45 protein-coding genes, 1 tRNA gene and 1 riboswitch (1 of these 47 running past the window's edge) are annotated in these 57,671 nt (G+C 46.2%); of the genes, 18 read left to right on the top strand and 28 right to left on the bottom strand.

From position 1 onward, the window contains the following. The 12 genes from ACFFJH_RS16435 to ACFFJH_RS16380 all read right to left on the bottom strand — a co-directional run. A protein-coding gene (locus tag ACFFJH_RS16435; RefSeq protein WP_390214028.1) for an HlyD family secretion protein crosses the window boundary here: on the bottom strand, positions 1-445 show its start. It extends 635 nt beyond the left edge of the window; 445 of the gene's 1,080 nt are visible here — the first part of the coding sequence; it begins with the start codon at positions 443-445; its stop codon lies beyond the left edge, outside the window. A gap of 16 nt (positions 446-461) precedes the next feature. Next, the gene (locus ACFFJH_RS16430) at positions 462-1,118 is read right to left on the bottom strand and encodes a TetR/AcrR family transcriptional regulator (protein WP_390214027.1); all 657 of its coding nucleotides are present in this window, start codon (positions 1,116-1,118) and stop codon (positions 462-464) included. Between the two features lie 149 nt (positions 1,119-1,267). Continuing rightward, complete coding sequence (locus ACFFJH_RS16425) at positions 1,268-2,953, bottom strand: hypothetical protein (RefSeq protein ID WP_390214026.1); 1,686 nt, start codon at positions 2,951-2,953, stop codon at positions 1,268-1,270. 27 nt (positions 2,954-2,980) lie between these two features. Continuing rightward, positions 2,981-3,550: a PH domain-containing protein gene (locus ACFFJH_RS16420; protein WP_390214025.1), complete on the bottom strand. Its 570-nt coding sequence runs from the start codon at positions 3,548-3,550 to the stop codon at positions 2,981-2,983. A gap of 113 nt (positions 3,551-3,663) precedes the next feature. After that, complete coding sequence (locus tag ACFFJH_RS16415; protein ID WP_390214024.1) at positions 3,664-4,389, bottom strand: formylglycine-generating enzyme family protein; 726 nt, start codon at positions 4,387-4,389, stop codon at positions 3,664-3,666. A gap of 338 nt (positions 4,390-4,727) precedes the next feature. After that, positions 4,728-5,249: a YcnI family copper-binding membrane protein gene (locus tag ACFFJH_RS16410; RefSeq protein WP_390214023.1), complete on the bottom strand. Its 522-nt coding sequence runs from the start codon at positions 5,247-5,249 to the stop codon at positions 4,728-4,730. A 19-nt stretch (positions 5,250-5,268) separates the two neighbouring features. Further along, positions 5,269-5,469: a hypothetical protein gene (locus tag ACFFJH_RS16405; protein ID WP_390214022.1), complete on the bottom strand. Its 201-nt coding sequence runs from the start codon at positions 5,467-5,469 to the stop codon at positions 5,269-5,271. Positions 5,470-5,648: 179 nt separating this feature from the next. Further along, positions 5,649-6,101 (bottom strand): copper chaperone PCu(A)C, encoded by a 453-nt coding sequence (locus tag ACFFJH_RS16400; RefSeq protein ID WP_390214021.1) that lies wholly within the window; start codon positions 6,099-6,101, stop codon positions 5,649-5,651. A gap of 68 nt (positions 6,102-6,169) precedes the next feature. After that, positions 6,170-6,775, bottom strand: a complete 606-nt coding sequence (locus ACFFJH_RS16395) for an SCO family protein (RefSeq protein WP_390214020.1) — start codon at positions 6,773-6,775, stop codon at positions 6,170-6,172. A 10-nt stretch (positions 6,776-6,785) separates the two neighbouring features. After that, entirely contained in the window at positions 6,786-8,159 is a 1,374-nt protein-coding gene (locus ACFFJH_RS16390; protein ID WP_390214019.1) for a PepSY-associated TM helix domain-containing protein, read from the bottom strand. Positions 8,160-8,321: 162 nt separating this feature from the next. Further along, a complete protein-coding gene (locus tag ACFFJH_RS16385; RefSeq protein ID WP_390214018.1) occupies positions 8,322-10,640 on the bottom strand; it encodes a TonB-dependent receptor in 2,319 nt (772 codons plus the stop codon). Between the two features lie 195 nt (positions 10,641-10,835). Continuing rightward, a complete protein-coding gene (locus ACFFJH_RS16380; RefSeq protein WP_390214017.1) occupies positions 10,836-11,213 on the bottom strand; it encodes a hypothetical protein in 378 nt (125 codons plus the stop codon). A 239-nt stretch (positions 11,214-11,452) separates the two neighbouring features. Between ACFFJH_RS16380 and ACFFJH_RS16375 the strand changes: the two genes are divergently transcribed. Together ACFFJH_RS16375 and ACFFJH_RS16370 are read left to right on the top strand one after the other, a co-directional pair. After that, positions 11,453-11,923 (top strand): CreA family protein, encoded by a 471-nt coding sequence (locus ACFFJH_RS16375; protein WP_390214016.1) that lies wholly within the window; start codon positions 11,453-11,455, stop codon positions 11,921-11,923. Positions 11,924-12,124: 201 nt separating this feature from the next. Then, positions 12,125-12,988: an HDOD domain-containing protein gene (locus ACFFJH_RS16370; protein ID WP_390214015.1), complete on the top strand. Its 864-nt coding sequence runs from the start codon at positions 12,125-12,127 to the stop codon at positions 12,986-12,988. Between the two features lie 41 nt (positions 12,989-13,029). Here the strand turns inward: ACFFJH_RS16370 and ACFFJH_RS16365 are convergent, their stop codons facing one another. Continuing rightward, positions 13,030-13,227 (bottom strand): hypothetical protein, encoded by a 198-nt coding sequence (locus tag ACFFJH_RS16365; RefSeq protein ID WP_390214014.1) that lies wholly within the window; start codon positions 13,225-13,227, stop codon positions 13,030-13,032. 193 nt (positions 13,228-13,420) lie between these two features. Beyond that, the gene (gene dacB, locus ACFFJH_RS16360) at positions 13,421-14,875 is read right to left on the bottom strand and encodes a D-alanyl-D-alanine carboxypeptidase/D-alanyl-D-alanine endopeptidase (RefSeq protein ID WP_390214013.1); all 1,455 of its coding nucleotides are present in this window, start codon (positions 14,873-14,875) and stop codon (positions 13,421-13,423) included. 189 nt (positions 14,876-15,064) lie between these two features. Here dacB and ACFFJH_RS16355 point away from each other — a divergent pair, with 189 nt between their 5' ends. The 4 genes from ACFFJH_RS16355 to ACFFJH_RS16340 all read left to right on the top strand — a co-directional run bounded on the left by ACFFJH_RS16355 (position 15,065) and on the right by ACFFJH_RS16340 (position 24,184). Continuing rightward, positions 15,065-16,792, top strand: a complete 1,728-nt coding sequence (locus ACFFJH_RS16355) for a M1 family metallopeptidase (protein WP_390214012.1) — start codon at positions 15,065-15,067, stop codon at positions 16,790-16,792. 279 nt (positions 16,793-17,071) lie between these two features. Continuing rightward, a complete protein-coding gene (locus ACFFJH_RS16350) occupies positions 17,072-18,223 on the top strand; it encodes a CsgG/HfaB family protein (RefSeq protein WP_390214011.1) in 1,152 nt (383 codons plus the stop codon). 288 nt (positions 18,224-18,511) lie between these two features. Then, a complete protein-coding gene (locus ACFFJH_RS16345) occupies positions 18,512-22,090 on the top strand; it encodes a response regulator (protein WP_390214346.1) in 3,579 nt (1,192 codons plus the stop codon). A gap of 129 nt (positions 22,091-22,219) precedes the next feature. Next, positions 22,220-24,184, top strand: a complete 1,965-nt coding sequence (locus ACFFJH_RS16340; RefSeq protein WP_390214010.1) for a peptidase U32 family protein — start codon at positions 22,220-22,222, stop codon at positions 24,182-24,184. 128 nt (positions 24,185-24,312) lie between these two features. On the opposite strand, the gene ACFFJH_RS16335 is transcribed toward ACFFJH_RS16340, so the two are convergent. The 6 genes from ACFFJH_RS16335 to ACFFJH_RS16310 form a co-directional block, all read right to left on the bottom strand. Then, positions 24,313-25,188 carry a CPBP family intramembrane glutamic endopeptidase gene (locus tag ACFFJH_RS16335; RefSeq protein ID WP_390214009.1) on the bottom strand — a complete coding sequence of 292 codons (876 nt, stop codon included), beginning with the start codon at positions 25,186-25,188 and terminating at the stop codon, positions 24,313-24,315. 293 nt (positions 25,189-25,481) lie between these two features. Further along, positions 25,482-26,714, bottom strand: coding sequence for a toxin-antitoxin system YwqK family antitoxin (locus ACFFJH_RS16330; RefSeq protein WP_390214008.1), 1,233 nt, complete (start codon positions 26,712-26,714; stop codon positions 25,482-25,484). Between the two features lie 135 nt (positions 26,715-26,849). Beyond that, positions 26,850-29,045, bottom strand: coding sequence for a S9 family peptidase (locus tag ACFFJH_RS16325; RefSeq protein ID WP_390214007.1), 2,196 nt, complete (start codon positions 29,043-29,045; stop codon positions 26,850-26,852). A 148-nt stretch (positions 29,046-29,193) separates the two neighbouring features. Beyond that, complete coding sequence (locus tag ACFFJH_RS16320; protein WP_390214006.1) at positions 29,194-29,988, bottom strand: DUF2785 domain-containing protein; 795 nt, start codon at positions 29,986-29,988, stop codon at positions 29,194-29,196. Positions 29,989-30,185: 197 nt separating this feature from the next. Then, positions 30,186-31,460, bottom strand: a complete 1,275-nt coding sequence (waaA, locus tag ACFFJH_RS16315; RefSeq protein WP_390214005.1) for a lipid IV(A) 3-deoxy-D-manno-octulosonic acid transferase — start codon at positions 31,458-31,460, stop codon at positions 30,186-30,188. A 288-nt stretch (positions 31,461-31,748) separates the two neighbouring features. Beyond that, entirely contained in the window at positions 31,749-34,754 is a 3,006-nt protein-coding gene (locus ACFFJH_RS16310; protein WP_390214004.1) for a putative Ig domain-containing protein, read from the bottom strand. 80 nt (positions 34,755-34,834) lie between these two features. Continuing rightward, a riboswitch (cyclic di-GMP riboswitch) is annotated at positions 34,835-34,921 on the bottom strand. 391 nt (positions 34,922-35,312) lie between these two features. On the opposite strand from ACFFJH_RS16310, the gene ACFFJH_RS16305 reads away from it, so the two are divergent. From ACFFJH_RS16305 to ACFFJH_RS16270, 8 genes are all read left to right on the top strand, one after another. Beyond that, the gene (locus tag ACFFJH_RS16305) at positions 35,313-36,959 is read left to right on the top strand and encodes an AMP-binding protein (protein ID WP_390214003.1); all 1,647 of its coding nucleotides are present in this window, start codon (positions 35,313-35,315) and stop codon (positions 36,957-36,959) included. 2 nt (positions 36,960-36,961) lie between these two features. Further along, positions 36,962-39,355 (top strand): bifunctional salicylyl-CoA 5-hydroxylase/oxidoreductase, encoded by a 2,394-nt coding sequence (locus ACFFJH_RS16300; RefSeq protein WP_390214002.1) that lies wholly within the window; start codon positions 36,962-36,964, stop codon positions 39,353-39,355. 1 nt (position 39,356) lies between these two features. After that, complete coding sequence (locus tag ACFFJH_RS16295) at positions 39,357-40,142, top strand: SDR family NAD(P)-dependent oxidoreductase (protein ID WP_390214001.1); 786 nt, start codon at positions 39,357-39,359, stop codon at positions 40,140-40,142. After that, the gene (locus ACFFJH_RS16290) at positions 40,142-40,663 is read left to right on the top strand and encodes a MarR family winged helix-turn-helix transcriptional regulator (RefSeq protein WP_390214000.1); all 522 of its coding nucleotides are present in this window, start codon (positions 40,142-40,144) and stop codon (positions 40,661-40,663) included. The genes ACFFJH_RS16295 and ACFFJH_RS16290 overlap by 1 nt, the downstream gene beginning before the upstream one ends. Positions 40,664-40,678: 15 nt before the next feature. Further along, positions 40,679-41,533, top strand: coding sequence for an enoyl-CoA hydratase family protein (locus ACFFJH_RS16285; protein ID WP_390213999.1), 855 nt, complete (start codon positions 40,679-40,681; stop codon positions 41,531-41,533). Positions 41,534-41,969: 436 nt separating this feature from the next. Continuing rightward, positions 41,970-43,157, top strand: a complete 1,188-nt coding sequence (locus ACFFJH_RS16280; protein ID WP_390213998.1) for an acyl-CoA dehydrogenase family protein — start codon at positions 41,970-41,972, stop codon at positions 43,155-43,157. Further along, positions 43,154-43,573 carry an acyl-CoA thioesterase gene (locus ACFFJH_RS16275; RefSeq protein ID WP_390213997.1) on the top strand — a complete coding sequence of 140 codons (420 nt, stop codon included), beginning with the start codon at positions 43,154-43,156 and terminating at the stop codon, positions 43,571-43,573. Before ACFFJH_RS16280 ends, ACFFJH_RS16275 begins: the two co-directional genes overlap by 4 nt. Before the next feature lie 45 nt (positions 43,574-43,618). After that, positions 43,619-44,029 carry a RidA family protein gene (locus tag ACFFJH_RS16270; protein WP_390213996.1) on the top strand — a complete coding sequence of 137 codons (411 nt, stop codon included), beginning with the start codon at positions 43,619-43,621 and terminating at the stop codon, positions 44,027-44,029. A gap of 58 nt (positions 44,030-44,087) precedes the next feature. Here ACFFJH_RS16270 and ACFFJH_RS16265 read toward each other — a convergent pair whose 3' ends face one another. The 3 genes from ACFFJH_RS16265 to ACFFJH_RS16255 form a co-directional block, all read right to left on the bottom strand. After that, positions 44,088-45,542 (bottom strand): pyridoxal phosphate-dependent decarboxylase family protein, encoded by a 1,455-nt coding sequence (locus ACFFJH_RS16265; protein ID WP_390213995.1) that lies wholly within the window; start codon positions 45,540-45,542, stop codon positions 44,088-44,090. A gap of 9 nt (positions 45,543-45,551) precedes the next feature. Beyond that, the gene (locus ACFFJH_RS16260; RefSeq protein WP_390213994.1) at positions 45,552-46,496 is read right to left on the bottom strand and encodes a LysR family transcriptional regulator; all 945 of its coding nucleotides are present in this window, start codon (positions 46,494-46,496) and stop codon (positions 45,552-45,554) included. Between the two features lie 297 nt (positions 46,497-46,793). Continuing rightward, complete coding sequence (locus ACFFJH_RS16255) at positions 46,794-47,057, bottom strand: DUF2164 domain-containing protein (RefSeq protein WP_390213993.1); 264 nt, start codon at positions 47,055-47,057, stop codon at positions 46,794-46,796. Between the two features lie 194 nt (positions 47,058-47,251). Between ACFFJH_RS16255 and ACFFJH_RS16250 the strand changes: the two genes are divergently transcribed. The 3 genes from ACFFJH_RS16250 (at position 47,252) to ACFFJH_RS16240 (ending at position 52,859) form a co-directional block, all read left to right on the top strand. Beyond that, positions 47,252-50,182, top strand: coding sequence for a M16 family metallopeptidase (locus ACFFJH_RS16250; RefSeq protein ID WP_390213992.1), 2,931 nt, complete (start codon positions 47,252-47,254; stop codon positions 50,180-50,182). A gap of 248 nt (positions 50,183-50,430) precedes the next feature. Further along, positions 50,431-51,351, top strand: coding sequence for a peptidylprolyl isomerase (locus ACFFJH_RS16245; protein WP_390213991.1), 921 nt, complete (start codon positions 50,431-50,433; stop codon positions 51,349-51,351). 287 nt (positions 51,352-51,638) lie between these two features. Continuing rightward, complete coding sequence (locus ACFFJH_RS16240) at positions 51,639-52,859, top strand: alpha/beta hydrolase-fold protein (protein ID WP_390213990.1); 1,221 nt, start codon at positions 51,639-51,641, stop codon at positions 52,857-52,859. Positions 52,860-53,027: 168 nt separating this feature from the next. On the opposite strand, the gene ACFFJH_RS16235 is transcribed toward ACFFJH_RS16240, so the two are convergent. The 5 genes from ACFFJH_RS16235 to ACFFJH_RS16215 are packed head-to-tail and all read right to left on the bottom strand — an operon-like array spanning position 53,028 to position 57,315. Then, positions 53,028-54,071, bottom strand: a complete 1,044-nt coding sequence (locus tag ACFFJH_RS16235; RefSeq protein WP_390213989.1) for an aldo/keto reductase — start codon at positions 54,069-54,071, stop codon at positions 53,028-53,030. A 9-nt stretch (positions 54,072-54,080) separates the two neighbouring features. After that, complete coding sequence (locus tag ACFFJH_RS16230) at positions 54,081-55,124, bottom strand: quinone-dependent dihydroorotate dehydrogenase (RefSeq protein ID WP_390213988.1); 1,044 nt, start codon at positions 55,122-55,124, stop codon at positions 54,081-54,083. 28 nt (positions 55,125-55,152) lie between these two features. Then, positions 55,153-55,908 carry an arginyltransferase gene (locus ACFFJH_RS16225; RefSeq protein WP_390213987.1) on the bottom strand — a complete coding sequence of 252 codons (756 nt, stop codon included), beginning with the start codon at positions 55,906-55,908 and terminating at the stop codon, positions 55,153-55,155. Between the two features lie 48 nt (positions 55,909-55,956). Then, positions 55,957-56,724, bottom strand: coding sequence for a leucyl/phenylalanyl-tRNA--protein transferase (gene aat, locus ACFFJH_RS16220; protein ID WP_390213986.1), 768 nt, complete (start codon positions 56,722-56,724; stop codon positions 55,957-55,959). A 21-nt stretch (positions 56,725-56,745) separates the two neighbouring features. After that, on the bottom strand, positions 56,746-57,315 hold the full coding sequence (locus ACFFJH_RS16215) for an NUDIX hydrolase (RefSeq protein WP_390213985.1): 570 nt from the start codon (positions 57,313-57,315) through the stop codon (positions 56,746-56,748). A gap of 197 nt (positions 57,316-57,512) precedes the next feature. On the opposite strand from ACFFJH_RS16215, the gene ACFFJH_RS16210 reads away from it, so the two are divergent. Continuing rightward, positions 57,513-57,589: transfer RNA gene (locus ACFFJH_RS16210), tRNA-Met, on the top strand. The last annotated feature ends 82 nt before the right edge of the window (positions 57,590-57,671 follow it).

Raw genomic sequence — 57,671 nt, 5'->3', positions numbered from 1 at the left:
GTTGGCGTTGCAGTTCATTTTGTGCCAGTGTTGCCTGCGCTGTGGCATTCGCAAGTTGCGCTTGTATGACCGCCAATTCATCTTGACGTCGACCTTTTTCTGTATTGTCGGCTTGCGCTTGGGCGATCTTGAGTTTGGCCGCGATTTCCTCACGACTCGCTTCTTCAGGCTCTTTGTCGAGTTGGAATAAGAGCGTATTTGCTGCATCCTGCTGTCCAGCCGCGACATTGAGTTGCTCGATGCGGCCACCGAGAGGAGAGGATAAATACAGATATTCTCCTTCGACATAACCTGACCACGTTTGCGGTGGTGTGGGCTGACAGGCTGTGAAGCTTAGGCTGGTGACTGTCATGAGAGTGATGAAGCCTATGCGTTGGAGGATGCCAACTGGTGGCGCAACTGTTGGCGTAACTAGTGGCGTGTTGAGGTTGGACATGAGCATCATAGACTCTCGTTTCAGGTTAGCTTAGGGATGAGCGCTTGCTATCAGCTTGGAAAGCGCTTAGCGCGAATAAAGCACGATCAACCCGCTCTGCAATGCCGCTGTCACTAAGCACGGTGTCATGCATTTGCGTCTGATACATATTCGGCATAAAGCCGAGTTGCATCACGCGCGGTGCGATTAACATGGGTGCCGCTATCGACCCCATTAAAAACGTAAAAGCTTGCATTGGAGCGACTGGTTCTAGCGCTTTATCAAGTATTGCTTGCTGAATCAAGCTCAAGATTAGTTGTAGATGACGTGTGCCATTTTTCTGTAAAAATTGATTAGCAATGGCGTCACCACGATTGGCATCTGACCATACACGACCTAGCCACCCGCCATGTTCCCGCAGCAGCCGGGCAAGCAGCAGCAAGGTCTGTCGTAAACGTTGTATTGCGCTACCCGGATGCTGAGTTTCTGCCTGCAATTGCTGAAATAAATCCTCATACATGGATTGCAATAAGATGGACAAAAAATTGTCTTTACTACGAAAGTGGTAATGAAACATGCCCATATTCACTTGCGCGTGTTCAGTCAAAGCGCGCAGAGACAAGTCGCAGCACCCGCAGTGAGGGAAGAGCTCACGCCCACTTTGCAGTAAAGTTTGATCAATATTTTGTGAAGGTCTAGCCATGGTGATGAATTTATTTATTATTAGGCGAGTGACTAATAATGGCTAGTTTGCGACTAAATCGGCACTAGGTCAAGCATCAGTTTGCAAGCTTGATTACTATTAAATTGGTCCGCTCGAATCAAATGGCAGGCGGGCTTCAACCACCAGCATCATGGTTCTAATGTCGGCACATAATCGACATACGCGTCAAAAATCCATCCTTGCATGTCGATGTATTCTTCTCTAGACCGTAGCGGTATCGAATAGATCTTCACCTTGATCCAACGCCCTTCACGGGTCGCAATCGTTTCGCAGGAGCGATTGCTGTCGACAACTTCAAACATAGTGCCAAACGGCAGCGTGTCGATCTTATTGCTATTGGCATCGGCTTCGCTACGTAGTTGTACTTTGTCGGCGATTAGTACCGCATAGTGCTTGGTGTTGGCGTTACAACTTAATACTTTGTTTGGCGCTTTGCATTGACCGCTTTTGTAATAATCAAAGATATCGGCGAGGGCTTTTAGATCTTTTATCTGTGTTTCATTTCCCTTTGGTGGAAAGGCGATGCCCATGCAAGTTTTACCTGGTATGCATTCGGGAATACTGACCCCAGTTTGCGGGCTACCGATTGAGCCGCCTTCATACTCGCAGCGATTTTGAATATCATCTTTTACTGATTTAGGTAAAGGCGCTTCGATGAGCGCGCTGCACCAGGTGTAGCTGTAGGCTCTGCGGGCGATGCTGATGATTGAGCGCTCATAGATTTCCATCGTAGTTGTTTTTCGAAAATCTGCGCCCGAGTCGCACAGGTTTTTTACCACGCCAAGGTGCGCATTGGCGGTGGCGTAGGCGAGTGGTGTGGCGCCAGATCCATTTGGACTATCGAGTGGATAGCCTTCTTTGGCTAGGAAGTCGAAAGTGGTTTTATCTGCGCCACTTTCTGCGGCCACGTCAATGACGCTGCAATATCGATTTTGACGACAGCGCTCTAACCATTTAGCTGTTTTGTAGGCGTTCAACATCGATAGTTTTTGCGTCGCGTCTGTAATCGCGACGGCTTCGTTCATCAGATAGTTTTCGACGATGGCACGCCATTCCTTGCTGATATTGGCTGCAATGTAGGTATTTGCTTTGCTCAGATCGGTGTCGCCTGCGCGGCTTGCTGTAACGAGATTCAAGTAGTCATCAAACCACGTCGATTTTTTTGCACCTTTTTTACATAAACCGGCTTTCATAAAACTGGTAGTGATCACCTCCGCTGCACGCGCTCGTGCATGCAGCAAGGCGTAACCTTGGTCTTGGCTTGGCGAATTTAATCTTTCGCTTAGCCTCTCCACAACAGGTGCCACTGCCACCTTTTTTCCTTCGTGTTGATAGCTGACACTTACGAGCGGATTGACACCATTTTCACAATGCAGCTTGACCACAGCGAAGCTATCAGCAATCGTATTTTCTTGCGGTAAATTGACTACCGCGGCTGCTTCGAGCGATTCTGCGCCAGACTTAAATCCTTTGCTCAGCAGCCATTCCACCATCTGCGGTTTAGGATGGTTCATGCTAGCCCACTGCATCGGTTTGCAATCGCGCAGCTTGTTACAGGCTTTTACCCAGCCAAGACTATCAAGATACTGCGTCAACGCCACATTGCCGGAAGACGCAGCGAAATTCAAAGCCAAACTAAGCTGATCACCGCTGTATTTTTCTTTAGATAAAATACGTTTCACCGCAGCTAAATCACCATTGATAAAAAACTGCCCATCGGTTTCTTCCCATGTTGAGCTATGCGCCGATAGGCTAGTCGTTACCAGTGCGATATAAGTGAGGGATAGTATGAACGACTTGATGAATGGTTTCATGGTGCAAGCTCGTAAAGACGGTAACAACTAACTTTGTGACTTAAGTAGTTGCTCGATTTCGGTCTGCACTTTTTTGACATTATCAATCGCAAAAAAACCAAATTTTTCTGTACTCCGATCGCCATCATTATCCAGATAGGTTCTTGTTTGTAGAATTAAATCACCAGAACCATTTGCATGCTGAATGCGTTCTATGTTTTTGATCTGATCCAATGGTATGGATTTGACGGTGATCGTCTTGATGCCTGATATGGTTATCGCACGTTGATCTGTCACCGCATAGACCATTGAACGTGCATTCTTTTTTAACCAAAACGGCGAGCTAAGTCCCATGATACCGATCAGAAAAAACGGCAATCCAAAAAGTGGGAATAAACTCCAGCCTTCTTCAAAACTAGGAATTTCAAATCCTGATGCGCCAGCGATCCAAAATATAGAAAAAGCTGTCCAAGGTATAAAGAAAAACCACAATTTCATACCCGATTTCATGTAAATGCTTGGAATCGGTTGGCCTGCCCAGGTGATGATCTCGCCTGCCTTTAATTCAGAACGAAGTCTTTCGTGTAAATGCTCAGGGATATTGAATGTGTTGATCATGCTTTTGAGCTAATATTTAAATGATAAAGGCCTAGTATAGCGGTTTGTGGATGGCGAAATAAGTTGTAAATGTGAACTCATCTAGGGCGGGTGAGATTGTAACTGCTCAGGGATTATTTAGCTGTCCGCGCGAGTCGAAATCCTAGGTCATCTACGTGGAAAGTGGGATGGCTCTTTCGGCGGCACGACGCACGACAACCTCGCGGAGAGTCGAACCAACCGCCACCACGGAAGACTCGATAAGAACCATAGACCTTCGCGTCGTAAATATCCCAACACCACTCCCAAACATTACCAATCATGTCGTAGAGACCCCAGTTATTTGACTTCTTTGTTCCGACCTCATGCAGATATTGGCCTGAGTTATCGCGATACCAAGCAATCTCACTTAGTTCGCCGTATCTGACCTCGGTACTACCTGCTCTGCAGGCGTGTTCCCATTCTGCTTCTGAAGGTAGCCTGTAGCCATCTAGTTCCCAGTCGCACGACACTTCACCGGCAGTATCAAACGAATAGCATTTTGGTAATCCAGCCTGTTGGGAGAGTTGGTTGCAGAAGTGAATAGCATCGATCCAAGAAATATCGACGATAGGTTTATTCCGGTCGTTAATGTTAACGACTTGATCTCTGGCTATGAAGTGGAAGTACTGCTCTTGAGTGACGACAAACTTGCTTATGAGGTAGGGCCGCAGATGGACTGTCCAAAAGCGATCTGTTCCCTCATCTTTCAGTGTGATTGTGCCAGCATCTATCCTCACCATTTCAGCAGCAATATGCTCGGTAGCAGCGCCTTGTTGTTTATTCTGATTCATGTTTTGTGCATTCGGAATCGTTGTCATGATGCCCAACTAGATGTAGTCGTAACAATGTCGCCTAAAATTTCAGGTGACGATGCATAATACGCCTCATACAACCCATCTTAAATCCGCATAACTACTAGTTTTTCTCTATTTTCTCTAATTATCGGTAATTGCCATCGTACAAAAATAGCAATGAAAAGTGTAGGCGATAAAGAGAATGATCCTAGCAAATTATGAAGTGGCGTCAAACAAGCAAATTTCTTTGTTGCCGTGCGATTTCTTATTCAGACCTAAAAAAGACGTAATAGACAAATCGATGTGGGAAATCGCCTTTGAATTAAATTCCGCGCACTTTACACTGTACCTATCACCAACGCTTAGTGATGCGGCACGATTTCGTTTTTAGCTTCAACCTCGAGCACAGGGGCGGGTGATTTGAGTGCTTTACTGCTTTGTCCTTCAGTGGGGATTTCTATCCAATCGAGGCGACCTTTTTCGCATAATTGGGTGACTTTGAAATACTGTTTACCGACTTCGTCGCTGAGTTTGACTTGGATAGAAAATTCGTCGTAATAGGCGTCAGGCAATTGGCCGCCGCTCCACGTCACTTCGCGCACGCCTGTGGTGATGGTTTTGCCATGCGATTCGTAAGGCTTGCTCAGAGTTTGGCTCACAGTATCAATTTTCCAGCCGGGTTTTAGCATAGGTTTTGCGCCTGTTGCCGCTTCTGGCAAATTGATTTTGACCGTATGGGTGGTACTACCGTCGCAGCCGTGACCGATTTTAAAAGTGAGCTTGTGGTAGCTGCCAGCTTTGGCTTTTGTTTGTTCTAGCGTGACGTGGGCGTCTGCTAGGTTGGTGATGGTGAACAGGCAGAGAGGTAAAAGAAGTCTTTTCATGATGTTTTTAGCTGGCGCTTTAGATTAAAACTTGGCTAGTGTGATCGCTCGGTGAATTGCTCGGCGTCGTGAGTTTGATTTCAATGACCGGCGATGTTGGGGTTCTCTGTATCGCTTGATTTAAATAGAAAACATAACCGTGCCAGATCGCCAATGCCACAATCGCAGCCACATTGAAACAACGTAGCGTGTTGAAAAACATGGATAAATTCGACTTCATATCTCCTCCGGTTTTTGCCCAATTGCTTGGCGTGTTTAGACTTGTTTATCTTGTTTGGCTTGTACGATTCGAAGGCGAGAGTCCAGCGAGGCGAAGAGCCAAAGTCACTGGATCCCTGCCTTCGCAGGGATGACACTTCATTTCTTTCGATTTATCTGAATAGTGCTTGCTGTTTAATGTTACATCTTGTGTGCTGAGGCATTCATCGCTTTGCCAACCGCTTTGACTTCGATGGTTTGTGTCTTCTTATCTTTACCTTCGATGGTCAGTGTCAATGGCACGATATCGCCTTCTTTGACTTGTGCGTTTAAGCCCATCAGCATCACGTGATAGCTGCCTGGTTTTAGTTCGACTGCTTTACCCGCTGGCAGATCTAAGCTCATGATTTGACGCATTTTCATAACGTCTTTATCCATTTCCATGGTGTGAATTTCTACCGATTTTGCGGCGGGAGAGGTGGCGGAAATGATTTTGGCATCTTGGGTTGAAGTTAATTGCATAAATGCGCCAGTGGCTTTTTGTTGCGGTACAGTCGCGCGCACCCAAGGATCTTTTACCGCAACTTGTGAGAAGGCAGCAGCACTGATGGTTAAGCTGAGTGCGGCGAAGAGTGGAGTGATGATTTTTTTCATGGTCTTTCCTTTCGTTGGTATGGACTACATAGAATACAAAGTTAGTTACATTAGATGGCTGCAAAAATCTAAGCGGCATGCTGCATTAATTGACGAATATCAGATGCGAATTGATCGGCGCTATGTTCATGTCGCATCGCTAATCGTATTTTCCCTGTGGTGTCGAACAGATAGCTCAAAGTCGAGTGATCCATGGTGTAACTACTGCCAGTGGCGACCTTAGCATAGAAGACTTTAAACTCGTCGGCAACTTGTTTTGTCTGTTCGGCGGTGCCACGAAGGCCGATAAAACTAGGGTCAAAATTTTGTGTGTAAGCGCGCATTAGGTCGGCGGTGTCGCGTTCGGGATCGATGCTGATGAAAATCACCTGTAACTTATTACCGTCTTTACCTAGTAATTGTTTGACTGCGGCTGCGCGCGCTAGGGCAGTAGGGCAGATATCAGGGCACTGAGTAAAGCCAAAAAATACCAAGACATAACGTCCTTTAAAATCGGCCAGTTGGCGCTGCTTGCCGTCGCTGTCATTGAGTTTGAAATCGCGACAATAATCAGCACCTGTGATGTCGATACTATTAAATTTGAGTGTGGCTTTGTTACATGCCGTGAGCGCAAGTGCCAAGCTACTGATTAAGAAAGTTCGACGTGCTTGATGGATAGATATTGGGGTGTGCATATAAGTCTTCTTAAGCATGATTTGTTTTGCGTCGCAGGAACATCGTCACGGCTTCAATGATGAGTAGCAGCACAAGGCTGATGCCAAAAACTGGTAGCGCGTAGCCCAATAAAAGCAAGATAAGGTATATCCACCAAGGAATCGCAAGCGCGTGGCTGCTATCGATTGCGGGTGCGGAAAGACTGCCCGCTTTGCGTCTTTGTAGCCACATGACATAGCCAGATACCACAGAAAAAATCGTTGAGAGTGCAACGAGGATAAGTAAGGCTTGATTCCACCAACCAAATTCGCCTCGATGAAAAGGAATGCCGACCGCTGTTGCTTGTGCTAGCAAAGGCAAATTACCCCAGCCTGATTGATAAAGCGCGGCGCCCGTGTACGCATCAAGCACAAGTTGGAAGCGTTTTTGTGGTTGGGTGCGATCAAAACTTTCGATGCGCCATACACCTCGTTCGGATTTGGGTGGCGTCAATTGCATTTGAATCTCGGGTGCGAGTTGGCGCGCTTTACGGTAAATCGCCTCTGCACTTAATGCTGGTATTCCTGGTGTAAATGTTGACGCTAATTCCTTAGGCGCTCTGGGCGAAGATTGTTTGAGCGCCGTTTGCATCGCTCTGAAATTCTCACCCGCATACTTGGACCAGGTGATCCCAGTAAGCAGGATGGTCAAGGTCAGAGCACTAAATACAATGCTGCTGATGCTATGAAAATAACGCCAGTTAACACGTTGATTTTGACTGCGATTCCAGCGTAGCACACTACGCCAATTTGTTTTGCCGCGTGGCCACCATAAGTAGATGCCAGTGATCAGCATCATAATCATCCAACTAGCACCTAGCTCAATCAGCCAGCGCCAACCGTCGCCTTGTAATACGGTCGAATGTAATTTACTCGCCCATTCTTTGAAGCGACCGTCTTCAGCTATCGTACCTTGCAGTGCTAGCGTTCCAGGGTTGAGATAGGCGATGAATGGGCCGGTTGAGCGAGTGCTTGCGGTTGGCGCGTGATGTTGGTGTTCTAGATTGCTCACGTCGCTTGCTTTGTTATTTTCAACAGTTGTAGGTGCTGCACGCTTTTTCTTGTCTCCGAAAACGAATTGTGTGGTCTGCGTGTTGGTAAACGCAGGAATGATCGTGCGTAGCGCATCGTTTGGAAATTGCATTCTCACAGCAGCGATTTGTGCGTCTAGATTTTGATGTGGTGCCACCGCATTTACTGTGTCTAATTCAGCGTGACGCCAGGCTTCGATCTGCGGCGAGAACACATACAGCAAGCCAGTGAGTGCAGCGAAGAGAATAATTGGCGCAGTAAGTAGGCCAGCCCAAAAATGTAGCCGCCAAAAAACACGTTGTAGTAGGGCGCTGCGCTTATTTTGTGTTTGCATGTTTTTCCTTATACCGATTAGTGGTTTTTTTGTAGGGCGGGTGCAATTCGCGCCGCACAATCGCTCGATGTTTTGGCGGGGCGGGTTTTACCTGCCCTACAATTTTTAACTCAATAATCAAACTCAATAATCAAACTCAATAATCAAACTCAATAATCAAACTCAATAATCAAACTTCAGCTCAGCCACCACACTGCGCTGGGTATAAGGATGAAATGCCCAATACTTTTTGTTGTTCAGATTGTCGATACCAATCGCTACGCTCCATTGTTTGTCGAACTTGTAGCGAACCCGTAAATCAGCCACCAAGAAACTAGAGAAGCCGAAGTAGGTGAAAGCATTGCTGTCGCTATTGTCTAAAGAGCCGTATTGACGACCACTGTAGCGCACGCCCAGTGTGGTTGTCAGTTGGTCGTTGGCGCGATAGCTGGCGACGAAATTAGCACGCCATTGTGGTACACGCGGCTGCCATTTGCCGACGCTCATCTGAAACTTATCGTTCTTAACAATTTTTGAATCGGCATATGTCACACTGGCGGCGAGATCGAGACCGTTGATCATCACGTCACTATTTTGATATGCCAGCTCTAAACCATTGGTGCGGATTTTGTCGACGTTTTGAATATTCGTGATGTTTGGCGTGACTAAGGTATTGGTTTGCGAATACAGCGCGTCATCGGTGTCTTCATGGAAGAAAGTTGCACGCAATAAGCCTTTGCCATCGTTGAGTGATTGTTCCGCACTCCATTCGCTGGTCCAAGATTTTTCCGGTTTGAGATTAGGATCGTTGTTGACGATGGTTTGTGTCGATACCGTTCCTTGATAGAGTTCAGACACTGTAGGCATGCGTACTGCACGTCCTAGCGATGCTTTTATGGTGAGTTCATCAGTTGCGCGGAATGCTAATGCGGCCTTGGGGGAGAAGTAGTTTTCCTTGCGTGTGCCAAAAGCCAAGGTGGTGCTGGCGTTGGAGATCGCACCATCCTGTGCTGACCATTGTTCAAAACGGCCGCCTAGTATGGTTTTCCATGTCGGATTGATGCGCCATGCATCTTGGAGATAAATGCTGCTCAATTCAGAATCGCCACGGAAAGCCGAAAAGCGTTTGCTGGCTGCGTCGTTGATCCAGTCAGTGGTGTCGGATACCAAGGTACGCAATTTGTAAGCTTCGCGTTGATAGCCGAATTCTGCGATATGTTCAGCATTCGGACGCCAGATACCTTTTAAGGCGAGCGTGTTCCAACCTGTGCCGCTGCCATCGGTGATACGACCAGCACCGCCTACGTCTGCGCTTGGGATTGCTACGGTTGGTGCACGTGCTATATCTTTGTTGTAATCATATAGGCTAGCCGCTAATTCCCAATCCCACGTGCCTTTGGTATTGCTTTTTACGTGTAATCCGTGGGTAATATGTTCGAGCTGATTTTTGCTATTCGCCATATCGGTAGGGTTGATCGTATATTTTTTGCCGGCGATGTTCACGTCGCCGCTATACACCGCGTTGCCAGTGGTATCGCGTAAATAGCTTTCAACCGAGCTATTCATATCATTGCGCCATACGCCATAGGTGTAGCTGGCTCTGAGCGTGGGGGTAATGTCATACGCCAGTTTGACTTTGGCATGATCTTGTATGGTGTGATATTGACCAGTTGCAGCCATTAACCACCAGTCTTGGCCTTGCGGATTCTTGCCTGCGATTGCGCCAGTGACGGGTTTTCCAGCGCTACCAGTGATGCCGGTAGAAACCAGTTTATTGGTGAATGCAATTGGGTGACCATCGCTATCTAAACGATTGATATTCACCCACCAAGAGAAAGCACCTTGTTTATCACCGAGGCTGCCACTGAGTTGTTTGCCGCTAAATTTTTTGTCAGTGCCGTATTCTTGGAAATTCTCCGAGAAGCCAACCAGCTTGGCATGGGCTTCAAATTTTTCTGGCATGCGAGTGACGTAGTCGACCACCGCGCCAACTGAGTTGCCTGAATAAGCAGCAGAAAATGGCCCGTACAAGACATCAACACGTTGGATTTCTTCTGGCGTGACTAAGCCCCAGCGTGGCGTAAAGGTTGCGCCATTACCTAATAAATTGGATAAAAGGATGCCATCTGCGTACACCATAGAGCGCGCACTATTGCCCGTGCCTGATGCGCGTGTTGCCAATACCGCGTGATTGTAATCACCAACATAGCGCTTGCGCACTAGTAAGCTTGGTAGATATTTGAGTGCATCTTCGGCATCAATCGCATTGATGGTGGTCGCTAAGGTTTTGGCACTGATGCCTTCAATAGTGGTGGGAATTTCTGTTGGCAAAGTCGTTGGCCTATCGCCTTTGATCGTGACGCGCTCTATTTGTGTTTGACGATTTTGTTGATTGTCTTGTTTGGTATTGTGATCATCCGCTGCGAAAGCATAGGCAGAGAAGAATGGAAAGGCGGCAATAATCGCTAATGCGATGGCATTTTGTTGGAGTGCGTTTTTCATGAAATAAATGTTCAATACCTGACGCAAAAATCCTTAGGACTTGTGCGCAGAAAAATCAAAAATCAAAATGGAACTTTGTTTTACCGCGTGAATAATTCAAATTGATTATTCTCTTCAGTAACAAAGCCCGAGATAAAGTGCGACGCGGCAGCCTTATTCCATGCTAGATGAATACGGCTGGTCGCTAGATTTGATTTAATTGAACAACGGAGGCCCGCGAGCGGGCAGAGGAGCGGAAACTATCGCAGCGAGTCGTGCTGCTGGAATCGATTGTGTGGCGTAGGATAATGCATGTACCGGAGGGCAAACTTCGATAAGCGGAAGTTCGGGAGCGATGCCAGTAGGTACGCAAAACGAGCATTCTAGGGTGTGCGTAGTCGCCTTACCATCAACAATTTTGCCAGATTCGTTGACAAATTTAATGCCCGTGCTGGTACACACCATACTGACGCCTTTTCCTGCAATCATAGGCGCGGCCATGGCGACACCCAGTGTTAGCCCATACAGGAATAACACGGCGATCACGAGCTTATTAGCGCGACGCAAACGATGAAGTAAGGAAAAGGAAAACATGGGGCGCGATTGTAGCAGGAAAATATTGAATTGGTCGAAATCTCAGGCACGCTTACATCTAAAATAGAGATTGATAGAGAACAAAGGACTTGAGATGCAAGTCATTCGCTAGTGTTTTTAAGGAGTTTTGGATGAGTTCTAAATAAATTTAAAATGAATCTAAAATGAATTTAAAATAAGTACAAATTCCAGTGCACAAACAACGAAGCACTGATACCTCCCACCAATGAAAGTCTAAGATGCAATATGTTCGCTTAATCTCTTTATGTCTATTACTTGGTTCTGGCCTAGCGCAGGCGCAGAAGATAGGCAGTGTTGATACTGCTTTTAAATTGCTGGGTCCTGACCATAAGATTGTGGTTGAAGCTTATGACGATCCTAAAGTTAAAGGCGTCACTTGTTACGTATCTCGTGCCAAAACGGGAGGGATTAAAGGTGGCTTGGGCTTGGCCGAGGATAAAGCGGAAGCCTCAATTTCTTGCCGTCAGGTTGGTAATATTAGTTTTGACAAGCCGCTCAAACAGCAGGAAGAAGTCTTTAATCAAAGTCTTTCTATTTTGTTTAAAAAGTTGCGTATCGTTAGGATGGTCGATGTCGAACGCAATACGCTTATTTATCTGACATACTCCGACAAATTAATTGATGGCTCGCCGCAAAACAGTGTGACAGCGGTGCCAGTAGATAGCCGAACTCCCATACCATTGAAGTGATTTCTTCGGATCTTGAATGCGATATGCAATAAATGTGCAATAAACTAAAGCTGTTGCAGAGCAATTTATTTTGGATTTAGCCTCGCCGTGGACTTGCTTGGAATTGATTTCCATTAGGAAATAATGTCTAATACGGTGAATTTGCTCTGACCACAAGCATTTAATCTTTCATACTATTTTAAAATATTCTTTTGCAAAACGATGAATCACAGCGCACAACCCATGGTGACGGACAAACAAGCTGTCGATAGTTTGTTAAAAACCATACGCATTCCTCCACGGCCTAGCTTGCTGGTTGAGATGCAAAAGGAATTAAATAAGAATGAGCCTAGTGCGCAAGGATTAGCAAAAATTATCGCTAATGATGTTTCGCTTGCAGCATCGCTGTTAAAGTTGACCAATTCTTCCTTTTTCGGATTACGTCTAAAAGCACAATCGGTTGATCATGCTGTGGGTTTGATAGGTACTACGCAAACAGGCATGCTCATGACAGGAATTATTGCGCGCCAATCTATTAATGCTAGTGCGTTGTCATTGGGTAAATTTTGGGATTTTTCGACTAAACGCGCACAGGCTCTAAGTGCCATGGTTAAACGTTTCCCGGTTTGTTCGTCTGATGTAGCACACACTTTTGGTTTGTTTTGCGATATCGGTGTGCCGATTTTGATGGAGCGTTTTCCTGATTACGCCGAAACTTGGAAAAAAGCGAATAATGAATTTGATTTGCCTTTAACCCAAATTGAAGACAATCACCACATTACAAATCATGCGTCTATCGGTTCTTTAATGGCGCGCACTTGGGGTTTGCCGGAGCAAGTCTCGACCGCGATTTTATTGCATCATGATTACAGCACTTTAGAAGATACTGCGACCGAAGATAGTGTGCGTGGCTTGATCGCCTTGTCTACCTTGGCCGAATACGCGATTCAAAAATATGAGGGGCAAGAGAGTTCCGCTGAATGGTTCAAGGCGCGGGAACGTGTTTGTCAGTATCTAGGCATAGGTTTGCATGACGCTGAAGATTGGTGTGAAGAGTTGCAAGATATGTTTAATCATAACCATTGATCTATCTAAAGTTATCAAGCCTAGGTTTTTTGTAGCCACGTTTAACGTGGCTTACCACCCAAAATTCGTGCCGGCAATAAGACCACCGCACGCAATAATTCAAATACGCCATCGACTGCGACACCGAGTATTCGGAACGGCAAAAGTAATAGCCATACCAAGGGATAAAATACGATCGCAAGTAAGGCCAGTGGCCAGCACAATAAGAATAAAATAATCCAGAGTAAAAAGCCTATCATGGTGAAATTCCTCTCAATTAATCTCTGTCAGTTGATATCTGCCAGTTGATACTTCGGCCTAAAACCGCATAACCCTGACTTTACCCAATCCATCATCCTCGTATCAATCGCGATGAGACAGAACGCAAAATGCTGGGCATGGACGGTGAGAGGCTAGATCTAGAAGATGAGCTTGAGCTAAATTATACTAATGTCAAGGCCTATCATTCGCCACCCAATTGATGACCTCATCTAACACTGGACGAGCGCGGCTGATACCAGCTTCATCGCTATTGATAATACCCACTACGATCCAATCATTTTGTTGCTGATCCCGAACATAGCCAGCGACGGCAACGACATTTTTTAAGGTACCCGTTTTAATTCGCGCACGCGCTTCGGCAGCGCTGGACTTGAGACGATTACGCATGCTGCCATCAATGCCTACGATGGGTAAGCTGCTAGCGAATTCTGGATACCAATTACTATTGGCGGCAACTCTTAAAATACTTGACAATTGATTGGCGCTGATCTTATCGGTGCGCGATAAGCCCGAGCCATTTTCTATTTGCAGACCAGTATCGCTGATGCCATTTTTGGCTAACCAAGCGCGGATCACCGCGTTGGCAGTTTGGCTGGAATCTGCAAAATTTTTGCCTACAGGAGACTCCGCTCCCAAAGTTAGAAATAATATGCGTGACATCGCATTGTCAGAAAACTTATTGATGATGCGCAGCGTGTCGGCCAGTGTCTCGGATTCTCTTTGCGCGATGAGTACCGCGTTAGCCGGCGTGCCTCCATCCTGGATTTGTCCTTGCCAACTACCACCTAGTTCTGCCCATAGCGCGCGTATCACACTGCCAATGTAAGCATTGCGCTCGACGAGATTGAGATACACCGTGGTTTGACAGTTTTTGGGAAAAGCACCGCTTAAGCTAATTTCGATTTGAGCTTGAGGATTGATGCTAGTTTGCGGCGCTACCCAAGTATTTTTCCATTCGTTGCACGGCGCGTTATTACGTGTCATCTGATTTTTGATACTCACCCTATCCATAGGCGTGAGTAATTTGCTTTCTATGGTGTTGCTATCAGAATTAATGGCAATGGCGCTGATATTGCTGTGGATGAGCAGTGCATCAGGAATGACGTTGTAGTAGGCATCCGGATTTTCGTCGAAAGGTGTGACATTCAGCTCGGGGCGCGTCGGTTGAAAATAATTGCGGTCAAGCACAATGTCGCCTTGCAGATCGCGCACTCCTTGTTGACGCAAATTACGAAGTAGCAGACTTAATTTGTCCCAAGTGAGATTGGGATCGCCGCCACCTTTTAAGTAGAGTTTGCCCGTGTATGTGCCGTGTTTGATGCCGGTGAGGGGCATGTCCGCATAAATCTGGGTTTTCCAGCGAAAATTGGGGCCTAGTTCGTCCAAAGCGATAAAACTGCTCACCAGTTTCATAGTCGAGGCTGGACTGACTGCTTTGTCGCCTTGTAAGTTAAAAACGTATCCGTTCTGCCGACTTGGTGTGATGACCAGGCTCAGCGCGGACTTAGGCAAATTGGCTTTCTTTAAGAGACTCTCTACGTTGGCGGGTAAGGTTTCTTGGGCGAACAGTGGTAATGCAAAGCAAGAACTCAATAGGGCAAAAAGAAAACGACGGGACAAGCACATGACATGAGCCTTTGATCAGAAAACGATAAATAATGATTTGCTAGTATGCCATGTCAGTTGAAATTCTCGCCAAGCTTATTGAACTTTCCGCTTACGATTAGGTTCTAAATATATCTATGCATGTTTTATCCGATAAAATTCCACTGCTTTGAGCATTTCAGCATTCTTAATCCCCAACTTACTTTATATATGAAACTAACTACTCTCGCATTATTGTGTTCGACACTGTTTGTTGTGAATGTTGACGCAGCACAGGCACAAGATTCTTTACCCGCTTCGTCACAACCGACGGCCTTTACCATGAGCTCCGGTACTGAGCGCAGTGCGGAACAAATGGCGATGGTGTTTGAAAAAGCGGATTTGAGTTTGAAATTAAATCCTGAGGCACGCAGTATTCAGGGTACTGCCGTCTTGGTCTTTTCGGCTAAATCAGAGTTAAAGCGTATCGCCTTAGAACTAGATAAAAATTTGCCCGTCGAGGCGGTCAGTATTAATGGCGTGGCTTTAGCATCGGAGGCTATCAGCAATGCTGAGGGACGTTTGTTGCTGACTTTGCCCAAAGCCTTGCAGAAGCGCGAACGTGTTGAGGTGGGTATTCGTTACCAAGGTATTCCTCGTATTGCTAAACGCGCGCCGTGGGATGGCGGTTTTGTCTGGACTAAGACACCCACGGGAGAACCATGGATTGCTTCTGCAGTGCAAGGCGAAGGCTGCGACTTGTTCTGGCCTTGTATCGATCATCCTATGGGCAAACCAAAGTTAATGACGGTGCATATTACCGTACCAGCACCCTTGGTCGTAGCAGGCAATGGCGTAGCGCAAGGTATGGATGAAAAAGATGGCTGGCGCACTTATCACTGGAAAACTAAAAATCCTAGCACTTACGGTATCTCGATCAACGTAGGACCTTATGAGTTGCTGGAGAGTGAATACCAAAGTCGCTTCGGAAATCGCATCCCTTTACGCATGTGGTACTTGCCAGCGAATAAAGAAAAAGCACAAGGCTTGATGGCGGAATTTGCGCCTATGCTCGATTTCTTTGAGAGTAAATTCGGTCCTTATCCCTTTGGCGATGAAAAGATGGGCGTGGTCGAAACACCGCATTTAGGAATGGAACATCAAACTATTAACGCCTATGGCAATGATTATGTGAAATCAGCTCACGGCTATGATTGGCTTTTACAGCATGAGTTTGCACACGAATGGTTTGGCAATCAATTAACCAATGAAAATTGGGATGATTTCTGGTTGCATGAAGGATTTGGTTCTTATATGCAGCCTTTGTATTTGCAATATTTGCGCGGTGAGCGTGATTATCAGGTTGCTTTGCACGAACAGAGAATTCGTATCGTCAATAAGTTTCCTATGGTTACTGGGCATTCTATGAGTGAGCATGACGTATCGAATGGACCTGGCAATGATGTGTACTACAAAGGCTCGAATTTATTGCATACCTTGCGCGGCTTAATCGGTGACGAGGCGTTTTTCAAAGCGGTTCGTTTGCTGGTTTACGGACGCAATGATCCCAAACCAGGGAATTTTGAACCGCGTTATAGCTCCAGCAAAGAGTTCATCCAGATCGTTAATCAAGTCACTAAGAAAGATTGGAACTGGTTCTTTAAAGGCTATTTGACCCATGCTCGTTTGCCTGAGGTAATAGCGAAGAAGGAAGGAAACCTCTTATCTTTGAAATGGAAACTACCTGACGATAGTGAGTTCCCTTTGCCTTTGCAAGTCAGAGTTAATGACAAGCTGGTTCAAGTGCCGATGACACATGGTGTGGGTCAAGTGAGTTTGCCGCCGAATGCAACTTACACCATAGATCCGGGCGCACGAGTATTAAAACATGAGCCACATCTTGAGGTGTGGGCAGCAGATGCGGCGGCACGAGCTAAGGCGCGCGCTAAAGCAAAATAAGCGAAATAAGCCAAATAGACAAATAAGCAAAACCAAATACAACATTCTTGGCTTTGTTTTCCTACGAGAAACCGCGAATGGATGCAGGGTGATATACCTGCAGCCATCGCGGTTTTTCCGCCTCTTATCGGTAAATTAGCAATATTGGCTAAAGTTTAAGTTATACTCGCTTCCTTTTTTTAGCATCGACGCACACATCTTTCCTAGTTTTTTTTAGAGGCAGCGATGGTGATTTACCGATACGTAAGATGCGTCATTTATAAATATAAGGAAGCTTGTATGACTTTTCGTTCGCCTTTATTGACCGCCTCAACTTTATTACTCAGTGTTTTGCTAGCAAATACAGCCGCTGCCCAGAGTATACAAAAGGGTGCGATTGAAAAATGTGCTAAAAACTTTGGCACTTTGGCTGTGGTAGAGCCGCAAAGCCATATGTTGGCGTCCTTATCTCAATATAAACTCGGTTCCCCGTCAACCATGCTGCGCATGATCGTCGAAGAATCCGGATGTTTTACAGTGGTTGAGCGTGGCGTCGCCATGCAAAATATCCGCCAAGAACGTGAATTAGCATCGGCTGGACAATTGCAGCAAGGTTCTAATGTCGGTGGCGGGCAATTGCAGGCGGCTGATTTTGTGATGACACCTTCAGTGCAATTTGCGAGTGATACAGGTGGCGTGGGTGGCGCCGTTGGCGGTTTGTTAGGACGCTTTGGTGGTGGTTGGGGCGCGCTGGGCGGCCTTGCTGGTGGCGTTAAGTTTAAAGAAGCAGAGACTACTTTATTATTAGCGGACGTTCGTTCCGGTATACAAGTGGCGAGTGCTGAAGGTCAAGCGAGCAAGATGGATTTCAGTTTAGGTGGTTGGGGCTGGGGCGGTTTTGGCTGGGCCAGCGCTGGTGGTTATAGCAAAACTCCTGAAGGTAAATTAATCGCGGCTAGTTTGCTCGATAACTACAATAAGATTGTTCAAAATGTACGTAACAAAGATCAATTAATTCAATCGACCTCACAAGCATCCAAAAATAACGCGGCGAATTCTATACAGGCAACACCGCCATCCCAAGTCGCAGCCCAACAATACAATGCCGCACCAGCTCCCGCACAGACTGCGTCTTCAGCGCCGGCAAGTGCAGGTGGTTTAGTCGGTGTGTATGCGGTTAAATTTGTAGGTGATGATGAAGGTACCGTTAATGTCATGATTAATAAAAACGGCAATGTCACTGGCATGGGTAAATCGACCAAACATAATTTCAATTTCAACGTGTCAGGAACCGTTAGCCCTGATGGCGAATTGATGCTGGCTGGCTCGGGTAAAGCAGGCGGCGCTAAATTTATGGGAACTGTTGATTTACAATCTGGCGCGGTGGTTGGTATGTGGCAGTGGGAAGGCAATCAAGCAGGGCAGGGAACTTTCAACGGTCGCAAGCAATAAATATTTATTTTTAAAGCTAGTTTAGTAGTTATTTTAGTGGCAAAAGAGTCGGCTTAGTCCGACTCTTTTTTTTGTGGCTTTTTTTGTACTTTTTTAGTGCTCATCTTCATCTCCTCAATTCCCAATTGTCGTAAAAAAAGACAATTTTATTTAATAATTCCCAAGCAAACTGGTAAATCCTGTTCACGACTTAGAAAGGGATTGACACTTACATTTCTGACTACGATACTCGATTCATTTCCTGCGAGAATTTTTCTATTAGCGCTGTAGTGGCTTTTAATTTTGGACATGTATCTTGGTGTGAAGCATATTCATCTTAAATTATTTTTACCATTCGCCATTGGCTTATTGGTGCTTTTGCCTGCCTTGTTAATTACTTGGTTTGCTTATAGAACGGCACAACAGTCTGCCACCGATGCTGCCAATAGCGTGATGGTGCAAGCAAGTTTGCGTGCCAGCGAAGCAGCCCATGCTGATCTGGCTGAAAGTAGTCGTTTGATGAATTATTTTTCTAGCTACGGTGATGCGGTGGGCGGAGAGCCTGATCCGCGCCATTTTGTTAGCCCTGATCGTTTTGAGGAAGTCGCTTGGGGCGCCATGCGCAGCACTAGGCTAGTGAAGTTCATTGCTTATTCGTCGTTTGACGGTGCTTATCGTGCCATCAATTTATATGATGAAGACGCATTGCCTGAAGTGTTGGTGCAAACACCGGGTGAGGCGAAACGTCGGCATTATCGCAGTGCTTTTTCTTTAGATAGGCGCATGATGATCGGGTCGGATAAAACCGATTATTTGCCGAACAGCCGTCCTTGGTATAAAGCTGCTATTAATGCCGCTGATCAAACTGGTACTTCTACCGACAGGCGTTCTTGGACCGATGTGTACCCCTCGTTCTCTCGTAGCCAATTGCAGATTGCTCACTCTGTTGCTGTGCGCAATGCGAAACGTGAGTTAATCGGCGTATTGGCGCTGGAGGTGTCATTCAAATTGTTGGGGGATCTTTTACAAAGCTTGCAAATCAGTCCTCATGCAATCGCATTTATTATTGACCGCAACGGCAAGCTGGTGGCGACATCCAATCCTAAAGAATTAATTGGCGCAGCTGGTGTGCCTCTGATTTCCGCAAACGAGTCGAGATCAGGGATGGTACGAGCAGCTATGGCGAATTTTCCACAAGGGATGAAATTTGATGCACATCAGGTTTCTCGCCCGAATGAAAATTCGGCCGCTACGCATAACGTAAGCGTAGCTTGCTTGGCGTCGGGACGCTGTGAGAATTTTCAATTTGAGCTGGAGGGGCAAACTATACTAGCGCATGCGTCCTCACTCAATTATTCGCCTGAAGATGAGCAAAGTTCGACCTATCCAACATTAAATAAGTTGGCGCGTGGAGAAAATTTTCCGGATTGGCGCTTAGTTATTGCGGTTCCCGCAGACGATTTTAGTTATGTCATTAAGGAGAAAAGTCAGCGTACTGTGGTGTTGGCGACCGTGTTTGCCTTGTTGGCTTCGGCTTTTGGCATTTGGTTTGCGTTACGCTTAAATCACATCATTGCAGCGATCGCTAGAGCGGCGGTGAAATTAGGGCATGGTGATTTAGAGCACAGCCCGATCTTTACTCGCTTTGCTGAGTTTCGTCAGATTAGTGATGAGCTGGAACATACAGCTGATGCTCTACGAACCTCGCGTGATGCCTTGATGGCGCAAAATGCCGAGCTAGAAGAGCGCGTTCTAGCGCGCACTCAAGATTTGGCCTATCAAACGGAGCAAGCACTGCAAGCAGTTAATGCGAAGGCCGCCTTCCTCGCGACCATGAGTCACGAAATACGCACGCCTATGAATGGCGTGATTGGTATGGCCGATTTGTTGGCGGGAACTACACTAGATCCGGAACAGCGTGACTATGTGACGACGATTAGATCCTCTGGCGACGCCTTGCTAACGATTATCAATGACATTTTGGATTTTTCGAAAATCGAATCAGGTAAATTGGCATTGGAGCGGGCGCCGCTGTCAGTGCAACTATTGATAGAAGAAAGTCTGGCTTTAGTCGCGGCTGTCGCGAATCGTAAAAATGTCGAGCTCTTGTATGAAATTGATCCCTCAGTCCCAGACATGGTGATGGGAGATGTGACACGTTTGCGCCAGATTGTGTTGAATCTTCTCAGCAATGCAGTGAAGTTTACCGATACCGGTGAAGTCAAGGTGCATGTTCAGCAAGAGAATCCTTTGCGCCCTGAACTATTAACGATCATTGTCAGTGATACGGGAATCGGTATTCCAGCCGAAAGTATTGATATGTTGTTCGCTGCGTTTTCACAGATTGATGCAGCGACCACGCGTAAATATGGCGGCACTGGTTTGGGCTTAGCGATTACCCGACGGCTGGCCGAATTGATGCATGGATCAATTCGGGTCGAGAGTGAATTAGGACGAGGTAGTCGCTTTATTGTTCGAGTAAAAGCCCATCCAGCGGTACCTGTTGCATCTTTGTTTAATCATGGTGCACAACATCAGTCATCGAATGCGAGTCGAATTGACTCGACAATTTTGTCGCCATCACGGTTCTTGCAAGACAAACATGTGTTGTTGATGGATGATAATGCAACTAGCCTCCTACTGTTACAGAAGCGATTGGCGCGTTATGGTATGTCTAGCACCGCAGTGTCAAACTGGCAGGCGTTGCAGGAGTTACTCGGCCAGGACAAGTTGTTTGATTGTGCTCTGATTGATTTTGATATGCCAGTACACAATGGCATCCAAGTTGCGAAAGAGCTTGCTGTAGCACGTCCAGATCTTCCTGTGATACTTATGAGTAACGTGACTGATAGTCGGGAGCAGGATGTCGATCATTATTGTCAAGTGCATCTCTATAAGCCTTTGAAAGAATGTCTTTTGATTGATGCGCTTTTGAGTGTCCTGCAGGCTAAGAATATACCGTATAAGAAGTTGACTGACCTTGTCGGGTCGAGTCAAGAGAATAAAATTTCTCTGAGCGGCACACAATATGCTGACCAATACCCTTTGCGAATGTTGGTGGTGGATGATAATCCTACTAATCGAAAAGTAGCCTGTATGTTGTTACAGTATTTTGGTTATGATGCCGATACCGCAAATGACGGCCGTGATGCCCTTGATCAAATACTTGCAGCCGACGCAGCCCAGTGCGCTTTTGATTTAATTTGGATGGACGTCCATATGCCAACTATGGATGGTTTGGAAAGCACAAAGATTTTGCGACGATCGAACGTACAGCAACCCTATATTGTTGCGATGACCGCGGCGGCCATGCATGGTGATAAAGATATGTGCTTGAAAGCAGGAATGGATGATTATGTGAGCAAGCCAATCGAAATCTTAGAGCTAGAACGCGTGTTACAGACTTACTATGAACATGTGGAAACGGGCGGGAAACGAGCCGAGCTCGATCAGACAAGACCGGCTGCCGAGATGGATGCAGAGGCGCCTTTTAGTGTTGCGGAAAAGTCTGTTTCAGCAAGTGGTGAGATTCTCTATTTTGACCCAGATCGATTCATGGCGTTTTGTGAGGGCAACCCAACTTATCGCAGCACATTTGTTGGCTTGATTGTGAATATGATCAATAAAACTCCCGCTCAATACGATGAAGCCATGGACGCTTGGAAAAAACAGCAGAACGAGGAAGCTGCCCGTATTCTGCATACGATGCGTGGCTCCCTCGGCACCTTGGGCGCGGTGGAATTTATCGAAATTTCTCGTACTTTAGAAAATGCGATTAAACAGAATAACCAAGAACTAGCCGATGCACTGTTTAGTGAAGTGAAGTTGATTTTGGAGCAAACCATGGCGCAAGCTCAGCAATGGCTAAGAAAGCAGGAATTGCAGTAGACTATAAAAAATTGCAATTTTGAATATTTTTAGCGCTTGTTTTGTCATGAATTAGTGCATGTCCTACATAAAACAAGGCTTTTCGTTATAATCTGCCCCTTCTTTTGCCCGCACGAATTAGCACCCATTATGACTTTACGTACCAATGAAATTGAATTGTTATCGCCTGCCAAAACAGTCGAGATAGGGCGTGAGGCCATTTTGCATGGTGCCGATGCGGTGTATATCGGTGGCCCCTCATTCGGTGCGCGGCATAATGCCAGCAATGAAATCAGCGAGATCGCCAAATTAGTTGAATTTGCCCATCGTTATCACGCTAGAATTTTCGTTACGCTCAATACCATTTTGCATGATAGCGAATTAGAGCCAGCGCAAAAACTGATACATCAATTTTATGACGCTGGGGTTGATGCATTAATCGTGCAAGATATGGGGGTGATGGAACTAGACATTCCACCGATTCAAATTCATGCCAGCACCCAATGCGATATTCGAACGCCAGCCAAAGCGCACTTTTTAGGGGCTTCCGGTTTTTCTCAATTGGTATTGGCGCGTGAGTTGACTTTAGAACAAATTAAAGCCATCAAAGCGCAAACTACGACACCTTTGGAATACTTTGTGCATGGTGCTTTATGCGTGGCGTTTTCCGGTCAATGCTATATCTCACACGCCAAAGATGGTCGTAGTGCGAATCGCGGCGATTGCTCACAAGCCTGTCGTTTGCCTTATACCTTGACGGATGGCGAAGGCCGCGTCGTTGCTTACGACAAGCATTTGCTGTCGATGAAAGACAATGATCAAAGCGCGAATCTGGAAGCCTTATTGGATGCAGGTATTCAATCCTTAAAAATTGAAGGTCGCTACAAAGATATGGGCTATGTGAAAAATATCACAGCGCATTATCGTTTGCTATTGGATGAAATTTTAGAACGTCGTCCTGAGTATTATCGTGCCTCCAGTGGGCATACGCAGATTGCCTTCACACCGAATGTGGATAAGACCTTTCATCGCGGTCACACAGCGTATTTTGCCAACGGCCGTTTGGATAATATCGGTGCGTTCGATTCCCCTAAATTTGTTGGTTTGCATATAGGCTACGTGACTCGATTAGGACCTGATTGGTTTGAGTTAGAAACCAATGACGATCTAGCGAATGGCGATGGGCTCAATTACATGCATAAGCGTGAAGTGGTCGGTGTGCACGCGAACACGGTAGAGAAAAAATCGACTAATGATAATGGTACGATTTGGCGCGTCTACCCCAATGAGAAAATGGCGGAATTCGCCAGCCTCAAAGTCGGTATGTCGGTGCATCGTAATCGCGATCAACAATGGGAGATGGCGTTGACCAAAAAATCCTCGGATCGCAAGTTGGGTCTGTGGATGAATTTATCCGAGACTGACCATGGTTTAGTATTGAATTTATCTGATGCGGATGGTGTCAACACCAGTACCTCAATACAGCTCAGTTTAGAGCCTGCGCAACAAGCTGACAAAGCCGAAGCGGGTTTGCGTGAAAATCTGAGCAAGCTCGGTAACACCATGTTTTATGCCGAGCAGATAGACTTGAATTTGAGCCAGCCTTGGTTTCTCCCATCATCTGTCATCAATGCCTTACGCCGTGACGCGGTCGCCAAACATGAACAAGCACGGGTGCAAAATTGGAAGCGTCCCTTGCGTGAAGCGGCGCAGGAACCTTTGGTGCCTTATCCAGAAACCACGCTGACTTATCTGGCCAATGTGTACAACCACAAAGCCAGTGCCTTTTATAAAAAGCATGGCGTGCAGCTGATCGCAGCGGCGTATGAATCGCATGAAGAAGCGGGTGAAGTACCGCTGATGATCACCAAACATTGCCTACGCTTTTCGTTTAATCTGTGTCCGAAACAGGCAAAAGGTGTGACGGGTGTGCAAGGTCAAGTTAAAGCCGAACCGATGACGCTGGTGAATGGCGACGAAAAATTTACTTTACGTTTTGATTGCAAACCATGCGAAATGCACGTGATGGGAAGTATGAAACCTCATATTCTCAGATCAGCACCACCGACCACGGTCACCAGTCCTTTGGTGTTTCATAAGTCCAGACCACAGTGATTTTTCGGCGTTGACGTGGGTTGGTGCAGAACCTGCGAAGCCCAACATCGCTCAGTTAGTAAATTATTGCTTTACATTGAACTGACGCAAGCTGGGCTTTTCAGCCCAGCCTACTGCAAATCAGTCGATCACGCTGCGCGCTTCCAATAAGGCAATACGATACGACCTCGCTGCTTCGCAATCATTAATAAACTGATCGTCGCTGTCACGATAATCCCGAAAGCGATGGCTGAACCTTCGATGCCGAAAGCGCCGCCTGTTAGCCAATCTGGTCCCGATATTTTACTTATGAATAAACCGTGACGAGCTTCGTGACCAGAGACCGCGGCGGAGAAAATGCCGTCTTGAAAGAAATTCCAAGCCGCGTGCATAGAGACGCATAGCCAAAGACGACCTGTGACCATAAACGCTGCCGCTAATAACAATCCGGCAGCGGTGATATTCGCAAATCCCAGTGCGCTGATATTGTCATTCACCAGATGCATGGCACCAAATAGGACGGCGGATGCCAATAGCGCCAGCCAGCTACCCAAGGACTGTTGTACCACTCGGAAGAACACACCACGGAGCATCATTTCCTCGATTAAGCCCACGGTAAGATGGGTGAATAGTGGGATTAAGATCACACTCCATGGCGAGGTGCCCACAATTTGGAAGCCGCCCAAAAAGGCGATGGTAGCGACAGTCATGCAGACCAAGATACCGCCTACAGCAAAACCTAGACTAAATTCACCTAAAAATCCTGACAAAGCGAGTTCAGGAGTCTTACGCTTTTCTACCTTAAGTGCATACCAATGGTAACAAGCATAAGCGACGCAGGCACCTATTAATTGGCCTACTTTAACCAGTAATTTGTCATCGGTGAATTTGCTGGCCGCTGCTTGTATTAGCAGAAACGGTAAAAGAAAAGAGACTATGCCCATCACCACACGTGTTACGGGAAATTGTATGAAGCGCTGTAATAGCGAGGTATTCATGGGCTGAGCGATGTGAGTCGTGGTCATAAGAATTTGATGTGGTAGTTTAAATGACCTCGCCTAGCGAATGATTTATTGCGCAGGCTAAGGTGGGAATAATGCTATGGAGTAGACTTTAAACCTAAGCCGTGTTTTAAACTTCTTGATTCCGACCAAATGTCAAATCCGTGGTATGAGCAGTCGCTATGGAGCTATGGACTTTGACTTGCGTAGAGCTGAGGCGCTAGCGATGAACTCGCTAGCGTCAGGTGTGAGTGAATGCAGCAGGCTAGTTGGCTGCTGCGTCAATTGGATAGGAGAATATCTATTGATGTGCGTGCTTATTTACTAAAAGCCTTACGTGAGCCATCTTCAAAAACCTCATCGTCACTCAGGAGCGTAGCATTCTCGTCCCAGCGTTTTTGTCGAAATAATTTGCCATTCTTATCGTAGTGATCTTCATGGCTGATTTTTCCATCCTCGAAGAAAATTTTGTGTATACCGACCGGGCGGTTATTGTAGCTGCCGAGTTGTTGATATTTAGCTTGTGAGCTCAGGCTACCTTTATCGTTGAATGACTTCACTTCTTTGAAGTAATTTCCATTCTCTAGGGTAAATACTTGTTGTTGCCGCATTTGTCCATTTTGGAAAAACTGTGTTTCAGAGCTCATGAAATTTCTACGTTTTCCCTCAATATCGAGCATGTCAAATATTTGTTCTTGCTTTTTGCTGCCATTTTCGTAAAACACGCTTTTACGAACGAAGGCTCGATTTTTTTCCGCAGTATTGATCACGTTTTCATATTGTTTATTGCCATTTTCAAAAAAGCCAGTTTCCGTCATTTGATTGGCTTTTAACTCCATCGTGTTTCTGATTTTTCCGGTGCTGGTGTCGAAGCTAATCGCTTGTTGAATGACGCCTGCGAGTATGGTTTCGGTAGCGCGTTTTTGGCCTTCTTCATTGTAATAAGTATGGGTGACCGCCTTGCTTTTAAAGCCGCATAATGTGGCGTCGTCTACATGCGGTGCAAGTAGGGCTTTGTTGCTGCAACTTAGGCTATTGAGTGCGGATTTTTGTGTGTAGTGCACCGAAGCGGGAGGCCTATCGTCGGCTATCCATTCAACTTTTTTGAGTGTGCCATCGGGAAACCATTCGCGTTGTAAGCCTTGCCGTTTGCCCATGACTTCTGTCTCTTCTTGGATCAATTGTTTGTTTGGCGCGTATTTGCGTGTGACGCCATTTCTCTGGCCGTTCTCTGTGTCAGTATATTCGAGCGTCAATACACCATTTTGGTAATGGCGATATAAGCCGTAAATTTTTCCGGCTTTAATTTCACGTTGACTAGTCATCTGCCCATTTTCTCTATCTTTGCAGATAATGATTCCCGTTTTACCCGCGGTTGTTGCACCGTTGTACATGCTGACCGATTTACCGTTTAAGGTGCAATCCTCTATGACATAGGCGAAACTGGGTGCGCTAAGCGTTAGTGAGATAAACGATGAGATAACCAATGAGATAAACGAAGAGATAAACAATGAAATACAGATAGTGAGATGTTTGAGAGCGATTTTCATAGTAGTCAATTTGCGGTGAAAATTGAGAATGCATCTTTCGTATTGTGCAGAGATCTCATTGTAACAAAAACGAAAATGCCAGCAGTGTTTTGGCTGCTGGCATTTTCTCTTGCTACCTTGGTTTTTAGTTAGATCTTACAAGTTCTCTTGTAAGAACTTCCATTTGGCTTTTTGCATAGACCAGTTTTGCCATGGATCTGCTACGCCATGGCCTTGACCTGGGTAGAGTTGTAAGCTGTAGTCTTTGTTACCTTTAGCCAATGCATCGATGAACATCACAGTGTTTTGTGGGTGAACATTGTCATCCATGGTGCCGTGCATGATCATGATTTTGCCGCTTAAATCTTTAGCCGCTTTCAAGCTAGAACCTTTATCGTAGCCATCTGCATTTTCTTGCGGTAAGCCCATATAGCGTTCTGTGTAGATACTGTCATAGAAACGCCAGTCAGTTACTGGTGCGCCGACGAAGCCGACTTTCCATGCTTTGCTATGTGTCATCGCATAAGAAGTGAAGTAGCCGCCATAGCTCCAACCATTTAAAGCGATTCTGTCCATGTCGGCAAAGCCTTGTTGACGCAACCACTCTAAACCATCTAACTGATCTTGCAGTTCCAATTGACCGAGTTTTTTATGAATTGGCCAAGCACTAGAAACGCCTTTGTTACTCGCACTTTGATTATCCATGACCCAAACGACATAACCTTGTTGCGCTAGGAAGTGGTAATACAAATTCGCATTCCACATATCACGTACTTGAGGTGCCATAGGACCTGCATACAGATGTTGATAGACAGGGTATTTTTTAGTCGCGTCAAAATTAGGTGGCAAGAACAAAACGCTTTCCATTAAGAAGCCATTGCGTGATTTGATTTGCTGATGCTTCATGGTTGCCAATTGCAGCTCTTTTACTTTGGCTGGTACACCCGCATCATCCACCAATTTCACTTGTACACCAGCATCGGTGAATAAAGCTTGTTTTGGTGTCTGGGTCATGCTGCTCCAGCTGTCAATATAATGGGTGAAAGTCTTATTCCAACGCACCATGTGCGTGCCTTTTTCTTCAGTCAGGCGTTTGAAATTACTGCCATCGAGATTGACACTGTATTCATCATTACCGATAGGATTGCGCTCATTGGCTGCAAACAAGACGCGTGAATTGGCTTCGTCCACTCCATGAACGGCACGAACATCCCAATCGCCTTGGGTGACGGCTTTAACTAATTGAAAGTTCTTGTCGTAGTGATATAAATGGTGATGACCAGTGCGGCTAGATTGCCAAATGAAGCCACCATCTTTTAAGAAGTGTGGCAAAGGCAGGCGCTCAGTCCAAGCGGGGCTGGTTTCTTTCACTACGGCTTTACTATTCAATTTGGCATCGTAGATGCGAAGGTCTAACCAAGTTTGTACACGGTCTTGCCATGCCGCCATGAGTCGGCCATCTGGTGTCCAATCAACTTGAACGATCAAGGTTTCTTTGCCAGCGTAGGGATCTTGGGTCCAGCTCACTTTACCATTCAAGTCAACCACACCGAGTTTAGTGATAGGGTTGGCATCACCTGCTTTGGGGTAGCGGGTACGATCCGTTTTGACAGGTTGACTATGTTCGCCGCTCAAGGTGTACACCGGTACTTTAGTTTCATCAAAACTTAAGAAGGCCAATTTTTTAGAATCAGGCGCCCAACGGAACGCACGGAAGTCGCCACGGCCATAGACCTCTTCTTGATAGACCCAATCCAAGCGGCCATTGAAAATGGTCTCGCTACCACCTGTGGTTAAGCGTTTTTCTTTGGCCGTCGCTACATCGGTGGCGTACATGTCGTTACCTTTTAAATAGGCAACGGTTTTAGCATCTGGTGACAACAGTGCTTCATCTTCTTTTTCATTCGGCGTGTTGGTCAATGCTCGCGCTTTTCCTGCGTTTAAATCTAATAACCAAATGTCGTTTTTGTAGGTGAAGATATAACTCTTCGTTTCTGGTTTAATGCGGGCGCTTAATTGATCGGCCAGTTTATTGATTTCCTTCTCGTCGATTTTGGCAGTTTTCAGTATGCTCAAAACATTGCCATCTGCTGGCAAGGCTGTTTTTTCCCAAGTCGCTGGGTTGATTACGAAAAGTTCAGCCGCGCCTTTGTTGACTTTGGATTCGATCAAACGATTTTGATTGTCCCAAGATAAGCGTGTTAATGGCGCAGCATTAAAATTTTGTTTTAATTCTGGGTGATACAGCATTTCTAAAGTTAATTTGCCGTCGCCTGCGTAAGCCGCGGCGCTGCATGCAAAGCCCGCGACGATCGCGACGGATAGCGCGTTCAAGCTAATAGTGCGTTTCATGGATGATCCTCCAAATGATTTTTCTTGATAATTGAATAATGCAAAATAAAATTTTTTAGGGTCAAAAAGCTGACTGTTTAAGATGCTTATTTCGCTCTTTAGTTCAAATTAGTTTAGCTTAATTCGGCTCAATTTAGCCTAATCACGCCTAATTCAGTTTTTTTAAAGACTTCACGACTAGGGGTAAAAGCTTTTCTTGCAAGCCAGTTTGCTTGCTTTCTTGTAGGTTAAGGTACAGCGCTGACAGAAACGCGCTTAAATTATGTTTGCGTGCCAAACTTGCTTGTGTAGTTTTTTTCAAGTCGAGTGAGGTTAGTAATAAAGTGGCAAACCAGTTATCCCATTCTTCGACAGTCAATTCCGAACGTAATCCCAAATAAAATACCGGCATCACAAAGCGTTCACCTTCGCCATAATGGTAGAAGTGTTGATCATTCCGAATTTGCGCTGCCAGTGCTTCTAGCATGACATTGTGTTGAGACTTCTTGAGTGCAGGATTTAGCGATAGTTGCATCATCCAGTCGGCCGCATGTGCGAGACCGTGGCGCCAACCTTGTTTTTCATCATAGCCGCGATAGTCACGAATATTGCGTAAATAGTGCGCAGCCTTACTTACCATTTCTTCCCTTTGCACCTGGTTCATAAACGCTTTACGCCTATCGACGCGTGCGACTTCAGCCAATACTAATGCTGCAAATGGCTGTAGAAATCCTGAATCATTTTGCGTCAGTGGTTCGGAGATTTGGCTCAGAAGCTGGTGTCGAATTTGTTGTACGGTATCGATCGTCAGTAATTCATTGCGCATCCAAAACGATAGCGCTTCAAATGCAATCTCATCGCGTAATTGAGGATCGGGATTGGCTAAACAATCGAGAAGTTTAAGCGCGCTTTGTTGTCTTTGCTCTGAATTCTCGATTTGCCATTGGTTTTCTTTGAGTGCCATCCAATTTTCTTGTGTCTGACCTGCGGGCGGGCAGCTTGCAAAAGCAAGCGCGTTATAGCTGAAAAAGCTGAAAACAAAGCACAGGGAAATTGCTTGATAAAACGATTTCATGGTCAACACTTTCATAAAAAGTGACGAAGTTCAGCGGGTCTTAGCGATTTTTTTCGATGAGTTTTCAATGAGTTTTCAATGAGTTTTTAGCGAATAAAAGGCGCAATTGCACGCATGGTTCTCTCAGTTGCACCTTGATGTTGCAAGAAGAAGGCGTGTGCTTGTGTGCCCATTTCCCTGCGTATTGCGACGTCATCGAGTAAGGTCTGAGCGCGGCGCATAACATCTGCAGCATCACTGGCGCGTTGCGCGCACTGGGCGGTAATGGCTTGCTCGGTAATTTCTGAAAAATTAAATGTATGCGGGCCGGTTAACACTGGCCGACTCATGGCGAAAGCTTCGATCAGATTATGGCCGCCCAGTGGCACCAAACTACCGCCTACAAATGCGACATCGCTGGCAGCGTAATACATATACATTTCGCCCATGCTATCGCCTAGGAATACTTGAGTATCAGTGGGGATGGGTAAGGCATCTTGATCTAAATCTAATGAGGAGCGGCGTACGAAGCGTAGTTGATGTTGACTTAATAAAGCAGCGACTTGATCAAAGCGTTGCGGATGACGGGGCGTAATAATTAATAATGCGCGAGGTAATTGCAATTGCATGAAAGCATCGACAATTAAGGCTTCTTCGCCTTCACGCGTGCTGGCGCAAATAAATACCGGACGATCCGCAAAATAAGCGCGCAATTTAGCGCCACGTTCTGCCATTAATGGTGGTGGACTGACGTCGAACTTCATATTGCCTGTCACGCATAAGTCCGCCACACCAAGCACTCGCAGGCGTTCAGCATCGGGGCCTGATTGTGCTGCCACATAATCAATCGCTTTTGCTGCCGGTAGCATGAGACCAGATAAACGTTGGGCTTTTTTTAGCGAACGTTCTGATAGGCGAGCATTGACTAGAGTGATAGGCACGCCAGCCGACTTGCATTGTGCGATCAAATTTGGCCACACTTCGGTCTCGATCAAGATACAAATTGTAGGAGAAAAGTGACGTAAAAAGCGACGTATCATCCAATTAATATCGTAGGGGACGAAGGCTTGAGTCAGACGATCAGCAACATTGTTAAATAAGATCTGACCCGTACTGCGACCTATCGGCGTCATATGGGTTAAGACAATATGATGTTCAGGATAAGCCGCTAATAGTGCCCTGATGATGGGCTCCGCCGCACGCGTTTCGCCAGCGGAGACGGCGTGTACCCAAAGATATTTTTTCGTGCTGATGGGCTGATACCAACCAAGACGCTCAGCGATATGTTGGCGGTAGCCGGGTTCTTGTTTGCCGCGTAGCCAAAGGCGCATGATGACAAAGGGAAGGGCGAGAGACCATGCTAAAGAGTAGATAAGACGCATTTATTATTTTTTTTACAGAAGCGATTCGCATCTGTGAAATTGTAGAATTTTGGGGATAGGTGCTGAATATACCCTAAATTTTGTTATGGCTGATTGATTTGAAGCGGTTTTGCTAAGTTTTCCCCATTTGAAAAAAGGTGATTTCATGGCGTCTAATTGAATGGCCAGTTTTTAGCGTAGTTGGGGATTTAATTTCTTTTTAAGTTTTCAAAAAAAAGCGCCGCCTAAAAGTTGGGCGGCGCTACATTCTTAAAAAAGTTCTTGTTACAAGTTTATTTCGAGTCCTAGTTATTTCGCAGTAATGGTAATCGGTACGGTTGCGGTTGCGGTTAAGCCAGCTGCATCAGTGACTACTATTTTCATACTATAGGTTCCTGTTACAGGTGAAGGCCAGTTCGTTGTAATGGTCATACCACTCATCGCCATAGACATCCCGAGGGGAGCACCTGAGATTGATACGGAAATGTAGCTAGTTCCGGGGTCTGTAATGACAATGCTTCCACTAAGTGCCTTGCCAGCGACACCGGTCATCGCAGGCGCATTGATGACTGGGCCAACAGCTGCGATCACAACGGTATAGGTGCCTTGGCCACTGAGACCGGTTTTACTATCTTTGGCGCTGATGACCACGTTGTAAGTTCCGATTACTGGCGTAGTCCAAGTGACTGTGCCGTTGCTCGCGATACTCATCCCGGTTGGAGCGCCAGTCATACTGTACACTAGCGGGTTAGATGCGCTTACCTGTGGTGTGAAGTTGAGTGCGACACCAGCTTTGCCATTGATCGTTGCAGCAGTCACAGTGGGTGCTGGTGGATTAATGATATTGATGGTGTAAATACCTTGTCCAGATAGTCCTGTTTTAGTGTCTTTTATAGTCACTGTCACGCTATATTTACCTAATATCGGCGCTGCCCAGCTAATCACACCGCTGGTATTTATCGACATGCCGCTGGGTGCGCCGGTTAGAGTATAAGTTAGCGGGTTAGATGCGCTTACAGTGACAGTAACAGAAAGTGCTTTGCCAATTTCACTATTGATTGTCGCCGCTGCTACTGCGGGTGCTGGTGGGTTGACTATGGTGACGGTGTAGACGGCTTGCGCTGTTAAACTGGTTTTGCTGTCTTTGACGGTGATAGTTACGCTATATTTTCCTAATACTGGTGTCGTCCAGTTGACTTGCCCCGTCGTATTGATAGTCATACCACTCGGTGCCCCGCTCAAGGTGTAGCTGAGTGGATTCGCTGAACTGGCTGTGACTGTAAAACTGAGCGCCTTCCCAACTTCACCGTTAATACTCGCAGCGCTGATAACTGGCGGTGGCGGTGCAGTGATTTTGATGCTGATTAAGGCTTGAGCACTTAGATTTGTGATGCTGTCTTTTGCTGTAACTGTGACTGAATAGCTGCCAACGACAGGAGTATTCCAGCTTAAAATTCCCGCACTACTAATAGTCATACCAGTTGGCGCGCCGCTCAGGGAGTAGCTTAATGGATTGCTAGAGCTGGCGCTCACGGTATAGGTTAGTGGTGTTCCCGTCTCTCCGCTGATTGTGGCGGCATTGATACTAGGTGGTACTGGAGCCACGCTGGTATTGCTGAGTAAATTTAACAGGCTCGTTACGTTGGGTGTGCCTAAACCAGTGAGATGATCATATCCAGCTTTCGCCGTACATGTGCCGCAGCTACCATCACTGCCCGTGGTTATGTCTAAGAACGCACTACTGTAATTACCTGCAACTGCGGCGATCTGGCCATATAACAATGCATGGGGAGCGCCGAGCAAGGGTTTGGACGCTAGTAAACGATTGGCATTTGCAATGGCGATCAAGCCAGCCCATTGTGGCGTTGATAAGCTGGTGCCTCCAGCACTGACCCAATTTACTGCGCTGCTTCCCGCAGGAATTGACGCGACGAATTGCCCAGTTGATGGATCGGCATTAAAAGCGACGTCGGCCACAGTGCGACGGGCGGCAGTCCCCATCCCAGGTACGCTACTGGTTTGGTATTTAGGTGTGGCAACGTAGGCACTGACGCCGCCGCCAGTTTGGCTCCACGCAACCTCGCTACGAGCACCGCTACCACTATAAGTTAAAGAGGTACCACCGACTGCCAGTACGTTTGACGAAACGGAGGGCCATTCAACGGCTGCGCCAGCATCACCTGTGGCTGCTAAGTAAGTCATTCCTGTTCCCGTAAATACGGCATCGTAGGTGCTAGTCCAACTGCCTTCGTTTGCCCCAAAGCTCATAGATACTATGCCTGGCCCCATACTATTCGCGAGTTTCACTGCGTTGCTTAGACTAGTGACGCTCGCATCTGGGGCTTCAATGACGACGATACGCGCTAATGGTGCAATAGCATGCGCCCACTGCACATCGAGCGCGATTTCAGTCGCCCATCCTGCGTCGTAAGCGGGTGCCGTTGCTGTCATTGCGCCCGCGGTATTTGAGTAGATTATGGACAAATCACAAGCGTTTGCACTCGGTGCCGCTAATGGCAGAGGACTATTCACTGCGACCGCTTTAGTGGTGCAAATAGGTAATCCAAATTTTTGATTAAAGGCATTAAGTTCTGCGGCGATATTTGGGTTATGCATTGCGTCAACGACATAAATAGTTTGTTTCGCACCCAAACTAGCCGCTTGCGCCGCTGTATAACTGCCGCTTGGAATCGCGGGCAAACCATAGGCAGCACGAACTTGAGCTGGCGTATAAGTTGCGACTGCCGCGTTTACCGCAGGTGGGGGAGTCATGCCTGCGGTAATATAGCTTTCTCGTTGTACCTGAATGCGTTTTTGAATGTCAGTGATGGTGATTGCACGTTCTGCCAACGGTAAGGTGGCAGCATTGATGGTTTGTTGATGCACTGGATGATGCGCGGATGCTTGAGTATTGCCGATATCTATATCGGCTGGACTGTCCAGTACGACGGGCGCTAAATGAAAGGATGGTTTTACGTAAAGTGTGTCGAGATTTTCTGGCGGTAATTCGCTGTGGAATTCTGTATTCGCGGTCGCAATCGCGGCAGGTGGTGGGATTTGTAAAGTTTTGCTGCTTGAATCCGTATTACCATCACTACAACCAGATAGGCTAGTGAGGCAGGCAATCAATACACAAAATGTTAAGCCTAAACTAGTACTTAGGCTTGCTGGTGTGGTGCTGGAGAAAGCTCGAGGACTGAGTCGGTTGAATTGTCCTTGATAGGCTTTAGTAATTACCTGCTTGTGGTCTGATCTTTTTGCGAATTTGGATACTTGGGATTTACTACTGCTATTAAGCTTGTCGTATGGCTTCATGATGCATCTCTCAGGTTAAGAGAGAGCTACGCTAGAACAATGAATGTATGCGGTCGAAGAGAAGATCGCTGATGTGATTCATTGGCAACCCCGCTACCATTGCGACTATGCGCTTTAGGCCGGTGGCTTTGCGTCCTCGTTTTTCAACGAGTTTGCCCTCTGTAAAAAATAAGATAAAACTTACTAAGAACAAGTCTACTGACGCCAATTATTTGTTCAAGCGGATTTTGCTCAAATTCGCATTGCAATTGCAAACGAATGTGTATTCCACTGTCGAAAATACCATTTCTGTATTCAAATAATTATGAAGTTGTTGATTCAATTACAGATTGTATATTGAGGAAATCCTTGTTCTTTGGGATTTCTGTTATAGGTGGTTAATGGGCGTTTAGCGACTATTGAATATGATCAATAGATGAGTAGAAAATCAGAATAATTGCTTTACCTTTAAATAGTTTAGGTTTAAAGTAATTATTCAGCAATGCATTCCCTCTGCGATTTTCCTACAAAAAGCATAAAAATAGAGAAATGCGCGAACTACCCTATGGAGACCGACTGATGTCCAAGCACTTCTTTCAATCTGCGCATGTCGATACTTTTGCTTTTGAACATTTACCGCCTCCAGAGCAATGGCCAGAATTGCTCTTTGATTTACTTGAGTTGCAGTATCCAGAACGCCTTAACTGCGCGAATGCTTTTTTAGAAGATATCGCCGCTCTAGGATTTGCCGACAAAATTGCAATCCGCAGTGCTAGTGCGGTATGGACCTATGCCGAGTTGTGCGCCACAGTGAATCAAATTGCGCATGTCATCGTGGATGAGATGCGCCTAGTACCAGGCAATCGAGTGTTATTGCGTGGTGCAAATAATCCCATGATGGCAGCTTGTATTTTGGCGGTGTGGAAAGTCGGTTGTGTCGCAGTACCGACCATGCCTTTGCTGCGTGCGAAAGAGTTGAGTGTGATTATCGATAAGGCGCAAATTTCCGCTGCGCTGTGTTCGGCAGCTTTGCATGAGGAATTAGACGCTGCGCAGAAATTAAGTCCAGTCTTACAGCAGATCAAATATTTTAATTCTGAGGAAGTGGGTTCTGTCGACCAAGTGATGCAGTCCAAACCGACGAGCTTTGTTGCAGTCGATACGCATGCTGAGGATGTTTGTCTGATTAGCTTTACCTCAGGCACGACGGGGATGCCGAAAGGAACTATGCATTTTCATCGCGATGTGTTGGCGATTTGTGATTGCTTCCCGCGTTCGATCTTGCAATCGCAGCCCAGCGATACGTTTATTGGTACACCTCCGCTAGCATTTACTTTTGGTCTCGGTGGTTTGCTCTTATTTCCTTTGAGGATTGGCGCGACAGCGGTGTTATTAGAAAAACTCACGCCAGAAACGCTGCTCAAAGCGATTGATGAATATCAAGCGACGGTCTGTTTTACTGCACCGACTTTCTATCGCCAAATGCTACCGATGGTACCGAATTTTTCTTTAAAGTCGATGAAAAAAACCGTGTCAGCGGGAGAGACTTTGCCAGCCGCCACGCGAGAAGCTTGGCAAGCTGCCACGGGGCTCATCATGATAGATGGCATAGGCGCTACTGAGATGTTGCATATCTTTATTTCCGCAGCAGGCGAGCATGCGCGTTCTGGTGCTACGGGCAAAGCGGTGCCTGGTTATCAAGCTTGTGTGCTGGATGAACAGGGAAATCCAGCGCCCGTAGGTGTGACAGGCAGATTGGCAGTCAAGGGGCCGACCGGTTGTCGCTATTTGGCTGACGACAGACAAAAGAATTATGTCTTGAATGGATGGAATCTAACCGGTGATGCGTATGAAATGGATGCCGAAGGCTACTTCCATTATCGCGCGCGTACCGACGACATGATTATTACCGCGGGTTACAACGTCGCAGGTCCCGAAGTCGAAGAAATCATTTTAAAGCATCCCGCGGTCGCTGAATGCGCGGTGGTAGGTTTGCCTGACGAAGAGCGTGGGCAAATCGTCAAAGCCTTTGTGGTCTTGCGTGACGCCAGTAAGGTGAGTGATCCTTTGGCCAGTGAGGCCTTGGTTAGCGAGATTCAACAATTCGTCAAAGCGAATGTCGCCCCGTATAAATATCCCCGCTGCATAGAATTCAAAGATGCTTTGCCGCGCACGGAGACCGGTAAAGTGCAGCGCTTTAAATTAAAAACGACTACGGCAAAATAATTATGAACATACTTTGCATAGGCGGCGGTCCCGCTGGTTTGTACTTTGCTTTGCTGATGAAGAAGCAAAATTCCGCACATCGTATCGTAGTGATTGAGCGCAATCGTCCTTACGATACTTTTGGTTGGGGCGTGGTGTTTTCGGATCAGACTCTGGGTAATTTGGTGAAAGCAGATGAACCCACTGCCAAGACCATACTGCAAGCCTTTAATCACTGGGATGACATCGATGTGCATTTCAAAGGGCAGGTCGTCACATCGGGTGGACATGGTTTTTGCGGCATTGGTCGCAAACGTTTACTGAATATTCTGCAAGAGCGCTGCGAACAATTAGGTGTGGAATTGGTCTTTGAAACCGACGTACAAGATGACCAAGCTTTAGCGCAAACCTTTGACGCTGATCTGGTGATCGCCAGCGATGGATTGAATAGTCGAATTCGCACGCGCTATGAATCGACCTATCAACCCGATATTGATACGCGCAAATGCCGTTTTGTTTGGCTAGGTACCAAAAAATTATTCTCAGCCTTCACTTTTGCATTTGAAGAAACCGAACATGGCTGGTTTCAAGCACACGCCTATCAATACGATGGTGACACAGCGACCTTCATCGTCGAGACACCGGAAGAGGTGTGGTTGAAAGCGGGTCTCGATCAAATGGATCAGGCGCAAGCGATCGCATTTTGCGAAAAATTATTCGCCAAGTATTTGGATGGCAATGCCTTGATGAGCAATGCCAGCCATTTGCGGGGCTCAGCGAGTTGGATCAAATTTCCACGGATAATTTGTCAGCGTTGGGTGCATCAGAATCAGATTAATGGCAAAGACGTTCCTGTGGTCTTAATGGGTGACGCTGCACATACCGCGCATTTTTCTATCGGCTCGGGAACCAAGCTGGCACTGGAAGACGCGATAGAGCTCGCTAACTGTTTCGCGCAACATGGAGAGCATGGTATGCAAGCGGTGATGGACGCGTATCAAGACCTACGTGCGATAGAAGTGTTGAAGATACAAAGTGCAGCACGTAACTCGATGGAGTGGTTTGAAAACGTGCAGCGATACACCGCGATGCAAGCACCGCAATTTGCCTACTCGATGTTGACGCGCAGTCAGCGTTTATCACACGAGAATTTGCGCCTGCGCGATGCAAATTATGTGCGTAGTTTTGAGGCTTGGATTGCCGAGCAAGCCTTTGCCAAAGCTGGCATTGACATGCCTAAAACTAAGCAAACGATTCCACCGATGTTCACACCATTTAAAGTACGCGATGTGGTCTTGAAAAATCGCATCGTGGTGTCACCGATGGCACAGTATTCTGCGGTCGATGGTGTCGCTGGCGATTATCATTTAGTGCATCTCGGCAGCCGTGCGATGGGTGGCGCTGGTCTGGTATTCGCCGAAATGACCTGCGTCTCGGCAGAAGGCAGAATTACACCCGCTTGCCCCGGTTTATATACACCAGAACATACGCAAGCATGGAAACGCATCGTTGATTTTGTACGCGCCAATAGTGATGCCAAGATCGCTGTACAACTCGGACATGCAGGTGCCAAAGGTTCTACAAAACGCGCTTGGGATGGTATCGATCAACCTTTAGATACAGGCAATTGGCCATTGATCTCAGCGTCTGCGCAACAATATCTGCCAACTGTGTCGCAAGTCGCCAAAGCTGCGACGGTAGCGCAAATGAGGCAGGTGTTGAATGAATTCGTCGCAGCGACCATCGCCGCCAACGATGCAGGTTTCGATTGGTTGGAATTGCATTGTGCACACGGTTATTTTCTATCGAGTTTCATTTCTCCGCTGACCAATCAGCGCAGCGACGAATACGGTGGTAGTTTGGAAAATCGTTGCCGATATCCATTAGAAGTATTTGCTGCTATGCGCGCCGTTTGGCCAGCGCATAAGCCGATGTCCGTGCGTATTTCCGCGCACGATTGGGTGGAGGGCGGTATTACGCCCGATGATGCTGTCGCAATCGCCAAGTTGTTCAAAAAGGCAGGTGCTGACATGATCGATTGCTCGTCGGGTCAAGTCAGCAAACAAGAAAAACCGGTATATGGCCGCATGTTTCAAACACCGTTTTCGGATCGTATCCGCAATGAAGCACAGATTGCAACGATTGCTGTTGGTGCGATTTTTGAAGCCGATCACGTGAATAGCATTATCGCCGCAGGTCGTGCCGATCTGTGTGCGATTGCTAGACCACATTTAGCCGATCCTGCGTGGACTTTGCATGAAGCAGCCAAGCTCGGTTTTACCGACATCAGTTGGCCTAAACCCTACATCGCCGGCAAATTGCAATTGGAGCGCAATCTCGAACGCGAGCGTCAAGTGGCAGCGGCAAGTCGTGGCATGAGCCCACAAGAAATTGCAGCAAAATTATTGGAAGGCTGATATGAACTTCTTTCATCCAGCATTAGTTGGAAAACACGCCGTCGTGACTGGCGGTGCGACCGGGATCGGTTACGCGATTGCGCAGGCACTCTTAGTGCAAGGTGTCAAAGTCACCATCACCGGACGTTCAGAATCAAATCTACACACCGCGCAGCAGCGGTTAAACGATGCTGGCTTGATGCAGACCATAGTGATGGATGTCAGTGACAGCGCATCTGTCAGCGCGGGTTTTTCGCAGGCTGTCGAGCGCTTTGGCACGGTCGACATCTTGATCAATAATGCGGGACAAGCCAGCTCTGCTTCTTTTTTAAAGACCAGCGAAGCGCAATGGCAGCAGATGTTGGCTGTCAATTTGACTGGGACTTTTTTGTGTACACAACAAGTCTTGCCCGCGATGCTGGCGCAATCTTGGGGACGTATCGTGAATGTGGCGAGTACGGCAGGGCTGAAGGGGTATGCGTATGTCGCAGCCTATGCCGCCGCAAAACATGGCGTGATTGGTTTAACCAAATCCCTCGCTTTAGAAGTGGCACAAAAAGGTGTGACAGTGAACGCGGTGTGTCCGGGCTATACCGAAACAGACATCGTGCGCGATGCGATAGCTAATATCATGGCAAAGACGGGTCGCAGCGAAGAACAAGCGCGTGCCGAACTCGCAGCGGCTAATCCGCAACGGCGTTTGATTCAACCTGAAGAAGTTGCTGATGCCGTGTTGTGGCTGTGTTCGCCAGCGAGCGCATCGCAAAACGGTCAATCGATTGCGATCGCTGGCGGTGAGGTGATGTGATGCGTCAGTACGAAATCGCAAACGACACGATCGATCTGGAAACCCGCCTAACCCAAGATCATCATCAGTCTTTAAAATTATGGCTGCGGATGTTATCGACCACAGTCATGATAGAAAACGAAATTCGCAATCGCTTACGCGCTGAATTTGATATCACCTTACCGCGCTTTGATTTGATGGCGCAGCTTGAGCGCCATCCAGACGGTTTGCGCATGGGCGAATTATCCAAACGTATGATGGTCACGGGCGGCAATATCACGGGTATTACTGATCAGTTAGAGCAAGAAGGCCTAGTGATGCGTGTGACGGATAAACAAGATCGCCGCGCCTATAGCGTGAAACTCACGCCAGCTGGATGTAAAGCATTTAAAACCATGGCGAGCGTGCACGAAGCTTGGGTTGCTGAGCTATTTTCTGGATTAGATGCAGAGCAAAAAAGCCAAATGATTGGTTTGTTGTCGAGCGTGAAATCAGACTTGAGCGCGAGTTTTAATGCTGGCAAACACAATGAGCATGAATGAGAGAATAAAATTACTATGAATTACCTTACAGGAAAAACCAGCGATTTGCCTGGCAATCATTTATCACTAGTAAATTATCAAGCCACACATTTTGCCTATCAAGTCAAAGATAAAGTCGCAACGATTACGCTGAATCGACCCGAGCGCAAGAATCCTCTGACCTTTGATTCTTATGCCGAGTTACGCGATTTGTTTCGTGCTATGTGTTATGCGGACGATATTAAAGCCATCGTGATAACGGGCGCAGGTGAGAATTTTTGTTCGGGTGGCGATGTGCATGAAATCATCGGCCCACTCACACAACTCGACATGCCTGGCTTACTCCGCTTCACTCAAATGACGGGCGATTTAGTTAAAGCTATGCGAGCTTGTCCTCAACCGATTATTGCCGCTGTCGACGGGATTTGCGCAGGCGCAGGTGCAATCATTGCGATGGCATCGGATATTCGGATCGCTACTAGTCGCAGTAAAACAGCTTTCTTATTCACACGTGTCGGACTCGCCGGTTGCGATATGGGAGCCTGTGCAATCTTGCCTCGAATTATTGGACAAGGCCGCGCTTCTGATTTGTTATACAGCGGACGCAGCATGTCTGGCGAAGAGGGCGAGCGCTGGGGATTTTTTAATCAATTAGTCGAGTCAGATGAAGTGATTAGCGCCGCGCAAACCTACGCCAGCAATCTCGCGAATGGCCCTACTTTTGCGCATGCGATGACCAAAAAAATGCTGCATGAAGAATGGGATATGAGTATCGATCAAGCCATCGATGCAGAAGCCAAGGCGCAAGCGATTTGCATGATGACCAATGATTTCCATCGGGCTTATCATGCGTTTGTTAAAAAAGAGAAGCCAAAGTTTGAGGGTAATTAAAGATAAATCCAATTGCAGGGCGCATTACGGCGGTGCAAATCCTCGCAATACCAAGGTATTGCTGCGGTTTGCGCCTTGTACTGCATCCCTGGAATTGAATTTCGCTGCGTAGGTTGATGATGAATTTAAGATGTAGGGCGGGTGTAACCCGCGCCGCCAACACGTTGAGCGCAATATGCCGTACTAGGAGATATGTCCTAAACTCCCTCTCCCGCAAGCGGGAGAGGGTTGGGGTGAGGGTAGTTCAGATTTGTGAGTTGTGCGTTCAGAATTGAAAAATGGATTTCTGGAATTGAATGAACTTTGCGACTCGCTGAAGTACCCTCATCCCCGCCCCTTCTCCCGCTTGCGGGAGAAGGGAGTTAAAAAACAGAAACAGAATGCATGCGTAATTGATGTGAAGTCATCACTCGCTTAAACAAATAATAGGACACACATGTCAGACACTTCATACCTAAGCTGGCCTTTCTTCAACGAAGAACACCGCCAATTACAAATAAAATTAGACAATTGGGTGAGCCAGAATTTGCATCAAACTCATGGCAGCGATGTAGATCAAGCTTGCCGTGATTTAGTCAAACAACTAGGTGACGCTGGCTGGCTCAAACATGCAATCGGTGGCAAAGCCTACGGAGCAAATCAAGACGTGATCGACACGCGGGCGATTTGCATCTTGCGTGAAACCTTAGCGCGCTATTCCGGTTTAGCCGATTTCGCGTTTGCGATGCAGGGATTAGGAACAGGTGCGATTAGCTTATTTGGAAGCGAACAACAAAAAGTCACTTACTTAGAACAAGTCGGGCAAGGCAAATTAATTTCCGCCTTTGCTTTATCCGAACCGAACGCGGGTTCGGATGTCGCCGCGATGCAATGTAGCGCTACCTTGATACACGCTGTGCAAGGCGATTATTACGTGTTGGAAGGTGAAAAGACTTGGATCTCAAACGGTGGCATCGCCGATTTTTATGTGGTGTTTGCGCGCACGGGTGAGGCGGCTGGCGCACGCGGTATTTCAGCGTTCATCGTTGACGCGAATACCGAAGGCTTTGAAATTGCCGAACGCATAGACGTGATCGCACCGCATCCTTTAGCACGTTTGAAATTCAATCAATGTCGCGTGCCAGTCAGTCAGCGCATAGGTGAGGGCGGGCAAGGGTTTAAAGTGGCGATGGCGACACTTGATGTATTTCGTACCTCGGTTGCCGCTGCCGCTTTAGGTTTTGCGCGCCGTGCTTTGGACGAAGCGATGGCGCGTGCAACCAGTCGTCCAATGTTTGGACAAACACTAGCGGATTTTCAATTAACACAAGCCAAGTTAGCGCAAATGGCGACTACGATAGATAGTGCTGCATTGCTGGTGTATCGCGCAGCATGGCAACGGGATCAAGGGCAGCGTGTCACCAAAGAAGCGGCGATGGCGAAGATGGTCGCGACCGAAGGTGCGCAAGAGGTGATTGACGCCGCTGTACAAATGTTTGGTGGCATGGGCGTGAGGAGTGATGTGCCCGTGGAAAGACTGTATCGCGAAATTCGTGCATTGCGCATTTACGAAGGCGCGACCGAAGTGCAGCAATTGATCATCGCTCGTGAAATGCTGAAAGACTATAAGGATGCCAAGCTATGAGCTTAGTGTTTCGCACACCGATCAGCATACGATTTGCGCATTGTGATCCGGCGGGTATCGTGTTTTATCCTCGCTATTTTGAATTGATCAATGGCGTAGTCGAAGACTGGTGTGCGCAAGGCCTGGGCATGAGTTTTCATGAAATGCATATGGTGCAAGGCATAGGATTGCCGACTGTGCATATAGAAACCGATTTTGTAAAAACCAGCGTGATGGGCGATGAATTGATCGCTGAGTTACGTGTCATCAAACTAGGGCGCGCATCTGCGACGGTAGAAATTCGTATGCTGGGGCAAGAACAAGATTTACGACTCACAGCTCGTCTCGTATTGGTGATGGCACAGGTACAAGAGCGCAAGGCGATTGCCTTACCTAGCGCATTACGTGAACAAATGCAGATATATTTAGTATCGTAAGCGCGCTAGTGCTAGCGCAAAGAATTTATTTTGAAAGGAAAGACGATGGACTTCTTACAACCACCAGGCTGGGTTCGACCTCGCGGCTATTCGAACGGTGTTGCTGCCAAAGGTCGTACGATTTGCGTGGGGGGCATGATAGGTTGGGATGGACAAGAGCAATTTCATTGTGACGATATCGCAGGACAAACACGCCAAGCATTGCAAAATATTGTCGAAGTCTTGGCTGAAGGTGGCGCCAAACCTGAGCATATCGTGCGCATGACATGGTATGTGATTGATAAAAAAGAATATGTCGCTGCGTATAAAGAAATCGGTGCCGCTTATCGCGATGTGATAGGCAAGCATTTTCCTGCCATGGCTGCAGTGCAGGTGGCGGGTTTGATAGAGGATAGAGCGCGAGTTGAGATTGAAGTCACTGCGATAGTGCCAGATGAAAGCTTGGATACAAAGTGAACCCTAAAACTTATCAATCGAACCAATCGAATCAATCGAATCGAACAAATCCAACGAATTAAACTAAGGTAGAAGCTACGTCGCGAATAACCTTCAACAAATAATCAATTGATGCTTCAGTTTTTCTATGATTAATGATGCACGCGCGTAGCACAAATTCTCCATTCAAGCGCGTACCTGTGATGAACACTCGTCCATCGTTTTCCAGCGTCGGAATCAGTCTTTGATTGATATCAGCAATTTTTTCGGCAGGTAGATCGTGACCAATATAACGGAAGCAGGCAATCGCCAAATCGCTATTCGATTTCAATTCAAAATCGGGTGCTGTGATGACTTGTCGTTCCAGATAACGAGTCAAGTCCAAATCTTTTTGCATCATCGCCTGAATTTTGCTAAAGCCATAGGCCTTTAAAGACATCCAAACTTTGAAGGCTTTGGCGTTACGTGATAATTGGAAGTAGTGTTCGTTAAATTCTAAGCGGTCGCTTTTTGCTTCTAATGAGGTATCGAGATAGTCCGCTTGCTTGAAATAAGATTCGCGTAAAACGTCCCAGTTACGCACCAAAGTGCAGCCGATTTCAAACGGTTGATACAACCATTTATGAAAATCGAGCGCAATAGAATCAGCTAGTTCCATGCCCGCATATTTTTCTTTTAGTTCAGGTAAAGACGATACTAAACCACCATAGGCGCCATCCACGTGTAACCACATCTGGTGTTGTTTGGCGATAGCGGATAAGGTCGTTAAATCGTCAATGGCACCCGTATTGACGGTGCCTGCATTGCCGACGATGCAGAAGGGCGTGAAACCTGCTGCGATATCAGCGTTAATCTGTTGCTCTAGTGCGGTAAGGTCAATTTTAAAATCAGCATCAGTCGCAATTCTGCGTAAATTATTGGTACCTATGCCAAGTAAAGACACGCTTTTGTCGGTGCTGCTATGGGTCTCTTTGCTGCAATAAACGGTGAATGGCTTCATGCCAAACAGGCCGTTCTTATTGACATTATGTTTGCGGAAAAAGATATTGCGGGCGACTGTGAGCCCAGTTAAGGTCGCTGCAGAACCGCCGCTGACCATAACGCCGCCTGCTTCCGGCGTATAGCCTATCATCTCAGCGGTCCAAGCTACTACGCGTTTTTCGATTTCGGTCATGGCGTGGCCTAGATGCCATTTGGTCGCGTTTTGATTAATGGTTGATACCAAAAAATCGGCGATAGTCGATATTTGATTGCCACCTGCCATAACATAGGCATACATATTGGGACCGAGATTGCCAGTGGCAGTGTCGAGTACGCGTTCTTTAACCAATTCCAATAACTCGAGCGCATCGCTACCAGCTAAGGGCAAAGGCTCGTCGAACCAAGAGGCGACTTCTTTTTGTTCAAACGCATGAAAGCCTTTTTGTTGTTCGAGTTTGTCGTATTGATCAATGACGAGTGCTATCGTTTTTTGTAAAACAGAGTGCAGTTCTTGTGCGCTGTAATCGAGTGTTGTGTTGGGCCGCTGATCCATAGCGTTTTCCTAAGAAGTAGTTTTAGTCAATGTTCTACTGTTTTTAGAGGATTTCTTATCATATTGCTTCAATCTATCTTCCCAAACTTTAGTGGCCGTAGTCACCCATGAAGTGAATGTGCGAATAGCTGGGATGTCGGCGCAATCGTGACGGTACATTAGATAGAAATTAAAGGGGGAAATGCAAACATGATTAGAGGCTAAAACTAGTTCTGCTTTTTGCAGGCTTTCCCACGCTACGGATAAACGAGAGATACCCAAGCCAAGCCCACGTTTCGCTGCATCTAAAAGGATGACAGCATCATTGAATTCCAAACCATCGACATCTAGTGCCTCTGGCAGGTTCTGCGAACTAGTCCAAGATGACCAATCCATATGGGTGTGCCGCAGCAATTGGGACGCTGGCCATTTACTGGGATTCTTGCCGAGTTTTTTGACCAAATCTGGTGTGCCGACTACCACTAAACGATCATTGATTAATAAATGTGATTGGAGCGTTGGGTCTGGACGACTGGTAAAGCGGATTGCAACTGTCGACAATTTAGGTGGCAAACTCATTAACGCATAGTCGGCCTGAATGCTGAGATGAATATCCGGGTGTGCTCGCCTAAATTCATCTAATTGCGGCAGTAAGAGTGTCAGCGCTGCGGAAACCAAGGTGTTAATTTGCAGCGTCTTACCTTCAGTCTCGGTACTTGAATAAACCGCTTCATGCAAGGCATTCAATGGTGCATTGAGGCGACTTAGTAGATCTTGGCCTTCTTTGGTCAGTTCTACCCGTGGGCCGTGTCGCGAGAATAAATTCAAGCCTGACCAGTCTTCGAGTTGTTTGATTTGACGACTGACCACACTTTGCGTCAATTGTAATTCGCGCGCCGCTAAGTTGAATTTTCCATGGCGCGCAGCGGCCTCGAATACTTGGAGTGAAAATAGGGGCGGCAGGCGTTTTCTCATGGCGGGTATTTCTTTGCTTTTATTAGAATCAAACTTATCTCGGATTTTTCAGATCGATTGATATAGTAGTTTTTGAAAACTTTACCAAGCTTCAAAGCTTTACTTTTGTACGTTACGAGCATGACATAGAAACTTTATGAAGCTTGGTATATCACCCGCATTTTGAAGTGCATCATCGAGCTAAACATCAACCAATTATCATAAGCGATTTTTAAAATTGTGAAAGCTAAGGAGTGATTGTTATTTGTGCATACTGATGTTGCGGTATGCGCATTGAAGAATGACTTAGGTAGATCACTAACGTCGTTTTTTGAGATTGGTCCAATAACTAAATTCTTCGGCGTGTACATCAATATCTAATTCTTGAATTCGTGTTTGCAAATGATCTTGTGCGTCACGAACCGCTTGGTTGTAAATACTCGGGCCTATCTCTTCCAAGATATAGTCAAGTAAATTATTAGCCGGCAGATTGCCTAAATGTTCTTCCATATTACTATCAAAATAGCGTTGTAAGGATTCGACCGCTTGTTTGCGGACATCGGTTTTAAGTTGAATGTTCATGATTGAGTATAGTTGGAGGAAGGATGAAAAGTGTAACTGATAGTTCTTACCTGATGAAGGATATATATCCCATTAGATCTTGTTTTAGATTGAATTTCTACGCTTTAAATCACCTATTTTAGCTGCGATTCAATTTGTCTTTTTTGCAAAGTTGCTGTACTTTGTTTGCTGTTCTTTCTTATCCCTATATTTTTATGCGATCAAATTATTTTCATGAACTGGTACTGATCTCGAGCTTGGCTGTGACACCGGTCTTGGCCTTAGCATTGCCGAATACGGAGCAAAACATAGTTCAGACTCCTAGTAAAGCACCCAACAAGCTTGCTGCGAAGACCTCGATCAATGCCGCAAGCTACGCTGCCAATCAATTGATCCCATATTCCCCTAAATTATTAAAGGGACAGCTGGCTAACGGATTAACTTATTACCTGCAAAAAAATAGTAAGCCAGAACAAAAAGCAGAATTACGTTTGGTGATTAAGGCAGGTTCCGTATTGGAAGACGAGGATCAACAAGGCTTAGCCCATTTCACGGAACATATGGCGTTTAACGGCAGTAAGCATTTTAAGAAAAACGAATTGGTCTCTTTTTTGGAATCCATAGGTGTTAAGTTTGGTGCCGATTTAAATGCTTATACGAGTTTCGATGAGACTGTCTATATTCTGCCCATCCCAACCGATAAACCGGAGAACTTAGAAAAAGCATTTTTGGTATTGTCGGACTGGGCTAGTGGTCTGAGTTTTGATCCCGCCGAAGTGGATAAAGAACGTGGTGTCGTTCTGGAAGAGGCGCGCTTGGGAAAAGGTGCCGGCGACCGTATTCGTAAACAAATTTTGCCTAAGGTGTTACATGGTTCTAAGTATGCAGAACGTTTGCCCATAGGTAAAGAAGAGGTCATTAAGAATTTTTCATACTCAGCTTTGCAACGCTTTTATAAAGACTGGTATCGTCCCGATCTTATGGCAGTGGTCGTGGTTGGCGATGTCGATACGGATCAAGTTAAGCGTTTGATTGAAAAGCATTTTTCCGGTTTGAAGAATCCTGCTAAACCGCGTACAAGAACCCAAGCGAGTATCCCTCTAAAAAATATCGGTGAAGCAGTGATTGCTACCGATACAGAAATGAATATTTCATCGATCAGTATTTCTCAGGCACGTTATTTGAATAAAAACGATGGGAAGTTTGGTAGCTATCGTCAGCGTAAGATTCAAAATTTTTTCAACTCCATGTTGGCTGAGCGCTTGCGAGAATTGACGCAGGTGCCGAACCCGCCTTTCTTAGGAGGAAGCAGCGGAGTTAGCTCGATTATTGGCGACTATCAAGAAGTTAATTCCTCTGCAGCGATAGGTAAAGCTGGGGTGCAAGTCGCGATAGATGCCTTGATAGAAGAGAATAAACGAGTGGCTCAATTTGGTTTTAGTGCTGCCGAACTTGAGCGCGCGAAATTGAATTCGCTGCGAAATTTAGAGCATTCCTACAAGGAGAGAGAGAAAACGCAGTCCAGCTCATTGGCCGAAGAGTTTATTCGTAATTTTTTACGTGGTGAATCTATACCGGGTATCGAAGCGGAATATGTATTTCATAAAGAGATCGTCAATGGCATACAGTTAGACGAGATCAATCGTTTTGCCAAATCAGTTTTGACAGCTGATGCGCCCAAATTAATTATGTATCAGGGTAGTACCAAACCAGATCATATTATTCCTGACGCTGCGCAATTGCAGGCCATGGTCAAATCAGCGGAACAAAAAGTAGTTAGCGCCAGAACCGAAAAAATTTTGGCGAAGTCTTTATTTGAGCAAGCACCAACGCCAGGCCATATCGTAAAAGAAGATCAAAACAGTTTATTGGGTACGACCGAATTAACTTTGAGTAATGGCGTAAAAGTCGTATTGAAATCGACTGATTTTAAGAGCGACCAAATCCTGTTAAGCGCGACACGTGCTGGTGGTACCGCCTTGATTGACGATGCGGATTATCTGCAAAGCCGTTATGCAACCACCGTGGTCGGTTCTATGGGGATTAAAGATTTATCGCCTACCGATGTGAGCAAAATACTGGCCGGTAAAATCGCTAATGTCTCGACCACTTTTGGCGAGAACAGCGAGGGTATCAGCGGTAGCTCTAATAAAGAAGATCTTGAATCTATGCTGCAAGTCTTAAATTTAGTCCTGACGCAGCCTCGTAAAGACCCTATCTTGTTTCAGTCATTTGTGAGCAAACAAATGGACGCGCTGAAAAACCAAATGGCGAATCCTGCAGCGGTGTTTCAGGAGCAATTTATACAAGCGACTTTCCCCGCGCATCCGCGCATTCCCGTGTTGGCCAAGCCCGAACATATTGCCCAATTAGATCTAGACAAAATGATGCAGATCTATCAGGCGCGTTTTTCTAGCGCCAAAGGATTTACGTTTTTTATGGTAGGTAGTTTTGATATAGAAAAGGTGAAGCCGCTATTGCTCACGTATTTAGGCAGTTTGCCGACGCACGATATTGAAATTGGCATCAAAGATCATGGGCTGCGTCCGAATCAAGGCATTATCAAGAAAAATATTTTCGTCGGTAAAGAGCCTCAAAGTTTAGTCACCTTGCAGTTGCATGGTGAAAGACCTATGAGTATAGAAGAACGTTTGCGTTTTTCTGCGATGGTCGAAGTTCTACAGTTGCGCTTGACGGCGAAGATGCGTGAGGAGTTAGGTGCCGTGTATAGCCCGAGAGTTACAGGTTCCTTAAAACGAATTCCGTATCAAGGCTACTCACTCGTCTTAGCTTTGCCGAGCGGGCCAGAAAATGTAGAAAAATTATTGAATAGTAGTTTTAAACTCATTGAAGAGATGAAAGCGGCGCCAGCTACTGAAGATGAATTGAATAAGGTCAAAGAAAATTGGCTAAAAAATCGCAAAGAAAGTATTAAAACTAATGGTTTTTGGTTGTCAGCGATGAGTAGCGCTTTACAAAATAAAGATGATCCTGCGGAGATATTTACTTTTGATGAGCGAGTAAAGGCACTGAGCGCAAAAGATATACAAACCGCTGCACAGAGCTATTTGGATACCAAGAATTTTATACAAGTCGTGATGTATCCGGAGTCTGCTAAAGAGGCGAATAAGGATGCAAGTAAATAAATTTATGATCAGAAAATGAAACTTTTTCTAAGCTTTACTTTCTCATTTTCATTTATAAAAATTGAAAACGATAAAGTAGGGTGCGCCGCGCTTACCATCGCCATTAAGCATAGATAGTTGCATGGATAGCTAACGGTGCGCGCGGCGCACCCTACGCAGAGCCCTCAAACATAAGTATTATTTTTTTGATCCCATTGTTTTTCGCTTCGGTAAATTACCTAATCAATAAAAAGAAAGAGACTTTCATCATGAATAAAAAAATCACTCTACTGGTTTGCGCTACGATAACAAGTTCATTTTATGCGTTGAGCGGCGCAGCGGTAGCGCAGAATAAATCTAAACCGGCCGTGAAACCAACGATGCAGGACATTTTGAAAAACTCACAGGCTAGTGATTGGCGTGTTTTAAATCCAGACAATACACTCTATCTTGATATGGAAAAAGGTCGAGTTGTGATTGAACTGGCACCTGAGTTCGCGCCGAAAAATGTGGCGAATATCAAAGCCTTAGTCAAAGAAGGCTACTTTGATGGCTTAGCGATGATACGGTCACACGACAACTACGTCGCGCAATGGGGCGATCCAAGTGAAAAGCGAGAATTCAAAAACGCAGCTAAAAAAGTCGAAGGCGAATTTACCGTTAAGTATAAAAAAGACGCGCAATTCACGCGTTTACCAGACGTGGATGGTTACGCACCGCAAGTCGGACATGTGAACAGCTTCGCTGCCGCTCGCGACCCTAAAACACAAACAACTTGGCTTACCCATTGCTACGGCGCAATCGGCGTCGCCCGCGGCAATGAAACCGACAGCGGTAATGGTAGTTCTTTGTATGCAGTCACGGGACATGCGCCTCGTAATCTAGATCGCAACATCACTGTAGTTGGTCGTGTGATGTATGGGATAGAACTACTATCCAGTTTGCCTCGCGGCACGGGTGCATTGGGTTTTTACGAGAAAGCAGAAGAGCGCACCCCGATTAAATCAGTGCGTCTCGCCGCGGATGTACCAGATGCCGAACGGACTAAATTAGAAGTTTTCCGCACCGACACAGCGAACTTTAAAGCGCTAGTCGAAGCACAAAGAAACCGCGGTGGCGATTGGTACAAATTTGCTGCGAATCATATTGAATTGTGTAATGTGCCGATTCCGGTGCGCGTGGTTAAATAAACTTAGTTGACGGTTCTTACAAAACGCAAAGTCTCCGATTTTTATTATCGCAGGTGAAAACGACACTACGACGCCTGAGGCCACCGCGCATGATTTGTTTGAGAGTTTGAATCAAGCGAACAAGCGGTTTATGAAAGTGAATGCGAGACATATGGATGCTATGACTTTGCTCGTTACTATTGTCGCGTATCGAGAGTTTTTGAAGGCGCAGTATTAGCTTGAGAATGTTGGTAAGTTTAATAATTTTTTTCGTGATTCGAATATTGCACTAATAAATTGGAGGACGAATGAGTAACTGCATTATGGACATTAGTTTTGAGGATGAAGAATCAATGAAAAGAAGGCGTCTCTCCGCGGTATTTTGTTTTCTGATGTTAGCTGTGCTATCGATTTTTCAACCGCCTTTAGTTTATGCTGATGATTTCACTGGAATTAAATTAGGAGTAATTCGTGAGTGCACGAACAATGACAGTGAACAAGGCTATCTCCAAGTTTGTGCTATGCCTCTCGATAAACGTGAAATCGAAGAGGTAAGGCTGATGCAGTTCGTCGATTCGGTGGCCTACCAAATCTATAATGATTCTTTGATATTAGCTGCGAGGGTTAAAAAAAGTGATCTTAGTTTCTATGATCTACCTGCCTTTTCTGGTGAAATCTCAACTTTTCTTCAAGCTATCGATACTGACTTATTTGCGATTAGAGTAAGATTTAAGGGTATTAGTAAATCTAAGCTTGATTTGATGTTATTTAATCTTGCGGGAAGATTGCCCCCTCGAATAAGCATTGATGGCCGTGAACTTTCCGAAAAGGTGTTAGTTGAGAAGTGGCCTGTTGTACGTGGAAACTTGGAAAGCGGTGGTGCTCTATATCAAGAAGTTACTTATCCCTCTGCGCCGAATCTCGAATCTAAAATGGTTTATGTGTTTAAAGGAAAAAGTTGTGTCAAGACGATCACTCAATGCTATGTTATTTATGTGGCAGATGGTGAGTCGATTCGTACTTTCGTTCAGCACGCGTACGGTCATAAGATAAGTCTTGATCAGTTTGTTTTTGTTGGAATCCCGAATCCTTCAGCTAAGCGAATGGATGAATTACTTAACGGTCGCAATCAGCTCATTTTTGATGCATTCATGAGTTTTGTGACAATAAATCTTCGTAATTCAATAGAAAAAGATGAGCAACCGAAAGCACGTTATGCCGCAGGCTATTCAAATGGTGGTGCTTGGGCACTGGATGCTTTATTGCTGAATCGTGATAAATTTGATGGCGCGATTATTATGTCTTCAGGTACTTGGAAAGCGAGAGACAACATGGAGGTTAGAGGAAAACAGATTTTCTTAGGTGCCGGTGAATTAGAGCCTGGTTTTTTTAAACAAACACAGATCGTCGATAAGTTGATGCTTGATTTGGGTGCTGACGTAAAACGAAAATATTCAAAGTCAGGACATAGTATGAATACTTGGGTTCCCATTTGGTTACTTGCGCTCAATACTCTAAATTCGAAGTGAAATTAGTCTTCAAGAGTCACGCTGAAATTGCTGTGACGCTCATGTAAGCTGTATTCCATCATGGAGCAGCGCTGTAGGCTGGGCTGAGAAGCCCAGCATTTTTTAATTTCCGGATAGTCGCTCAGTAATGTTGGGCTTCGCTTTGCTCAGCACCAACCTACCAATTGCTTACTGCGCCGGATTGGCTCCTTCAGCATGAATTTGATTTACCGCTGCAATCAACCCATCACTTAAGCGAACTTCCGTTGCGCGGACATTTTCTTCCAATTGGATTAAATCGGTTGCGCCGATAATCGTGCTTGCGACAAACCAACGTGAGTAGCACCAGGCTAATGCTAGTTGTGTTGGTGTGAGTCCATGTGCTCGTGCCAGCGCAGTGTAACGGACGCTGGTGGCGATCACTTCTGGTCGCATATAACGTGGGCTCCAGGTCGGTGGAAATTTTGTCAGGCGTCCTTTGGCTTGCGTGTCGTCAACGTACTTGCCGCTTAGGCGTCCGAAGGCTAGCGGGCTGTAGGCAAGCAAACCTACATTTTCTCGATAGCAGGTTTCCGTTAATCCTTGCTCGTAGCTGCGGTTCATCAAGTGGTAAGGGTTTTGGATAGAGATAATCCGCGCTTGTTGTTTGCGCATTGCATGTTGGATGAATTCACTGACGCCCCACGGCGTTTCGTTGGAAACGCCGATGTGACGAATCTTGCCTTCTTTGATTAAGCTATCAAGCACATCTAAGGTCGTTTCGATAGCGATGCATTCACGCTCTAGATTGGGATCGAAATCTTTTTGTCCAAAAATCGGCGCGTTGCGACTTGGCCAGTGCAGTTGGTAGAGATCGATGTAATCGGTGTTCAATCGTTTTAAACTGGCTTCAACCGCGATACGAATATTTTTTTCATCGAGATCATTTTCTCCGTTGCGTATCCAAGGCATACCGCGCGCAGGACCGGCGACTTTGGTGGCTAAGATGATCTTGTCACGCTGGCCGGATTGCTTGATCCAACTGCCTATGTATTGCTCGGTTCTATGCACGGTTTCTGCACGGGGCATGACAGGATACATTTCGGCCGTGTCGATAAAATTGATGCCGTTCGCCAGCGCAAAATCGAGTTGTTGATGGGCTTCTGCCTCAGTATTTTGTTCACCGAAAGTCATGGTGCCGAGACATACTTCTGACACCATTAAATCACTGCTACCTAGTTTTTTTAGTTTCATTGTGTACTCTTATTTGTTATTTCGTATAGCTAACGCACATTCCCGCACTAAGGCTGGGCCGCGATAGATTAAGCCTGAATATACCTGTACTAAAGAGGCACCCGCATTCATCTTGGCTGCTGCATCTTGGCCTGAAAAAATACCACCAACGCCTATGATGGGTAGCGCGTCGCCGAGTTCTGACTTTAATGCGCGTACCACTTTGTTGGATAATTCAAATACAGGTTCACCCGATAAACCGCCTGCTTCTTCGCCATGCTGCAAACCTTTTACCGCATCGCGGGTAATGGTGGTGTTGGTAGCGATCACGCCGTCAATTTTATGGCGCAATAAAGATTCGGCGATGTTTTTGATTTGTTCGCTGTCGATATCGGGTGCGATTTTTAAGGTAATCGGTACATAGCGTTTGTGTTGATCGGCTAAGCGTTGTTGCGCGTCTTTGAGTTTGGATAGTAGATCGTCGAGTTCGGATGCGCCTTGTAATTGACGTAGATTTTTAGTGTTGGGTGAGGAGATGTTGACGGTCACGTAGCTGGCATAAGGATACACTTTGCTCAGACACAGCAAATAATCGTCGGCCGCTTTTTCGATAGGCGTATCAGCGTTCTTGCCAATATTTAAACCGAGCACACCTTGTTTTTCTTGATAAAAGCGCGAGGCCTGTACGTTGGCGACAAAGGCATCAACGCCACCGTTATTAAATCCCATACGATTGATGATGGCATTGGCTTGCGGTAAGCGAAACATACGCGGCTTAGGGTTACCTGCCTGCGCACGCGGGGTGACGGTACCAATTTCAATCGAGCCAAAACCAAGTGATGCGAGTCCATCGATGTAACGTCCATCTTTATCTAAACCGGCAGCGAGACCGACTGGATTTGGAAATGTAATTCCCATCACCTTGCGCGGATCGGCAGCGGGCTTGGGTAGTAGTCGTGTTAGACCCATATTGTGAGCACGCTTTAAACCCGGTAGCGTCAAGTCATGGGCACTTTCTGGGTCCATGAAAAAGAGAAAAGGTCGGGCTAAAGAGTAGAGCAATTGATCGGACATAATGTGAAGTAGTCTCTAATGAAATAAATTAAAGGGATTGCCAGTTGCCATCGACTAGCGCTTGCAGCGGCTTGAAATTGGTTTTGTACGACATTTTTCGGCTTGCTTCTATCCAGTATCCAAGATACAAATAGGGGAGGCCTAGTGTTTTGGTTTGGGCGATTTGCCACAGAACATTGAAGGTGCCGTAAGAACTATGCGGCACATCTGGGTCGTAAAAAGTGTAAACCGAGGATAATCCATCGTCCAAAATATCGATGATACTGATCATGCGTAAAGTATCTTGTGCATCGCGAAATGCGACCAGACGTGTATCGACTCGACTTTGCAATAAAAATTGTGCGTATTGCTCGCGTCCATCTTGGTCCATGCCACCGCCAGCATGGCGACGACTTTGATAACGTTGATACAGTTCGAAATGTTCTTCGACGAACTCTAACGGCAAAATTTCAGTATGCAAATCGGCATGTTGTTGCAGGGCGCGCCGCTGACTGCGATTGGTTTTGAATTCATGAACTAGGGTGCGCACTGGCGTACAAGCCGAACAATGATCGCAATAAGGGCGATAGATAAAAACACCGCTGCGCCGAAAGCCGCGACTGACTAATTCTGAATAGACTTGATTGCCAATAAGATGTGTGGGTGTAGCAACTTGCGAACGTGCCAGCCTATCATCTAGATAACTGCAAGCATAAGGCGCGGTCGCATAGTAATGTAGCGTGATGTAGTCGTCAGTATCTTGGCTATCTTCAGCGCAATGCTCAGGTTTGTCATCGTCATTCATAGCTAGATTGGTGTGCGCCGGGGAGTTCGTTTGGGATTGCATCGTTTTTTATTTCTCCGCTCTCTCTGTTGATTGGGGATGCACGGATTGTAAGTAATTTTTTAAACTGAATAAATCTAGTGCCTGCCAATCTTGGATGCGGTCTTGCGCTATCGCTTGATTCACATGCTGCATAAAGGCCTGTCGTGTGATGGGCTTGGCGCCAAAGCTTGCTAGATGCGAGGTTTCTTGTTGGCAGTCTATCATCTCCACATTGTGCTTGCGTAAGAAAACAACTAACTGAGTTAATGCCATTTTGGACGCATCGCTGACCTTGGCAAACATGGATTCGCCATAAAACATCCTACCTAAACTAATACCGTAGGCACCACCGACCAGTTCCCCGTCTAGCCACACTTCCGAGCTATGCGCATAGCCTAGTTGGTGTAACGCAGTATAGCCCGCGATAATCTCTTCTGAAATCCAAGTGCCTTCCTGATTTTTGCGTGGCTCTGCGCAGTGACGCATGACTTGTTCAAATGCAGTATCAAAACGAAAGCTCCAGCGGGGATCTTTGAGTGATTTGTTTAAACGTTTTTTTAAGCTATCAGAGAGTTTAAAGTTTGCGGTCTTCAATACCATACGTGGATCGGTTGACCACCACAAAATTGGTTGACCTTCAGAAAACCAAGGAAAGATGCCGTGCTGGTAGGCATTTAACAGGCGTTCAGGGGATAAATCAGCGCCGGCTGCTAATAAACCCGCAGCGCCTTGTTCTTCCGTCAAGGCTTGTTCTACATCGGGAAATGGGCTATCAATTTCTAACCAAGGAATCATGTGTGTCGAACATTGAAAGTTTTAGTCACGGCGATGCGATTTATAAAAATCATGTTCGTGCAAACCAAATTGATCACCAGCTTGAACTTTTTTTAGATCTTCAAAGAAAAATTTCAAAGTCTGAGCAACGGTAGGGAAGGCGATTTCATTCCAAGGGATTTCATGCTCGGCAAATAGGGCGACTTCGAGGCTCTCTGTGCCTGCCAGATAATTAGTATCAATTAGAGTGGCTCTATAGAATAGATGGACTTGATCAACATGCGGCACGCTGAGTATAGAGAATAATTCATGCAGTTCTATATTCGCACCAGCTTCTTCTATGGTCTCGCGCTGCGCTGCTTGGCGGCAGGTTTCTTGATTTTCCATAAAGCCTGCTGGCAAAGTCCAATAGCCATAACGCGGTTCAATCGCGCGTTTGCATAGCAGCACTTTAACTTCACCGTGGATATCCCAGATCGGTAAGGTGCCGACTACCATATTTGGATTTTGATAATGAATGGTGCCACAGTCTGTGCAAACATAACGCTCACGCGTATCGTCAGCGGGAACTTTTAAAGCCACAGGTGCAGCACAGGCAGAGCAAAATTTCATGGTGTAATGCTTTCGGAACAGGCGCATAAATCGAATCTATGAAAGTGTATCATCGTCAGCCTGTTTCTCTGCGCCAGCAAAGCGATAAAACTACTCAGTGTCATGATGCCGTAATAAAGCTAGGCTGCGCAAAAAGGTCTAAGCATAGAAAGAAATTGCGCAAAGCAGCAAAGTCCTGTATAGTTCTACCTATCAGACGCGGGGTGGAGCAGTCTGGCAGCTCGTCGGGCTCATAACCCGAAGGTCGTAGGTTCAAATCCTGCCCCCGCAACCACAATTAGAGACGCGCCGCCGATAGCCATTAGAAGCTTTTCGGCGGCGTTGTCGTATTCAGCGTAGATAGTTTCGCCTTCTTG

It is taken from the genome of Affinundibacterium danionis, assembly GCF_042432465.1.
Lineage (GTDB): Bacteria > Pseudomonadota > Gammaproteobacteria > Burkholderiales > Burkholderiaceae_D > Undibacterium > Undibacterium danionis.
This window is presented reverse-complemented; position numbering and strand designations above follow the sequence as displayed.

Excerpts from the sequence above, each read along its gene's own strand:
- ACFFJH_RS16425 (WP_390214026.1), bottom strand. The coding sequence starts at position 2,953 with ATGAAACCATTCATCAAGTCGTTCATACTATCCCTCACTTATATCGCA.
- ACFFJH_RS16265 (WP_390213995.1), bottom strand. The coding sequence starts at position 45,542 with ATGGATCAGCGGCCCAACACAACACTCGATTACAGCGCACAAGAACTG.
- ACFFJH_RS16280 (WP_390213998.1), top strand. The coding sequence starts at position 41,970 with ATGTCAGACACTTCATACCTAAGCTGGCCTTTCTTCAACGAAGAACAC.
- ACFFJH_RS16355 (WP_390214012.1), top strand. The coding sequence starts at position 15,065 with ATGAAACTAACTACTCTCGCATTATTGTGTTCGACACTGTTTGTTGTG.
- ACFFJH_RS16345 (WP_390214346.1), top strand. The coding sequence starts at position 18,512 with ATGTATCTTGGTGTGAAGCATATTCATCTTAAATTATTTTTACCATTC.
- ACFFJH_RS16335 (WP_390214009.1), bottom strand. The coding sequence starts at position 25,188 with ATGACCACGACTCACATCGCTCAGCCCATGAATACCTCGCTATTACAG.
- ACFFJH_RS16225 (WP_390213987.1), bottom strand. The coding sequence starts at position 55,908 with ATGAATGACGATGACAAACCTGAGCATTGCGCTGAAGATAGCCAAGAT.
- ACFFJH_RS16290 (WP_390214000.1), top strand. The coding sequence starts at position 40,142 with ATGCGTCAGTACGAAATCGCAAACGACACGATCGATCTGGAAACCCGC.
- ACFFJH_RS16325 (WP_390214007.1), bottom strand. The coding sequence starts at position 29,045 with ATGAAACGCACTATTAGCTTGAACGCGCTATCCGTCGCGATCGTCGCG.
- ACFFJH_RS16275 (WP_390213997.1), top strand. The coding sequence starts at position 43,154 with ATGAGCTTAGTGTTTCGCACACCGATCAGCATACGATTTGCGCATTGT.
- ACFFJH_RS16430 (WP_390214027.1), bottom strand. The coding sequence starts at position 1,118 with ATGGCTAGACCTTCACAAAATATTGATCAAACTTTACTGCAAAGTGGG.
- ACFFJH_RS16350 (WP_390214011.1), top strand. The coding sequence starts at position 17,072 with ATGACTTTTCGTTCGCCTTTATTGACCGCCTCAACTTTATTACTCAGT.
- ACFFJH_RS16295 (WP_390214001.1), top strand. The coding sequence starts at position 39,357 with ATGAACTTCTTTCATCCAGCATTAGTTGGAAAACACGCCGTCGTGACT.
- ACFFJH_RS16405 (WP_390214022.1), bottom strand. The coding sequence starts at position 5,469 with ATGAAGTCGAATTTATCCATGTTTTTCAACACGCTACGTTGTTTCAAT.
- ACFFJH_RS16410 (WP_390214023.1), bottom strand. The coding sequence starts at position 5,249 with ATGAAAAGACTTCTTTTACCTCTCTGCCTGTTCACCATCACCAACCTA.
- ACFFJH_RS16310 (WP_390214004.1), bottom strand. The coding sequence starts at position 34,754 with ATGAAGCCATACGACAAGCTTAATAGCAGTAGTAAATCCCAAGTATCC.
- ACFFJH_RS16385 (WP_390214018.1), bottom strand. The coding sequence starts at position 10,640 with ATGAAAAACGCACTCCAACAAAATGCCATCGCATTAGCGATTATTGCC.
- ACFFJH_RS16215 (WP_390213985.1), bottom strand. The coding sequence starts at position 57,315 with ATGAAATTTTGCTCTGCCTGTGCTGCACCTGTGGCTTTAAAAGTTCCC.
- ACFFJH_RS16260 (WP_390213994.1), bottom strand. The coding sequence starts at position 46,496 with ATGAGAAAACGCCTGCCGCCCCTATTTTCACTCCAAGTATTCGAGGCC.
- ACFFJH_RS16245 (WP_390213991.1), top strand. The coding sequence starts at position 50,431 with ATGAATAAAAAAATCACTCTACTGGTTTGCGCTACGATAACAAGTTCA.
- ACFFJH_RS16250 (WP_390213992.1), top strand. The coding sequence starts at position 47,252 with ATGCGATCAAATTATTTTCATGAACTGGTACTGATCTCGAGCTTGGCT.
- ACFFJH_RS16235 (WP_390213989.1), bottom strand. The coding sequence starts at position 54,071 with ATGAAACTAAAAAAACTAGGTAGCAGTGATTTAATGGTGTCAGAAGTA.
- ACFFJH_RS16370 (WP_390214015.1), top strand. The coding sequence starts at position 12,125 with ATGAATCACAGCGCACAACCCATGGTGACGGACAAACAAGCTGTCGAT.
- ACFFJH_RS16230 (WP_390213988.1), bottom strand. The coding sequence starts at position 55,124 with ATGTCCGATCAATTGCTCTACTCTTTAGCCCGACCTTTTCTCTTTTTC.
- dacB (WP_390214013.1), bottom strand. The coding sequence starts at position 14,875 with ATGTGCTTGTCCCGTCGTTTTCTTTTTGCCCTATTGAGTTCTTGCTTT.
- ACFFJH_RS16340 (WP_390214010.1), top strand. The coding sequence starts at position 22,220 with ATGACTTTACGTACCAATGAAATTGAATTGTTATCGCCTGCCAAAACA.
- ACFFJH_RS16390 (WP_390214019.1), bottom strand. The coding sequence starts at position 8,159 with ATGCAAACACAAAATAAGCGCAGCGCCCTACTACAACGTGTTTTTTGG.
- ACFFJH_RS16255 (WP_390213993.1), bottom strand. The coding sequence starts at position 47,057 with ATGAACATTCAACTTAAAACCGATGTCCGCAAACAAGCGGTCGAATCC.
- ACFFJH_RS16270 (WP_390213996.1), top strand. The coding sequence starts at position 43,619 with ATGGACTTCTTACAACCACCAGGCTGGGTTCGACCTCGCGGCTATTCG.
- ACFFJH_RS16305 (WP_390214003.1), top strand. The coding sequence starts at position 35,313 with ATGTCCAAGCACTTCTTTCAATCTGCGCATGTCGATACTTTTGCTTTT.
- ACFFJH_RS16375 (WP_390214016.1), top strand. The coding sequence starts at position 11,453 with ATGCAATATGTTCGCTTAATCTCTTTATGTCTATTACTTGGTTCTGGC.
- ACFFJH_RS16285 (WP_390213999.1), top strand. The coding sequence starts at position 40,679 with ATGAATTACCTTACAGGAAAAACCAGCGATTTGCCTGGCAATCATTTA.
- ACFFJH_RS16420 (WP_390214025.1), bottom strand. The coding sequence starts at position 3,550 with ATGATCAACACATTCAATATCCCTGAGCATTTACACGAAAGACTTCGT.
- aat (WP_390213986.1), bottom strand. The coding sequence starts at position 56,724 with ATGATTCCTTGGTTAGAAATTGATAGCCCATTTCCCGATGTAGAACAA.
- ACFFJH_RS16365 (WP_390214014.1), bottom strand. The coding sequence starts at position 13,227 with ATGATAGGCTTTTTACTCTGGATTATTTTATTCTTATTGTGCTGGCCA.
- ACFFJH_RS16240 (WP_390213990.1), top strand. The coding sequence starts at position 51,639 with ATGAGTAACTGCATTATGGACATTAGTTTTGAGGATGAAGAATCAATG.
- ACFFJH_RS16330 (WP_390214008.1), bottom strand. The coding sequence starts at position 26,714 with ATGAAAATCGCTCTCAAACATCTCACTATCTGTATTTCATTGTTTATC.
- ACFFJH_RS16415 (WP_390214024.1), bottom strand. The coding sequence starts at position 4,389 with ATGACAACGATTCCGAATGCACAAAACATGAATCAGAATAAACAACAA.
- ACFFJH_RS16380 (WP_390214017.1), bottom strand. The coding sequence starts at position 11,213 with ATGTTTTCCTTTTCCTTACTTCATCGTTTGCGTCGCGCTAATAAGCTC.
- ACFFJH_RS16395 (WP_390214020.1), bottom strand. The coding sequence starts at position 6,775 with ATGCACACCCCAATATCTATCCATCAAGCACGTCGAACTTTCTTAATC.
- ACFFJH_RS16320 (WP_390214006.1), bottom strand. The coding sequence starts at position 29,988 with ATGGCACTCAAAGAAAACCAATGGCAAATCGAGAATTCAGAGCAAAGA.
- waaA (WP_390214005.1), bottom strand. The coding sequence starts at position 31,460 with ATGCGTCTTATCTACTCTTTAGCATGGTCTCTCGCCCTTCCCTTTGTC.
- ACFFJH_RS16300 (WP_390214002.1), top strand. The coding sequence starts at position 36,962 with ATGAACATACTTTGCATAGGCGGCGGTCCCGCTGGTTTGTACTTTGCT.
- ACFFJH_RS16400 (WP_390214021.1), bottom strand. The coding sequence starts at position 6,101 with ATGAAAAAAATCATCACTCCACTCTTCGCCGCACTCAGCTTAACCATC.